At 51.3% G+C, this 57,671-nt stretch carries 52 protein-coding genes and 1 tRNA gene (1 of these 53 running past the window's edge); 32 read left to right on the plus strand and 21 right to left on the minus strand.

What is annotated here, in order from left to right; all coding sequences use genetic code 11:
* The coding region (locus tag KKH67_10310; protein MBU1319570.1) for an insulinase family protein at positions 1–235 on the plus strand (235 nt) is incomplete at its 5' end.
* Between the two features lie 157 nt (positions 236–392).
* Here KKH67_10310 and KKH67_10315 read toward each other — a convergent pair.
* Positions 393–1,604 carry a polymer-forming cytoskeletal protein gene (locus tag KKH67_10315; GenBank protein ID MBU1319571.1) on the minus strand — a complete coding sequence of 404 codons (1,212 nt, stop codon included), beginning with the start codon at positions 1,602–1,604 and terminating at the stop codon, positions 393–395.
* A gap of 135 nt (positions 1,605–1,739) precedes the next feature.
* On the opposite strand from KKH67_10315, the gene KKH67_10320 reads away from it, so the two are divergent.
* The 7 genes from KKH67_10320 (at position 1,740) to KKH67_10350 (ending at position 11,882) form a co-directional block, all read left to right on the plus strand.
* Positions 1,740–3,500, plus strand: a complete 1,761-nt coding sequence (locus tag KKH67_10320; GenBank protein ID MBU1319572.1) for a carbon starvation protein A — start codon at positions 1,740–1,742, stop codon at positions 3,498–3,500.
* Positions 3,501–3,587: 87 nt separating this feature from the next.
* Positions 3,588–5,150 carry a sensor domain-containing diguanylate cyclase gene (locus KKH67_10325; protein MBU1319573.1) on the plus strand — a complete coding sequence of 521 codons (1,563 nt, stop codon included), beginning with the start codon at positions 3,588–3,590 and terminating at the stop codon, positions 5,148–5,150.
* A gap of 4 nt (positions 5,151–5,154) precedes the next feature.
* On the plus strand, positions 5,155–6,132 hold the full coding sequence (locus tag KKH67_10330) for a hypothetical protein (GenBank protein ID MBU1319574.1): 978 nt from the start codon (positions 5,155–5,157) through the stop codon (positions 6,130–6,132).
* Positions 6,133–6,135: 3 nt separating this feature from the next.
* A complete protein-coding gene (locus KKH67_10335) occupies positions 6,136–7,284 on the plus strand; it encodes an anhydro-N-acetylmuramic acid kinase (GenBank protein ID MBU1319575.1) in 1,149 nt (382 codons plus the stop codon).
* The gene (locus KKH67_10340) at positions 7,281–8,522 is read left to right on the plus strand and encodes a SpoIID/LytB domain-containing protein (GenBank protein ID MBU1319576.1); all 1,242 of its coding nucleotides are present in this window, start codon (positions 7,281–7,283) and stop codon (positions 8,520–8,522) included. Before KKH67_10335 ends, KKH67_10340 begins: the two co-directional genes overlap by 4 nt.
* Positions 8,523–8,585: 63 nt before the next feature.
* Positions 8,586–10,013: an OmpA family protein gene (locus KKH67_10345; GenBank protein MBU1319577.1), complete on the plus strand. Its 1,428-nt coding sequence runs from the start codon at positions 8,586–8,588 to the stop codon at positions 10,011–10,013.
* A 114-nt stretch (positions 10,014–10,127) separates the two neighbouring features.
* Positions 10,128–11,882 (plus strand): PDZ domain-containing protein, encoded by a 1,755-nt coding sequence (locus KKH67_10350; protein MBU1319578.1) that lies wholly within the window; start codon positions 10,128–10,130, stop codon positions 11,880–11,882.
* 159 nt (positions 11,883–12,041) lie between these two features.
* Here the strand turns inward: KKH67_10350 and KKH67_10355 are convergent, their stop codons facing one another.
* On the minus strand, positions 12,042–13,142 hold the full coding sequence (locus KKH67_10355) for a hypothetical protein (protein ID MBU1319579.1): 1,101 nt from the start codon (positions 13,140–13,142) through the stop codon (positions 12,042–12,044).
* A gap of 214 nt (positions 13,143–13,356) precedes the next feature.
* Between KKH67_10355 and KKH67_10360 the strand changes: the two genes are divergently transcribed.
* The 11 genes from KKH67_10360 (at position 13,357) to hypE (ending at position 23,482) form a co-directional block, all read left to right on the plus strand.
* Positions 13,357–13,430, plus strand: a tRNA-Pro gene (locus tag KKH67_10360).
* Positions 13,431–13,704: 274 nt separating this feature from the next.
* Positions 13,705–14,859: a 4Fe-4S dicluster domain-containing protein gene (locus KKH67_10365; protein ID MBU1319580.1), complete on the plus strand. Its 1,155-nt coding sequence runs from the start codon at positions 13,705–13,707 to the stop codon at positions 14,857–14,859.
* 5 nt (positions 14,860–14,864) lie between these two features.
* A complete protein-coding gene (locus KKH67_10370; GenBank protein ID MBU1319581.1) occupies positions 14,865–15,332 on the plus strand; it encodes a cyclic nucleotide-binding domain-containing protein in 468 nt (155 codons plus the stop codon).
* Positions 15,310–16,179 (plus strand): FAD/NAD(P)-binding protein, encoded by an 870-nt coding sequence (locus KKH67_10375; protein MBU1319582.1) that lies wholly within the window; start codon positions 15,310–15,312, stop codon positions 16,177–16,179. Before KKH67_10370 ends, KKH67_10375 begins: the two co-directional genes overlap by 23 nt.
* Positions 16,142–16,960 (plus strand): oxidoreductase, encoded by an 819-nt coding sequence (locus KKH67_10380; protein ID MBU1319583.1) that lies wholly within the window; start codon positions 16,142–16,144, stop codon positions 16,958–16,960. The genes KKH67_10375 and KKH67_10380 overlap by 38 nt, the downstream gene beginning before the upstream one ends.
* Positions 16,950–18,239, plus strand: coding sequence for a nickel-dependent hydrogenase large subunit (locus KKH67_10385; protein ID MBU1319584.1), 1,290 nt, complete (start codon positions 16,950–16,952; stop codon positions 18,237–18,239). Before KKH67_10380 ends, KKH67_10385 begins: the two co-directional genes overlap by 11 nt.
* 9 nt (positions 18,240–18,248) lie before the next feature.
* Positions 18,249–18,740, plus strand: a complete 492-nt coding sequence (locus tag KKH67_10390) for a hydrogenase maturation protease (GenBank protein MBU1319585.1) — start codon at positions 18,249–18,251, stop codon at positions 18,738–18,740.
* Positions 18,721–21,063 carry a carbamoyltransferase HypF gene (gene hypF / locus KKH67_10395; protein MBU1319586.1) on the plus strand — a complete coding sequence of 781 codons (2,343 nt, stop codon included), beginning with the start codon at positions 18,721–18,723 and terminating at the stop codon, positions 21,061–21,063. The genes KKH67_10390 and hypF overlap by 20 nt, the downstream gene beginning before the upstream one ends.
* A 3-nt stretch (positions 21,064–21,066) precedes the next feature.
* Positions 21,067–21,315, plus strand: coding sequence for a HypC/HybG/HupF family hydrogenase formation chaperone (locus tag KKH67_10400; GenBank protein MBU1319587.1), 249 nt, complete (start codon positions 21,067–21,069; stop codon positions 21,313–21,315).
* Positions 21,312–22,442 carry a hydrogenase formation protein HypD gene (gene hypD, locus KKH67_10405; GenBank protein ID MBU1319588.1) on the plus strand — a complete coding sequence of 377 codons (1,131 nt, stop codon included), beginning with the start codon at positions 21,312–21,314 and terminating at the stop codon, positions 22,440–22,442. The genes KKH67_10400 and hypD overlap by 4 nt, the downstream gene beginning before the upstream one ends.
* A 2-nt stretch (positions 22,443–22,444) precedes the next feature.
* Positions 22,445–23,482, plus strand: a complete 1,038-nt coding sequence (gene hypE / locus KKH67_10410) for a hydrogenase expression/formation protein HypE (GenBank protein MBU1319589.1) — start codon at positions 22,445–22,447, stop codon at positions 23,480–23,482.
* On the opposite strand, the gene hypB is transcribed toward hypE, so the two are convergent.
* On the minus strand, positions 23,479–24,174 hold the full coding sequence (hypB, locus tag KKH67_10415) for a hydrogenase nickel incorporation protein HypB (GenBank protein ID MBU1319590.1): 696 nt from the start codon (positions 24,172–24,174) through the stop codon (positions 23,479–23,481). The genes hypE and hypB overlap by 4 nt on opposite strands.
* A gap of 21 nt (positions 24,175–24,195) precedes the next feature.
* Positions 24,196–24,537 (minus strand): hydrogenase maturation nickel metallochaperone HypA, encoded by a 342-nt coding sequence (hypA, locus tag KKH67_10420; protein MBU1319591.1) that lies wholly within the window; start codon positions 24,535–24,537, stop codon positions 24,196–24,198.
* 551 nt (positions 24,538–25,088) lie between these two features.
* Here hypA and KKH67_10425 point away from each other — a divergent pair.
* The 8 genes from KKH67_10425 (at position 25,089) to rho (ending at position 31,882) form a co-directional block, all read left to right on the plus strand.
* The gene (locus KKH67_10425; protein MBU1319592.1) at positions 25,089–25,691 is read left to right on the plus strand and encodes a hypothetical protein; all 603 of its coding nucleotides are present in this window, start codon (positions 25,089–25,091) and stop codon (positions 25,689–25,691) included.
* 138 nt (positions 25,692–25,829) lie between these two features.
* Complete coding sequence (locus tag KKH67_10430) at positions 25,830–26,882, plus strand: L,D-transpeptidase (GenBank protein MBU1319593.1); 1,053 nt, start codon at positions 25,830–25,832, stop codon at positions 26,880–26,882.
* Positions 26,879–27,508 (plus strand): L,D-transpeptidase, encoded by a 630-nt coding sequence (locus tag KKH67_10435; GenBank protein ID MBU1319594.1) that lies wholly within the window; start codon positions 26,879–26,881, stop codon positions 27,506–27,508. The genes KKH67_10430 and KKH67_10435 overlap by 4 nt, the downstream gene beginning before the upstream one ends.
* Positions 27,498–28,199, plus strand: coding sequence for a hypothetical protein (locus KKH67_10440; protein MBU1319595.1), 702 nt, complete (start codon positions 27,498–27,500; stop codon positions 28,197–28,199). Before KKH67_10435 ends, KKH67_10440 begins: the two co-directional genes overlap by 11 nt.
* 176 nt (positions 28,200–28,375) lie before the next feature.
* Positions 28,376–28,753 carry a hypothetical protein gene (locus KKH67_10445; protein ID MBU1319596.1) on the plus strand — a complete coding sequence of 126 codons (378 nt, stop codon included), beginning with the start codon at positions 28,376–28,378 and terminating at the stop codon, positions 28,751–28,753.
* A gap of 56 nt (positions 28,754–28,809) precedes the next feature.
* Positions 28,810–29,874 (plus strand): DNA/RNA non-specific endonuclease, encoded by a 1,065-nt coding sequence (locus KKH67_10450; GenBank protein ID MBU1319597.1) that lies wholly within the window; start codon positions 28,810–28,812, stop codon positions 29,872–29,874.
* Between the two features lie 125 nt (positions 29,875–29,999).
* On the plus strand, positions 30,000–30,536 hold the full coding sequence (locus KKH67_10455) for a hypothetical protein (protein MBU1319598.1): 537 nt from the start codon (positions 30,000–30,002) through the stop codon (positions 30,534–30,536).
* Positions 30,537–30,796: 260 nt separating this feature from the next.
* Positions 30,797–31,882 carry a transcription termination factor Rho gene (gene rho / locus KKH67_10460; protein ID MBU1319599.1) on the plus strand — a complete coding sequence of 362 codons (1,086 nt, stop codon included), beginning with the start codon at positions 30,797–30,799 and terminating at the stop codon, positions 31,880–31,882.
* Between the two features lie 110 nt (positions 31,883–31,992).
* Here the strand turns inward: rho and KKH67_10465 are convergent, their stop codons facing one another.
* On the minus strand, positions 31,993–32,202 hold the full coding sequence (locus KKH67_10465) for a TOBE domain-containing protein (protein MBU1319600.1): 210 nt from the start codon (positions 32,200–32,202) through the stop codon (positions 31,993–31,995).
* Between the two features lie 123 nt (positions 32,203–32,325).
* Entirely contained in the window at positions 32,326–34,407 is a 2,082-nt protein-coding gene (gene fusA, locus KKH67_10470) for an elongation factor G (protein ID MBU1319601.1), read from the minus strand.
* A gap of 664 nt (positions 34,408–35,071) precedes the next feature.
* On the opposite strand from fusA, the gene msrB reads away from it, so the two are divergent.
* Complete coding sequence (gene msrB / locus KKH67_10475; GenBank protein MBU1319602.1) at positions 35,072–35,494, plus strand: peptide-methionine (R)-S-oxide reductase MsrB; 423 nt, start codon at positions 35,072–35,074, stop codon at positions 35,492–35,494.
* Between the two features lie 49 nt (positions 35,495–35,543).
* Positions 35,544–36,296 carry a dienelactone hydrolase family protein gene (locus tag KKH67_10480; GenBank protein MBU1319603.1) on the plus strand — a complete coding sequence of 251 codons (753 nt, stop codon included), beginning with the start codon at positions 35,544–35,546 and terminating at the stop codon, positions 36,294–36,296.
* A gap of 101 nt (positions 36,297–36,397) precedes the next feature.
* Here KKH67_10480 and KKH67_10485 read toward each other — a convergent pair whose 3' ends face one another.
* The 4 genes from KKH67_10485 to KKH67_10500 all read right to left on the minus strand — a co-directional run bounded on the left by KKH67_10485 (position 36,398) and on the right by KKH67_10500 (position 39,976).
* Positions 36,398–37,756, minus strand: a complete 1,359-nt coding sequence (locus KKH67_10485) for a (Fe-S)-binding protein (GenBank protein MBU1319604.1) — start codon at positions 37,754–37,756, stop codon at positions 36,398–36,400.
* Positions 37,757–37,771: 15 nt separating this feature from the next.
* Positions 37,772–38,470, minus strand: a complete 699-nt coding sequence (locus tag KKH67_10490; protein ID MBU1319605.1) for a respiratory nitrate reductase subunit gamma — start codon at positions 38,468–38,470, stop codon at positions 37,772–37,774.
* A gap of 83 nt (positions 38,471–38,553) precedes the next feature.
* Positions 38,554–38,871 carry a TusE/DsrC/DsvC family sulfur relay protein gene (locus KKH67_10495; GenBank protein MBU1319606.1) on the minus strand — a complete coding sequence of 106 codons (318 nt, stop codon included), beginning with the start codon at positions 38,869–38,871 and terminating at the stop codon, positions 38,554–38,556.
* Between the two features lie 349 nt (positions 38,872–39,220).
* Complete coding sequence (locus tag KKH67_10500; GenBank protein ID MBU1319607.1) at positions 39,221–39,976, minus strand: helix-turn-helix domain-containing protein; 756 nt, start codon at positions 39,974–39,976, stop codon at positions 39,221–39,223.
* Positions 39,977–40,278: 302 nt separating this feature from the next.
* Here KKH67_10500 and KKH67_10505 point away from each other — a divergent pair, with 302 nt between their 5' ends.
* On the plus strand, positions 40,279–41,157 hold the full coding sequence (locus KKH67_10505) for an amidinotransferase (GenBank protein ID MBU1319608.1): 879 nt from the start codon (positions 40,279–40,281) through the stop codon (positions 41,155–41,157).
* A gap of 326 nt (positions 41,158–41,483) precedes the next feature.
* Positions 41,484–44,267 (plus strand): hypothetical protein, encoded by a 2,784-nt coding sequence (locus KKH67_10510; protein ID MBU1319609.1) that lies wholly within the window; start codon positions 41,484–41,486, stop codon positions 44,265–44,267.
* A 93-nt stretch (positions 44,268–44,360) separates the two neighbouring features.
* Here the strand turns inward: KKH67_10510 and KKH67_10515 are convergent, their stop codons facing one another.
* Positions 44,361–44,747, minus strand: a complete 387-nt coding sequence (locus KKH67_10515) for a VOC family protein (GenBank protein ID MBU1319610.1) — start codon at positions 44,745–44,747, stop codon at positions 44,361–44,363.
* A 195-nt stretch (positions 44,748–44,942) separates the two neighbouring features.
* Positions 44,943–45,386, minus strand: coding sequence for a YtoQ family protein (locus KKH67_10520; protein ID MBU1319611.1), 444 nt, complete (start codon positions 45,384–45,386; stop codon positions 44,943–44,945).
* A 504-nt stretch (positions 45,387–45,890) separates the two neighbouring features.
* Between KKH67_10520 and KKH67_10525 the strand changes: the two genes are divergently transcribed.
* Complete coding sequence (locus tag KKH67_10525; GenBank protein MBU1319612.1) at positions 45,891–48,989, plus strand: dockerin type I repeat-containing protein; 3,099 nt, start codon at positions 45,891–45,893, stop codon at positions 48,987–48,989.
* 150 nt (positions 48,990–49,139) lie between these two features.
* Here the strand turns inward: KKH67_10525 and KKH67_10530 are convergent, their stop codons facing one another.
* The 9 genes from KKH67_10530 to KKH67_10570 all read right to left on the minus strand — a co-directional run.
* The gene (locus KKH67_10530) at positions 49,140–49,607 is read right to left on the minus strand and encodes a superoxide dismutase, Ni (protein MBU1319613.1); all 468 of its coding nucleotides are present in this window, start codon (positions 49,605–49,607) and stop codon (positions 49,140–49,142) included.
* Positions 49,608–49,851: 244 nt separating this feature from the next.
* On the minus strand, positions 49,852–50,460 hold the full coding sequence (locus KKH67_10535; protein MBU1319614.1) for a YggN family protein: 609 nt from the start codon (positions 50,458–50,460) through the stop codon (positions 49,852–49,854).
* Positions 50,461–50,588: 128 nt separating this feature from the next.
* The gene (locus KKH67_10540; GenBank protein ID MBU1319615.1) at positions 50,589–51,719 is read right to left on the minus strand and encodes an ABC transporter permease; all 1,131 of its coding nucleotides are present in this window, start codon (positions 51,717–51,719) and stop codon (positions 50,589–50,591) included.
* The gene (locus tag KKH67_10545; protein ID MBU1319616.1) at positions 51,716–52,894 is read right to left on the minus strand and encodes an ABC transporter permease; all 1,179 of its coding nucleotides are present in this window, start codon (positions 52,892–52,894) and stop codon (positions 51,716–51,718) included. The genes KKH67_10540 and KKH67_10545 overlap by 4 nt, the downstream gene beginning before the upstream one ends.
* Positions 52,895–52,935: 41 nt before the next feature.
* A complete protein-coding gene (locus KKH67_10550) occupies positions 52,936–53,883 on the minus strand; it encodes an ABC transporter ATP-binding protein (GenBank protein MBU1319617.1) in 948 nt (315 codons plus the stop codon).
* A 5-nt stretch (positions 53,884–53,888) separates the two neighbouring features.
* Positions 53,889–55,220: a TolC family protein gene (locus tag KKH67_10555; protein ID MBU1319618.1), complete on the minus strand. Its 1,332-nt coding sequence runs from the start codon at positions 55,218–55,220 to the stop codon at positions 53,889–53,891.
* A gap of 13 nt (positions 55,221–55,233) precedes the next feature.
* A complete protein-coding gene (locus KKH67_10560; GenBank protein ID MBU1319619.1) occupies positions 55,234–56,154 on the minus strand; it encodes an ABC transporter ATP-binding protein in 921 nt (306 codons plus the stop codon).
* 24 nt (positions 56,155–56,178) lie between these two features.
* On the minus strand, positions 56,179–57,177 hold the full coding sequence (locus tag KKH67_10565) for an efflux RND transporter periplasmic adaptor subunit (GenBank protein ID MBU1319620.1): 999 nt from the start codon (positions 57,175–57,177) through the stop codon (positions 56,179–56,181).
* A 41-nt stretch (positions 57,178–57,218) separates the two neighbouring features.
* Positions 57,219–57,671 carry the 3' portion of a TetR/AcrR family transcriptional regulator gene (locus tag KKH67_10570; GenBank protein MBU1319621.1) on the minus strand. The gene runs 174 nt beyond the window's last position, so 453 of the gene's 627 nt are visible here — the last part of the coding sequence; its start codon lies beyond the right edge, outside the window; the stop codon is at positions 57,219–57,221.

Below are 57,671 nucleotides of genomic sequence, written 5' to 3' on the forward strand. Positions count from 1 at the left end.
GACACCTCAGCAGATCGTATCGCAGCAGGCATCGCTGGAGTTCTACGGCTTTCCGCCGGATGAATTGACAAAGAGAATCGAGGAGATCAAGGCTGTGACAGTCGAGGACGTGAAATCGGCTGCTGCCAAATATCTCCATCCTGATGACTTAATTGTGATCGTGGTCGGAAACGAAGATCTGTTCGACAAGCCGTTGTCAACGTTCGGCCTGGTGACAAATGTGAAGATCGAGTGACAGGCATTCTGTGAGCAGATGTGGAAATCTGCCGCACACTAAGGAGCACAACTCTTGTGTGCACTTTATCCTCTGATAATAGAAAGACCGCAGAGACTCAGTCTCTGCGGTCTTTTCAAGTTCGTGAGTGTCCGGCCTAATTGTCAAGCCTGAACTGTTATAGCCCTGTTGCTCCCGGCGCATTCGGAGGATCGGTTATGTATATCTTCTCCGGCTCCGGTTTTGCCTTTCTGCAGCGATTGAACGCCATCAGTATCGAGCCGAGTCCCACCATCACGGTCAGCAGGTAAAGCATCCAGCCTATGTAGGGGAGGTTGAACAGTATGGTCAGAATGACCAATCCGATAAGAAGTGCCAGAGCCTGCGACTTCGGGCCGGGGGATGATGAAAGGGTGCTCAATAACTTATCACCGATAGCCAGTGCCACGAACAGTTTAGAGACATAGAAGAGGATGACATAGAGAAGCAGAGCCACTACGCCTACCGGGATTCCAATTACTGTGACCAGTGCCAGTACGAGTGCGATCGGCACAACGATGAACAGCACGAGGCCGAATCCGAAAGATCTGGGCAGATCGGACAGTATAATATCGCGAGTGGAACAGCACGGCCTTCTGCAGAAGCCGATCAGGAACAGCCCCACAATGTACGCGCCGATGAAGAGGATCGCAGTTTCGAAGAAGGAGCTGAATGCGTCTTCAGTGTCTCCGGCTGTCTTCTTCTTGTACTTGGTATCCCCCTCAATCTGTGCGCCATCGGCTATGGTCGCTTTCTCCGGAGATGAATAAGTCAGGTTGCCCAGAATCACTGCCGATCTGTCGATAGTGACTTTGCCCGCGGATATATCGACGTCGCGATCGACTGTCCCCGAAATCACAACCTCGTCAGCATCAATCTGGAGATTCCCAAGAACCGTTCCGTGTACGAAAGCCTTGCCGGAAGAAATGAAAACGTCATTCTGCACTTCGCATGTGGAGCCGACTCTGGCAATTCCTCCCATAAGCATCAAGTTGTTCCCGATGCGTCCATCCGCAGTGACCTTGTAGCCTGCCAGCCTTACCGACCGGTAAACGAGCCCACCCGCTTTCACGGTGTAACCCGCGGCGTTAATATTGCCGTCCACGGTTCCGTCGACGACGATGTCCATGCCTGCGGCAATCACATCGCCATGAATTTCACCGTCGAACTTGACGTCGGTGCCACCCAGAAGCAGGTCATCATTGATTTTTTCTGAAACATAGACCTCGTCGCCGCCGCGAGTCTCCAGCGCGTGTGCATTACTTGCCCAGATGACGCCGAGACACGCACACAAGAGCACGAGGCCGATTGGGGTTGAGAGCCCGGACATTTTCTTGGTTTCTTTTATCACATTAACCACCTACTGTGTTTACGTTCTCTTCCGAATATTGTTGCGATCAATCGGATACAAACTAATTGTTGAAATACTCAGAGTGTTGTATAATTTATTCAAAAAGACCCCTGGATCAACAAAAAACAGGGTACCATGAATATTCTGCTGCTGCTTGGCATCACTCTGACTCTGTTTTATCTGGGCGTGAGATTTTACTCGCGCTATGTGTCAGACCAGATCGGCTCGGATGATGCCCGCGTACCGCCTTCACTGGAACGATCCGATGGCGTCGATTATGTCCCGACACGTCCCTATGTAGTTTTCGCACATCATTTTTCGACAATTGCAGGCGCAGGTCCAATAATAGGCCCAACGCTTGCGATACTCTTTGGATTCATGCCTGCCTGGCTCTGGATAGTGTTCGGCACCATTTTGATCGGTGCGGTACATGACTACACCGCGCTGTTCGCTTCCATGCGTGAAGGCGGGAGATCGATGTCGCAGATCGCGGCCAGGACCCTCGGTCGGGACGGGTTTGCGCTCTTCATTTTATTCACGATTCTCATGATAGTCCTGGTTACGTCGGCATTTCTCAAACTGACTGCAATGTCTCTCACTTCTATGTGGCCTCTGGCGGACATGTCACTTGCCCCGGACCAAACGCTGCTGCGGACCGTGATGGATGGCGGCGTCGAAAAGGCCGTGATAGGTGGAATTGCGTCGACATCTGTAATTATCATCACTCTGTTTGCTCCGATCATTGGATTTCTGATCTGCAAACGTCAACTCAGAACCATCTATACATATTTGCTGGCTGCTGCAGTCTGTATCGGGTCTATTTATCTCGGGTTCAAACATCCGGTTACTTTGTCGCCGAACACCTGGATGATTATCATGTCTGTCTACACGTTTGTTGCTGCCGGGATTCCCGTATGGATAGTGCTGCAGCCTCGCGATTTCACGAATGTCCAGATATTGTATGGAGGGATGGCTTTCCTTGCAGTTCTTGTCATCGTCGCCGGACTCGGCGGAGCGGTGGTGCGCTTCCCATCATTCAATGTCTCAGAAGGGGCTCAGCATCTCGGCTTGATCTGGCCGATGCTGTTTATCACCGTTGCCTGCGGCGCAATCTCCGGCTTCCACTGTCTTGTATCATCAGGCACAACCAGCAAGCAGATCAGTTCCGAAGGCGACGCCCGCAGGATTGGGTATAACGGCATGGTGTTGGAAGGTGTTCTCGCAACACTGGTACTGCTCGCTATCGGCGCCGGGCTGGACTCGTCAGACTACATGGGAATTGTCTGGAATGCGGACGAAAAATCCAACCCGATTCTGGCATTTGCTTTGTCGGTCGGCAACCTCTCGCATTCCGTGTTCCCGTTCATCTCTGTCGCTCTCGGATCTGTTTTCGGAATCCTTATGATTGAGGGGTTTGTAGTCACCACTCTCGATTCGGCGGTGAGGCTGAACCGCTATCTCTTCGAGGAACTCTGGACGCTAATCTGGGGAGAGGCTATCCCCACGTTCATGAGAAGATACTGGTTCAACTCGGGTCTCTCTGTTATCCTGATGTTTCTACTCGGCTACTTCAATGCGTTTACTCTCATCTGGCCGATATTCGGCAGTGCCAACCAACTACTCGCAGCGCTGAGCCTGATTGCCGTGTCAGTTTGGCTGTATTGGCGCGGCAAGAAGAACTGGTTCACGTTGTTACCGGCTGTTTTTATGATTGTCACTACACTCGCCTCCCTGGTATTCCTGCTGTTCGATAAATATATGCCTGAAGGCAATGTGGCGCTAATAGTGACAGATCTCCTCCTAATCGCCCTCTCTCTGGGAGTCGTCGTGCTGTCAGCCCGAATGGCGTACTCGTTGTATTCCAACAAGTTAAGCGGAATCATAAAACAATCTTAGTCTCGATTCGCACTTAAGTCGATAATCCACAAAAGGAATCGCCGACTTTGCCGAAAATCCCTAGTAAGAAGGGTGTTTTGCACAGTCATGGGAAGAAAGTCTGTTAGGTCTATTTTCCCTCGGATCGAATCGCTTTATATTACTTCCCGCATGCTGATGACCGTAGCCATCACAGCGTGGATGGTATTCGAATCGGTTTCCGGATCCGAGAGGATAGCTGTAATCATTCTGATTGCGGCATTGCTTTCACAAACGATACACTTCTACGTGTACGCTGTCCGGCTGGGCAAATCGTACGAGCGCCTATTTATAGCTTCCCTCATATTCGACATAGTCTTTATCTCATTTCTGACTCACTTCACTGGAGGGATTCACAGCAATTTCTATCTGCTCTACTACATGACCGTAGCTTTCGGCGCGTATTTCATGGGTCCGCAGCCTGGAATGATAATTTCGTTCGTGGTCACGACTGTATATTCGTTGATGATTTCCCAGAGATCGGATGAGATACCGATTGTCGATCTGCTGGTACGGTGCGCGTTTGCATGGTCGTTAGCGTATATCGTTGGAGTCGTGTCGAAGCATATGAAGCTGTCCGAATCTAAGCTTCTCAAGCTGCTCGATACTCTTAATGTCCGTACGACCGAGCTCGAGCGCATGCAGGTGCAGATTGAGAATATTTACGATACTTCACTAACGCTTGGAGAAATCCTGAATCCGAGACAGCTTCTCGATGAAATAAACAGAATGGCTGACACTCTTTGGGGTTACGCCCTCTTCGAGCAGATTCTGGTAAACCCGGAAACCGGGGTGCTGGAACTTTGCGCGCGGATCAAGTATGGTAATCGGGAGATTCTCGATCCTCCGGTGCCGGTAAGGACTGACGGTGTCGTCGGCCGGGTGGCGAACACCGGCATTAGTGAAAGGATTGTTGATGTAAGAACCTGTTCATACTATATTGAATCCCTGGAAGATGCCAGGTCCGAGATGGCGGTGCCAATGATCTCACGTGGACGGGTGGTAGGTGTGCTGAATGTTGAATCCAAAGATGTCGGCAGGTTGACGGGGCGTGATCAGGAATTGGTCTCGATCCTTGCTAGCTCGGCCGCAATGGCGGTGGACAACGCTCGTCTCCACTCTCAGATATCCGAGCTCGCTGTCATTGACGAACTTACCGGAGTATACAACTACCGGTACTTTGCAGAGCGCCTTGGTGAAGAAAGAAGACGATCCGAGAGATATGAACTCCCGCTGTCTCTCATCATGGTGGACATTGACTGGTTCAAGAAGACAAATGACACGTATGGTCACGAGGTTGGCAATGCCATTCTCAAAGAACTTGTCGGCGTGATCAAGGAGTGCATCCGCGATACCGATCGACTCTGTCGCTACGGGGGAGAGGAGTTCATCGTTATTCTGCCACAGACATCCTCGCCAGATGCACTGATAATCGGCCAGCGCATACGTGAGCGAGTGGACATTCACGAGTTTGGAGGCTATGCAGGCACTCCCAAGCTTCACGTCACAGTGTCAGTCGGAATAACCAGCTATCCCGACAACGGCCTCGAAACCGCCGAGCTTATCTCCGCCGTTGACTCCGCTTTGTATCACGCCAAAGGCTCCGGGAAAAACCAGGTCTGCTCGGTCTAATCCTATGTCTCGAAACGAGAGTCAGATCGGCGAATTGTTCATGCTCGGTCTTGACAACGAGCAGCTCGGTCTGATAAAGAATTTTCACGATGCGTTTGGCTTGGGCGGAGTGATTCTATTTGCGCGGAATTTCGAGTCAGTCCACGATATCAGAGAGCTGATTTCAGAAGTAATATCGCTCACCAGCAATGATCTCATAATCGCCGTCGATCAGGAGGGAGGGGGCGTTGTGCGAATCTCCGGATCCGAATTTCCGGTTTTCCCTTCTGCCGCTAGCTACGGTTCCAGGGGTGATCTCAAAGGCGCAATTCATGCCGCTGAAGTGACCGCCAGATGTCTGCTTGATCTTGGAATCAACATGAACCTGGCTCCTGTGGCTGATGTGCTTACGAATCCTGCCAATGATCTCATGAGGACTCGCTGTTACTCCAGCGACACGGCTGCTGTCAGCGACTATGTCAGAGCGATGGTCGGTGCATACAACCGTTCCGGCGTCGCCTCCTGCGCCAAGCATTTCCCCGGACTCGGAGACTCCGTAATCGATCCGCATGTTCGCCTGGCCGTCTCAAACCGATTGGAGGCGTTCTGTTCGGAGAAGATGTACCCACCTTTCAGAGTGGCTATCGAGGAGAGCTGCCCGGCGATCATGACCACTCACCTCAAGGTAAGATCGCTCGACAGCGACAATCCGGCTACGTATTCACGGTCCATCGTGACGGAGATACTGCGCAACTCACTGGGCTTCAGCGGTGTGATTCTGACCGATGATCTCGATATGGGGGCGATTGACGATCTCGACGATGCCGTGCCGATGGCGCTCACTGCCGGACATGATATGGTTCTTATTTGCCACTCATTCGACAAACAGATATCTTGTGCAGAGCGCGTGCAGGCGCTTGTCGCATCCGGGGAGCTCGATGGCGTTGTCATCGAGCGCAAAATCGAGCGCGTAAGAAACCTTAAGCAGACCTTCAAGAATTAGTTGATGAAGTTCTCCATTGGAAAGAAGCTGAATGAGAGATTCACTCTCGGGATGATGTCCGGGACATCGCTCGACGGTGTCGATCTATCTCTTGTGAAATTTGGACGGAATTATGCCATCAAAGAGTGTCATAACTCATACCTCAAGTTTCCACGCGGACTCAGGAACGCGCTGTATCAGATTGCAGAGTCAGATGAGGTCTCCAAGCACAACTTGATGCAGGCAGACAGAAGGTTGGGCGAGTTCTATCGTGACTCTGCTCAGGATTTCACTAAGTCTTTCGGCAGACGCGGGGTGCCGGTCGATCTTGTTGGCTGTCACGGCCAGACGGTGCATCACTTCGGTAGCGGTCCGGAGATCGGTACTACCCTGCAGATCGGTTTTCCTGACGCTATTGCGCATGGGCTTGGAATACCGGTTGTCTCTGATTTCAGGTCTGCAGATATGGCAGCTGGCGGCCGAGGAGCTCCGTTGACGCCGATAGCCCATTTCTACTTCTTTGACAGGCCGCGATGCAGGCAGATGATTGTCAATATCGGAGGCATCTCTAATGCGACATACCTGCCGGGGAATTGCAACATGGATGACATTCAGGCTACCGACTGCGGCCCAGGGAATATGCTGATCGACCAGTTGTGCGAACGGCTTTTCGGAAAGGCATTTGATAGAAACGGGAACATCGCTCGAAGCGGGACAGTAGACAGGCGACTGCTGAAGCACTTGACGAATATGAGTTTTCTTCGCAGACGGTTGCCTACTGCTCTCGGAAGGGAGCAGTTCGGCAAAGAAGTTGTTGAATCGATAGTCAGTCAGGCAGAACGGTTGGGTATCCAAAAGGAATCCATAATCACGACGACATCCCATTTCACAGTCTATTGTATTGCGAGAGTGGCACGCAAATATGGCATATTGGATCGAGTTTTAATTTGCGGCGGAGGAAGCCACAATATATTCTTACGCAGTCAATTGACAGAGCTATTGAATGGAGCCGAAGTGGAAGACACGTCAGTAGAAGAGATCGATCCTGACTTCGTTGAGTCTGTTTCGTTCGCGTTGCTCGCAAATCTGGCAATTGATGGCATCCCTGCAAACGTCCCGCAGGTGACTGGGGCGAGGAAGAGCGTCATTCTCGGAAAGATTACCCCCGCATGAGAATCCCAATCGCTTTTGTTTTGTCGAGCCTGCTCTTGATTTCAGGTTGTGCCAGGTTCTCGTATGTCGAGAAGAGGCTTGGATACAAGAATCTGAAGCGGCCATACGTGAGAGTCAGGATCATCGAAACATCCCGCCTGGAAATAAGATGCACCGGACCATATGAGCTTTACTGCACATTTCCGGAAGGTAAGACGACCGACTATTTCTCAAACTCCGGAATTGTCATATCGAGTCATGGAACACACATGTCCGTGAAAGAGAGAACGGGTCTGCCTCTCGAGAGTCGATTGAAGAGAGTCGTTGCCCTTCCTGCCGACAGAAAGAATCATCTTCTTTTGAACGGGAAGGCGTTCCGTGGAATCGCAGATGTCATAATCGAGAATGACAGTCTGGCTGTAATAAATGCAATCTACATGGAAGACTACCTGAAGGGAGTGCTGCCTCCTGAGATTGGAAGACATGGACGAGATGAACTGGAGGCAATCAAGGCTCAGGCAGTTGCCTCAAGGACATACGCTCTTTCCCGTTTCAGGCGAGATTTGTCAAGGCCGTATGACGTGGTCAATGAGGTTGCCGATCAGGTTTATACCGGAATGGATATTGAGGATCGTTGGATCAACACTGCTATCGAGAGGACGAAGGGAGAAGTCCTGCTATCTGGCGATGACCTCATCACAGCTTACTACCATTCGACTTGTGGCGGTGCAACAGACAACATAGAGGATGTTTGGGAAAAGCAAGCGCAACCTTATCTCAAGGCTCGACAGGACAATCTCTACTGCAGTTGGTCTAAATTCTACAGGTGGTCGGTCCAGTGGTCACTTGGCGAACTTGAGAAGTCAATTGCTGCGTATCTGAAGTCCAAAGGAAGACTCAAGAGTGGGGATATGAAGCTGACCAATCTCGAAGTGATAGACAGGCTCAAATCAGGCAGGATTCGAATCCTGAAGGTCACGACAGCTTCGGAGGACTTCCTTCTATTCAAGGATCAGATCAGATGGGCGCTGCTTCGACCCGGCACCACCGGCGCGATCCTTCCGTCGACGAACTTCGAGCTTGCATTCGAGCGGGGCAATGATGGACTCATTACGGCTGTGACCGCTGACGGATACGGCAATGGCCATGGAGTCGGCATGTGCCAGTGTGGTGCACTTGGGCGGTCCAGGGAGGGTCTGGGATATCGCGAGATTCTATTGCACTATTATTCTGGTGTAGCCGTTACTGCAGTCTACTGATCCATCGCGCTACAGATTTTGCTTGCAAATCAACACTAAAACGTTTTAATCAAGACTATTGTGATGTGTCGAATTGTCAGAAATACGGTGATATCTGCCTGCCTTCTGCTTCTGTTTCTGCTGTCCGCTGAACTGTCTGCACAGCACGTTCCCGGACGGTGGTCCGCGCAGTTGAGTGGAGGAATCAGGCAACCGACCCTCAATCAGAAGCACCAGCCATGGGCTGTCTCGCCATCGTTCGACGGCAGGCTTTGCTACAGGCTGACCAAATCAGTCTCAGTCGGTGGATTGCTTTCATACTCCAAGATCTACAACGATTCGGTGTCCACCTCTACATTCAAGATTGGCCGCGAACAGGCCAATGAATACTGGAAGAGCGTGAATCTTGGTCTTGTGATTGTCGTTCACATCGACAATTCGAGTCAAACATATCCCGGGCTGAAATTCGGGATAGGGATTTCATCCTGGGAAGCAAATCGTGTCGAGAACGACAAGCCGGTTATCGTCAGCAGACCCGATGGCAGTGAAACGGACTATAAGGCGTCAGAGCTTTTCCTTATGACCGGCATCGGCGGAGAAACGCCCATACATCCGCGATGGGGTATCACGTACGACATTGATTTGTACGTCATGCCCGGATTCGGCGCCGACTTCGACAGTCGAACTAATGATTACAGATCTCACGGATACGCGAATCTGAGAGTGGGGCTTGCATTCCATTTCGGCAAGTGCGAAAAGACATTGTGGGAACGCTGGAGAGAGGATGAAAAGGAAGAATCGCAGCAGAACGAGCCATCACCGTCGGCCGAGTATGACGCTGACAGGGATTCGACGGAAGATGGAACGCAGATCGAGGATTATCTCGACTCCGACAATGACGGTGTGAAAGATGGAGTCGATCTTTGCCCGAATACTCCGGCGGAAGCCGCCGGATTCGTCGATGAGGCCGGCTGCCTGATCGATACTGACGCAGATGATGTTGCCGACTACCTTGATAGCTGTCTGAACACGCCAATAGGAATGAGTGTCGATTCTGTCGGATGTTCGATCGACGAAGATTCGGATGGTGTCACGGATAGTCTGGATGAATGCCCCGGAACACCTCTCAGATATCCCGTTGACAAGATTGGTTGCATCGACAGAGCGTCTCTGTTCAAGAAGAAAGTCCTGCATGTCAAATATCAACCTGGCGGGTCGGATGTAGACACACGGACGAGCATATATCTTGATACGCTCGTTCAGATGCTGAACCATTTCGACGATGTTAAGATCAAGATTATCGGCTATACTGATAATATCGGAAACGAGAATGCGAATCTGAAGCTCTCTAAGAAACGAGCGGACAAAGTCTTCATATACCTTGCGGCCAGTGGTGTCGATCAGCACAGGATGGTGGCTATTGGGAAGGGTGAGACAGACTTCATTGCGACAAATGCAAACAAATATGGACGGGAGCTCAATCGTCGTATCGAGATCGAGTTTGAGTATTGATCTGCATATATTTAGCGAGCCGCGAGCGGATGTTCAGGGCGTTTTATGCTTCAAATATCCTGCAACCGAACAACATTTTTGTGTATAAATAGAAAACTGTGAGGGAAGGATACGATGCGTAAATATTTGACAATTCTGCTTCTGTTTATCATTGCTGCTGCTTCGGTTCCGGAAGTCGTGGCAGGTCCTTACGACTGGTCTCTGAGCTATACCTTCAAAGTGGCAAACCCATTGAGAAAGATCATCGAGATTGAGGCTGAGTACACTTTTCCGTCTACTGCGGACGAAGTGACATTTCAGTTGGACGATTTCGACAGCCACTATACACGCGGCTACAGAGAGCACATCAGAGTATTCAATCTGACAGACAGCAAAGGCGACAAGGTCGAAGTCGCGTCCGATTCTCCGGGAGCCTACCGAGCATCCGGCCTGAAAGGAACCTACAAGGCACATTACAATGTTGTGATGGATCATTACTTGTCGCAAAGTGAATTGGGCATTGAGGACACTCCTCTGCTGTGGGGGCCGGTCGCGGTTTTCCCCGGAGCATCTGTAATCGTCTATCCGAAAGATCTCGGGGGGAGCCGAATCGGGAGCATTGACGTGCGATTTGTCGGCAACGACGAGGAAGTTTTTGTAGTGCCATACGAGAAAGTTGGGAGAAATCACTACAGAGTTGAGAGCCTTGCGCTTCTGAAGAGTGAATTCTGGTCGATTGGACTCTTTGATGAGTACGTGTATGAAAAGAATGGTGATTCTCTCATCTACTGCATTGTGAAGGAGGGCATCAGTTATGATCCTGATTCGCTGAAGTCCAGGATTGACCTCATTCTCGATTTCTACACTCAGATGTTCGGTTCTCTACCGGTTCATAGGCTCAGCATGTCCGTAATCTTCACTCCAACTTCAGCCAAAACGCGGGGCATGAACAGCTTTGGTGCGGTCGGGTTTCAGAGCTTCAATTGTCTTCTGGATGAAAAAGTTGCCGACAAGGACCTCGATTCGCAGATGGGATTGATATCATACAACTTAATGTCATTTTGGACGCCGGGACGCTTCCGTCCCGACAACAGCTCGCAGCTCGACTGGTTCACCACGGGCGTTATGAACTACTCGCAGCTGAAGACCATGTTGCGGCTTGGGTTTATCGATGACAATGAATTCATGGATAGGTTGAGCAGGACCTACTCAGCGTACCGAGATCAACTCGATAGGCGCGGTCTGTCACTAAATGCACTCCTTAAACTCGCGAATTCCAACGACAGGACTGTCTACGAGTTTATGATTTGCGCAATGCTCGATCTTTCTCTCATCGCCGAGACGGGAGGAGAAGCATCACTGGATGATGTGCTGGTCAGTCTTTATCATACTTTCAGAGGGACAGCGGGCTACAGCGAGGCCGACCTTCACGGTCTATTTAGAGAGTTGGGTCTGACTGAAGTGGACAGCCTAATGGGGCGCCATTTCAGAGAAGCGTACCCCATAGAACTGAAAGAACTGCTGCGGGCCTTCGGGTATACTTCCACATTGGCGTCGGCTGGCCAGGTTGACATCGGTCTCAGGCTCACTGGTCCTGATAACTTGAGTGTGGACTGGGTGGATCCCAAAGGTGCTGCAAAGAAAGCCGGAATTCAGCCGGGAGACATTCTTTCACAGGTGCGCGGATTCAAGATAGACAAGGCTTCAGATCTTCCAAAACTGATTTCGAATCTTGACGCAGGCTCCAAGATAGAAGTTACCTATATCCGCAACGGCAAGGAGCGTGATACGGAAATCACACTTGCCAGGAGGATGATACAGCGCATCTCACCGATTCAGCCACTGTCATCTTCGGCGAAATCGCTATGGGAGAAATATAAGTCAATCTAAGTATTGTCTGCAGTGAACATCGTGACTGGTGTTCTGCGAAGAGTCACAGTGGCAGGATTCGATAGCGTCGGTGACGACGTTGTAATCTGTCGCAATCATTCAAGCGAACGGCTGCCTCTGAGTTAGAGGCAGCCGTTTTCAAGTTCTCGATTCTGCGCGTTAATTTACCAGCGCGAAGAACGGGACCTCGATCATCTCAGGTTCAGGATTGATATTCGTTACAGTTTTATCTTCGGCTACATACATGCCTTCGCTTCGCGTTCCGACGATTACCATGCCATTATCAGCAGCGATCGATGATACTTCCAGAGCTTCGGACCAGTCCATCGGATTGACCCAATCCTCGAAGATCTCATAGTAACCCCAGTTTCTCGTGCCCACCAGTATCTTCCATCCGTTGAAGGCGACTGAGGTGATGTCACATACAAGAAGCCCATCGTCTGAATCGTATAGATTCCAGCTTCCACCATCGAATACGTAGAGACCTTCCGGAATCCCGACATAGAGTCGATCATGTCTGTAGCCGAGAGTTGAAACGTGATCGAAAGCTGTTGAGTCAGACTCGAGGAAGCGTTTTCGGAATTTGATGCCATCATAGAAGAAGAGACCCTCACCTTCGGAGGCGACCCACATCAAACCACCGCCGAACTGAATCGCGGTGATGCTGTTCTTCTCAAGAAGAACGGATGCGCTGTCGTTGGCGAGTTTGATGAGACCATCCCAGGCAGTACCGAGATAGACAGCGTCCCCATCCTTTGCAATCGCGGTGATTTCAGATTCGATTTCGGGGACCATCCTCGTAAGAATTCCGCTGCTGTCGCGCAGATAGAGTCCCAACTTTGTGCCAATATAGAGATCGCTTCCATCAGGATAGAGTGCTGTTACATGGTGATCGACGAGGCCATCATCGGCAGAGAGCAGATCGATGGATGAATCTGCGGGATCATAGATGATGAGGCCACCATCGGTGCCGGCAATTGCTTTGTCATTCGCAACCGCGACACAGTTAACTTTCGAATAACCGACAACGAGCGTATCGAGCGGAGCATCATCCAGCAACAACTCTGATGCTGCCGGTGTGTCTGAGTGTACGACTCCCATACTGTGCTCATATTCTGAGTTCAGCGCTTCTTCTGCCACACGAAGCTGCATCTCAGCTGGCGTGATGACGACCCTCTCTTCGACACTGAGCACAAAGATTGCCACAACGACAGCCGCTACGGCAACCAGCCCTGCTGCAAATAGGATTCGATTTCTCATGACATTTTCCTTTCGGTTGAGGTTTGTTCATTTCGTTCTGATGATTGCTATTGCATATGCCATGCCATGAGTCTATCACCTTGGGGTACTGTGACTTATGGTTATTGGGGATGTTTTCGATTCGGCTGTTGTGTGTCAGATGGGACACATATTGAGTGATGCCGATAATGATTCTTGACAATGGCAGAGAGTGGACTATCTTATGCAGTCTGATCGGGGTGTGGCGCAGTCTGGCAGCGCGCTTGCTTTGGGAGCAAGATGTCGGAGGTTCGAATCCTCTCACCCCGATTTTGAATTCCCCCCCCGAATCATCAAGCGATACATGAGACTGGCGACTACTTACAGAGTTTCTGTGAGATGCAGTTTAGTAAGCCTCGCCGTCAAGGGTGGCATGTGGTAAAAGGACACTATTGAATGTGCCACGGATTCGGCACGGTCAACGGCCTTCGGTTTGTCTGATCACCAGATGTTTTCGTCGAAGCTGCTGCGATGTCGGCACGATTTTAGTTGCAAGTCACGACTATGATATCATAATTGCCCGATATTCGTTGGGGTGTTGATTGTGAATAGAAGCAGGACGCTCGACAAATACCGGAAGCAGTCAAGTGCGTTTGTTGCTTCCCTCGTTGATCTTCAGCGGTTGGTTGACATCTTCCGCGAACAGAACTTCTCTGTGCTCGGTCCCACCGTCATCGATCATGCAGTATGTTATGACAAGATTGAATCGATCGATCAACTGCCGTCAGGTTGGCGCGAATCTCAGGATGGCGGAAGATATCGTTTGATACAAGAGGGTGACGGTGCGCTGTTCGCGCACACGATGGGACCACAGTCGTGGAAGCGCTTTCTCTTTCCTGCGAACCAGGACACAGTCTGTGCCAGACAAGAATCATGCGGCATTGCTCTGTCGTCAACCAGCATTGAGCCTGCACCGAGTCAGGTATTTCTGGGAGTAAGAGCATGTGAAATAGCTGCGTTGAAGATTCTCGACAAAGTATTACTCGAAGGCCCATTTGTGGACTCTGTGTACCGCGAACGGCGCCGGAATTCGTTTATCGTTGCGGTCAACTGTACCCGCGCCGGGGACACCTGCTTTTGCGCTTCAATGAATACCGGACCGTATCTGACCGATGGGTTTGACTTGGGGTTGACCGAGCTGTTGGAGGCGAATCAACATTTGTTTATTATCGAGGCCGGTACAGAGCGAGGACACGAAGTTGTGGAAGGGATGGGGCTGCCATTGGCAACGGACGAGCAGCGGAGGACTGCGAAGAGTGCAGTAGATGATGCGGCGACATCGATGGGTCGCGTGGTTGACACAGAGAATCTGCCGGCAGCTCTGAAGACTTGTCTGGGTGACTACCACTGGGAGGAAATCGCCAATCGGTGTCTCACGTGCGGCAACTGCACACTCGTATGTCCGACTTGCTTCTGCTCCAATTACGAGGACTCCTCCGACTTAGTCGGCGCTGCGGCAAGTCGTACGCGCCGCTGGGATTCCTGTTTCTCTGTTGACTTTTCATACATTCACGGCGGCAGCACTCGGGCCACCGCAATGTCCCGGTACCGACAGTGGATGATGCACAAGCTGGCCTATTGGCCGGAGCAATTCGGATCTTATGGCTGTGTAGGGTGCGGTCGCTGCATTACCTGGTGCCCCGTGGGTATCGATATAACAGAGGAAATCACTGTATTTCGTAAAAGAGTCACGAGGTAAGACATATGGAAAACCTGGAAAGAATCTTGAGCGCGCACCCGTTCCTAAGCGGTATGACCGCGCAGCAAATCGAAGTGCTGGTAGGGTGTGCCTCGAACGCAGTTTTTAAGCCTGGAGAATTCATCATACGAGAGGGACAGCCGGCTGATCATTTCTATTTCATCCGGCACGGACTGGTGCAGATCGAGACCCACATACCGCAGAGGGGAGCGCTAATCATACGAACTCGCCACGAAGGTGAGGTCCTGGGCTGGTCGTGGATGATACCGCCCTATCGGTGGCACTTTGATGCTCGAGTGTCCGAACTTACACGGGTCATCGCGATGGACGGGAAATGCCTGCGAGACAAATGCGATCGTGATCACGACCTGGGTTATGAAATTATGAAGAGATTTTCGCTGATAATCGCGGAGCGACTGGAGGCAACGCGGTTGCAGTTAATGGACGTCTATGGAAATTCTACGACCAAATGAAGATATAGCAATCGGCTCTGCGCCAGACGCCATGTTGCCGCGACCGTATGCTATTCGAAAGCTGACCAACGAGACGCACGACACCTTCTCGCTTGAACTGCAACCGGATTGTGATGATCAGGGATTTTCATTCTCACCCGGACAGTTCAACATGCTGTATGTGCTGGGCGTTGGTGAAGTACCTATATCGATTAGTGGAGACCCCGCGAAACCTGAGAGATTGACTCATACTCTGCGCGAGGTTGGTGCTGTCACAAGAGCCATGCGACGCCTGAAAGCCGGCGGCTGGCTGGGTGTCAGGGGTCCTTATGGCAGCAGTTGGCCGATCAGCAATGCCGAAAGAAAGGACGTGGTTCTGGTGACCGGAGGCATTGGCCTTGCACCGCTACGTCCGGTAATATATCACATCCTGGCGAATCGTGATCATTACGGCAAGATCGTTCTGCTCTACGGCGCTCGAACGCCCGATGACATTCTGTACGAGAAAGAGCTGGAGAAGTGGCGCTCGCGATTTGATCTTGAGATCCATATTACGGTCGATCGTGCGACAGGGTCATGGTGTGGCAACGTGGGAGTTGTGACGCAGCTAATCACACGTTCTCCGTTCGATGCGAAGAACTGTGTAGCGATGGTGTGCGGACCGGAGATCATGATGCGCTTCACAATACTTGAGTTGGAGAGGCGCGGTGTTAACCTCGACAACATCTATGTATCCATGGAGCGCAATATGAAGTGCGGGATTGGACTGTGTGGCCATTGTCAGGTGGCTGGATCGTTTGTGTGCAAGAACGGGCCGGTTTACCGCTATGATGAATTGGGCAACCTGCTTATGCAGAGGGAAGTATAGCGTGACATCAAGCAAGAAAGCAAAACTGGCGGTGTGGAAGTTTGCATCGTGCGACGGTTGTCAGTTGTCGATTCTCGATTGTGAGGAGCAGCTATTGGATATTGCCGGGGCCGTGCAGATTGCGAATTTCGCTGAGGCGACAAGAGCCGTCATCAAAGGTCCCTATGATATATCACTGGTGGAAGGGTCGATCACGACCCCGCACGACGCTGAACGAATACACAAGATCAGACGCAACTCCAAATATTTGATCGTTATCGGTGCTTGCGCAACGGCAGGCGGAATCCAGTCGCTGAGGAATTTCGCAGACGTGCGCGAATACACTTCGCTTATCTACGCTCATCCCGAGTACATTGAAAGCCTTGGCAAATCAACACCGATCGCAGACCACGTGTACGTGGATTTTGAGTTACGGGGCTGTCCTATCAACAAGTACCAGTTGCTGGAAGTGCTTAGCGCTAAGCTGGCAGGCCGCAAACCATGCATTCCGACCTACAGCGTGTGCGTCGAGTGCAAGCGAAAGGGAAACGTGTGTGTTATGGTCGCTCTCGGAGTTCCCTGCCTCGGCCCGGTAACGCAAGCTGGATGTGGTGCGCTGTGCCCATCCTATCAGCGGGGCTGTTTTGCCTGCTTCGGTCCCAAAGAGACACCCAATGCTGAGTCGCTTGCAAGCAAGCTAGAGAAGAGCGGGCAGACTCGTCAGGAAATCGTCCGTGCGTTCAGAGGATTCAATGCATTCGCCGAATCGTTCCGCAAGCAGAGCGAGGCATATGAAAGGTAGAAGCATCAAAGTCGATTACCTTGCCCGCGTGGAAGGGGAGGGTGGCTTCCAGGTCAAGATCAAGGGTAATGAAGTTACCGAAGCCAAACTGAATATCTTTGAGCCGCCACGGTTCTTCGAGGCATTCCTGCGCAATCGCCACTTTCTTGAGGCACCGGATATTACGGCTCGGATATGTGGCATCTGTCCGGTGGCATATCAGATGAGCTCTTCATATGCCATGGAACAGGCTTGCGGCGTCAGTGTCATCGGACCGCTGAGGGATCTGCGCCGTCTGATCTATTGTGGCGAGTGGATTGAATCCCACGCGCTGCATATCTACATGCTGCACGCTCCCGACTTCCTCGGATATGAGGATGCTATTCAGCTTGCGAAAGACTATCCCGACATTGTAGGACGCGGACTGAAGCTCAAGAAGATCGGCAACGATCTCATGATAAAACTGGGCGGACGCGAAATCCATCCTATCAACCCTCGCATCGGCGGGTTTTACAAGACACCCACCAGAAAGGAACTGGACAGTTTCATTGAGCCTCTGGAGTGGGCGCTCGATGCCTCGCTGGAGACTGTGCGCTGGACGGCCAAATTGACGTTTCCTGAGCTGGAGCGGGACTATGAGTTTGTGTCTCTGAGGCATCCGGATGAGTATCCTATTTGTGAAGGAAGAATCGTATCTAACAAGGGCATTGATATAGAGATCGCAGACTTTCTCAAGGTCTTCGAGGAGGAACACGTCGCACACTCAACATCGCTGCAAGCCCGAGTCAGGGACCGGGCCGACTACCTTGCAGGACCTCTGGCGCGCTACCACAATAGTTATGACAAGCTTCCGGAGATTGCTCGAAATGCTGCTGTCGAGGCAGGGCTGGGAGAGTCGTGCCGCAATCCCTTCAAGAGCATCTCTGTGCGTGCGGTCGAGCTGGTATTCGCTTGCACCGAGGCGCTACGACTGATCGGTTCGTATTCGGAACCGGACACGCCATATGTTGAGTGTACTGCTAGAGACGCGGTGGGTCACGGATGCACTGAGGCTCCTCGCGGGCTACTGTACCATAGATATCATATTGACAATCGGGGGCTAATCAAATCGGCTCGCATTGTGCCGCCAACGTCTCAGAATCAGAAGGCAATTGAAGCAGACCTTCGCTCTTTCGTGCAACGCAATCTGCATTTGCCGAAGGACGAACTTACCTGGCAGTGTGAGCAGGTTGTCCGCAATTATGATCCATGTATATCCTGTTCCTGCCACTTCCTCGACCTGCAGTTTCAGAAGGAGTAGGTTGAGGATATGAGGGGCGACACTCTGGACATTGTTGTCATTGGCTTAGGCAACCCTCACCGTGGTGATGACGCCGTTGGTCCTGAGGTTGCAAACATGCTGTCTCAGCAAGATCATCCGTTCCTGCGCGTCTGCACTTCCATGCCGGATGCGACATCTCTTCTGGATTGCTGGCAGGGGGCTGATCTTTGCTTTGTCGTTGATTGCTCTGTGTCGGGTTCACGCGAGGGAGCTGTCCAGCGAATCAATGGGCTTGCGGGCGGCATTCCGGAGCGATTCCTGAATTCCACCTCAACTCATACGCTGTCAGTAGCTCAAGGGCTGGAGCTTGGTCGTGTTCTGGATAGGTTGCCGCATCGACTAATCATCTACGGCATCGAGGGAGTTCAGTTTTCGCATGGCGCACCGATGAGCCCTGCGGTGCGGGATGCCGTGGATCGAGTCGCTGCTGCCATCATCAAAGAAATCGAAGAAATAACAAATGAGGTGGCTGTTGAGTAGGGTATCGACCAGTAAAACCAATCCTCCTGATGAGGCAGGCCGGATTGAACGGTGGCGCGTGACAATATCAGGACGTGTGCAGGGGGTCGGGTTTCGGCCGTTTGTGCATCGACTGGCGACCGAACTGAAACTTGCCGGAACGGTCTGTAACAGTTCTGAGGGGGTATATGTCGAAGTGCAGGGAGCGCCTGCACAACTGGAGCAGTTTCGATCCAGACTCGAAACGGATGTCCCACCGTTGGCGGAGATAGATTCCTTGGCGGTTGCCTCTCTCGATCCTGATGCCTCTCGAGTGTTTCGAATCAAACCCAGCCGACATTCGGATCGCGCAACTGTAATCGTTCCTCCGGACGCAGCGATTTGCGACGACTGCAAACGGGAGGTTCTTGATGCCAGTGACCGTCGCTACAGATATCCATTCACGAATTGCACTAATTGTGGCCCGCGTTACAGCATTATTGAGGGTCTGCCGTATGATCGCCATCGAACAAGCATGCGGCATTTCACAATGTGTGATCGATGCCGGGAAGAGCATGACGATCCGTCCAGCCGCCGGTTCCACGCTCAGCCTAATGCCTGCCCGGACTGCGGTCCGCAATTGACTCTATTGGACGCCAAGAATATGAAACTCGCAGAAGGCAATTCGGCTTTGGGGCTAACGAATCAAGCAATCACGGCTGGCTTCATAGTGGCTCTTAAGGGTCTTGGCGGCTACCAGCTCATTGTTGATGCGCGCAACGACTCAGCGGTCCGACGTCTCCGATCTTTGAAGAGACGCCCTCACAAACCTCTTGCAGTCATGTATCCATCTACCGAGCTTGTAAAGCAACACTGCTCGATGTCACCGTTGGAGCAGAAGTGGCTTCAATCGGCGGTGGCTCCGATCATCCTGTTGCAGCGGTTGCAGAAGACCGAACAGCAACATCTTCCCTGTGAGTCTGTATCTCCCGGACAAAAGACACTTGGTGCAATGTTACCGTATACGCCATTACATTTGTTGATACTGGGCGATTTGGGATTTCCTGTCGTTGCGACGAGCGGCAATCTAAACGGCGAACCAATATGCATCGATGATAACGATGCGATGGGCAAACTCTGTGGAATTGCCGACCTGTTTCTTGTTCATGATCGCGCCATCGTACGACAGGTGGACGATTCTGTTATTCGCTTGGTTCATGACCGGCCTGTTGTTCTCCGCCTGGGTCGTGGTTTGGCGCCGGCAGTGATCGCACTTGACGATGAAGCCACACCGGCTTTGGCGACGGGGGGTCATGAGAAGAGCGCTTTCGCGATCACGGTCGGAAGCAACATCATTCTGAGTCAACACATCGGTGATCTGGATTCTCCCGTGTCTCGTGACGCTCTCGCGAAAAACATAGATAGTCTGATTTCCATTTATGATATCAAGCCTGCTGTCATAGTCTGCGACGGCCACCCCGACTATGCCAGTTCGAGAGTTGCGGAGTCACGCGATGAACACCCAGTTCGCGTGCAGCATCATCTCGCGCACATTCTCTCCTGCGTTGCGGAACAGCGGATTGAGTGTCCGGTGCTGGGCGTTGCCTGGGACGGCACTGGTCTGGGCGATGATGCAACAATCTGGGGTGGCGAATTTATAGAGGTGACTCCATCAGGCTACCGAAGAGTGGCTCACTTGCGCCCGTTCAGACTACCCGGAGGTGAGAAGGCGGTCAGAGAGCCTCGCCGCGCATCAATCGGTGTTCTTTATGAGATGTTCGGACAGAGCTTCGCCTTGAGACTTCAGCCGGAAGTTAAGAATCAGTTTTCATCTCAGAAGATAAGAGTACTGACGCAGATGCTGACGCGGCATGTCAATTGTCCGGTTACGACAAGTGCAGGTCGGCTCTTTGATGCTCTCGCATCGCTGATGGGCATTTGTCATATCGCCAGCTACGACGGTCAGGCCGCGACTGCACTGGAGAACACGTGTGCTTCGCTGAAGAATGTGCTGCCGTATGAGTTCTCACTTACGGCCGATCAGCCATCCGCCATAGACTGGCAACCGATGGTCGAAAGCATCCTCGCCGGCATGTCGGAACGCATAGATGTGGCAACAGCGGCTGAACGTGTGCATGTCACGCTGGCTGAGATGATTGCAGCGGTGGTGGTACAGAGCGGCTTGCGAACGGTAGTCCTGAGCGGTGGTTGCTTTCAGAATGCTCTGCTTCTCTCGATCTGCGCCAAGCGATTAGAACGCGAAGGCATAGCGGTACACTGGCCGCATCGAATTCCCATCAACGATGGCGGACTGGCCGTCGGCCAGATGGCCGAGTCAATTCGTCGACTCGGGAAGGGGTGCTAAGATATGTGTCTTGCGGTCCCCGGACAGATTGCATCGGTCAAAGATGAAGGCCGCTTCAGCCGTAGCGGCAAAGTGAGTTTTGATGGCGTCATGGTATCTGTCAATCTATCCTGTGTGCCTGAAGCGGATATCGGCGACTTTGTCCTCGTGCATGCAGGAGTGGCAATCGGCAGAATCAACCAGGATGAAGCGCGTCGAACGCTGGCATTACTGGCGCAAGCTTTCGATGACAACCCGGGTGGGAAAGAATGAAGTTCCTGAGTGAATACCGCGATGCCGGATCTGTTCTCAAGCTGATCGAGCTAATCCATCGGAATACGACTCGTGATTGGCGGATCATGGAAGTGTGCGGTGGACAGACAAACACGATTCTCCGTTATGGCCTGGATCAGTCCATTAGAGAGTGCATCACTTTCGTGCACGGACCCGGATGTCCCGTCTGTGTCACACCGGCTGAGACCATTGACTTGGCTCAAACGCTTGCGACCCGCCCTGATGTCATTCTCTGTTCGTTTGGAGATATGCTGAGGGTGCCCGGATCAAAGCATACGCTACTTGACATCAAGAGTGTCGGGGGGGATGTGGTGATGCTCTATTCGCCGCTTGACGCACTTAGACTTGCTCAGGAAAGACCAGGCCGCGAAGTCGTCTTCTTCGGAATTGGGTTTGAGACAACTGCCCCACTAACTGCTCTTGCGATTCTCCGAGCCAGAGAAGTCGGGTTGCGGAACTTCTCTGTGCTGTGTGCTCACGTGCTGATACCTCCGGCTGTGGATTCTGTAATGCGCATGCCGTCGGCGCGAATCGATGCTCTGCTTGCTCCGGGTCATGTCTGCACGATCAGCGGCATTCGAGCTTATCAGCTACTTAGTGCCCAGCACAAGATTCCAATCGTAGTAACAGGTTTTGAACCCGTCGACATTCTTCAAGGTGTGCTTCAATCAGTTGAGATGCTTGAGCAAGATAGAGCTGAAATGGCTATTCAATACCGCCGCGCCGTTGCGGCTACCGGCAACCCGGAGGCTCAGCGCCTGGCCGAAACTGTATTCCGACCTGCCGACCGCGAGTGGAGAGGTCTGGGCATGATTCCGGGCAGTGGTCTCGTGATTGCCCGTGAATTTCAGCAATATGATGCCGAGCATCGATTCAGCTTAGAACGAGCCAGTATCCACAGCGCTCATTCGGAGCCGTGTGGGGATGTACTCACGGGACTCGCAACGCCGCCAGAGTGTCCTCTGTTTGGGCGGCAGTGTACACCTGAACATCCGGTGGGGGCTCCGATGGTGTCGTCCGAAGGCACATGCGCCGCATATTACCGCAGTCAAAGATATGCAGCCACTGCTTCGACAGTGATTGAAGACGCTCCGAGAACTCGTTAGGTATGCCCGTTATGAAAAATGTGAACGACAAATCCACTGATGTAGTCCAGTTGGCTCACGGAGGGGGAGGCCGCATGATGCATCAGTTGATAAGCGAAGTGTTCGCATCCATCTTTGATGCCAGCGGTCTGGACTGCAGCAATGACGCCGCTCTCCTGCCCGGCCAACAATCCCGCATCGTCTTTACGACAGATTCCTACGTAGTCGATCCCCTCTTTTTCCCCGGCGGAGACATTGGTTGTCTTTCCGTCTACGGTACGGTGAACGATCTGGCCATGCGCGGTGCGCGACCTGCATATATGAGTGTTGGTTTCATCGTTGAGGAAGGTTTTCCAATCAATGACCTCAAGAGGATAGCCGAGTCAATGCGAGCATCTGCCCAACATGCGGGTATCAGCATTGTCACCGGCGACACAAAAGTCGTGGATCGCGGGCACGGCCACGGTCTGTTTATCAATACTGCCGGTATCGGTTTCGTCGACCACGATCTGGTGATAGGTGTTGAGAATGTTCAACCGGATGATGCCATCGTTCTCAGTGGAGACATTGGCCGACATGGCCTCGCGGTCATGGCATGTCGGCAGGAACTTGCTCTGGAGACTTCGATAGAGAGCGACTGCGCATCACTTGCCGAGCCGATTCTCAAGTTGATCGACGCACGCATTGACATACACTGTCTGCGGGATTTGACGAGGGGCGGTCTCGCTTCGGCCCTGGTTGAAATCAGCGAATCATGCCGGGCGGAGATTGTCCTCAATCAGGCCGGCATAAAAGTGCTGCCTCAGGTCGCGGCGGCATGTGAGATTCTTGGTCTTGATCCGTTGTATGTTGCCAATGAGGGTCGCTTTGTGCTGTTCCTCCCGGCCGAGCAGGTGAATCTCGCTCTTGAAGTCATTGACAGATCGTGTGCAGACTCCAAACCAGTAGTCGCCGGGCGCGTCTCTGCCGTTGGCAATCCGCGTGTGATTCTGCGCAACGAATACGGCACCGAGCGCGTGATTGATATGCTGAGCGGTGATCAATTGCCCCGAATCTGCTAACCACCGAAATTTGACGAAGGATCGGAGCGCTTGGCTGCAGCCTCTGCTTTGAGCCAGTCATACCATTGTTCCATACCTTCGCCGGTGCGGCAGGATAGCTCGAGTATTGTCAGTTCTCCGTTAATCTGGAGAGCGTTTTTCCTGGCTGCATCGAGCCTGAAATCGGACATTCCAAGCAGATCGGTCTTGTTGATGATCAGAACCGAAGAGCGGCGGAACATGGCAGGGTATTTCAGCGGCTTGTCGTCCCCCTCGGTAGTGGATATCAGAACTACCTTCATATCCTCACCCAGATCATAACTTGACGGGCAGACAAGGTTGCCGACGTTTTCCAGAAAGAGTACGTCAAGATCATCTATATCGATCTTCTGCATGGCTTCAGACACCATTTTGGCGTCAAGGTGACAGGCTCCTCCCGTAATGATCGGATGAACGATCTTTCCACCCGATGCCTCGAGCCTCCGGGCGTCGTTTTCCGTCTGCACATCGCCGACAATCACACCGAGTTGCAGGGAATCCGAAATCGTCTTCAGAGTGTTTTCCAGAAGGCTGGTCTTGCCCGATCCCGGGGAACTTACAAGATTGAGAGTGAGAACGCCTTGACGGATCAGTTTATCGCGATTCTGCCCCGCTATCCGATCGTTTTCGGACAGCACTTTCTGGTTCATGCTTACTTGCTTCTGATTGGTCATGGTCCTTCTACCTATTGGTTTCTACTCTGCGCTGAATGACTTGACCTCAATTTCCTGTCCCCCGATTACTTCTATCTTGTTTGATCCACAATCAGGGCATACGAACATCAGATCGACAACTTCGAACGTGCGGTTGCAGTCCCGGCACTCGCCGGTGGTTTCAATCCAGTCGACATTCAGAGAACTTCCTTCGAGAACGGTCCCGGCGCAAGCTGCTTCATAGCTGAAGGTCAACGCCCCCGGATTGATGCCGCTCAAGGCACCGATTCGAACATCTACGCTGGTCAGTTTCGACAGTTTCTGCCGAACCATCTCCTGTTCGACAAGCTCAAGAATCCGTCCTGCGATCTGGAGTTCATGCATTTGCAGTCTGTCTTGTTGATTGAATTCAACGACTCCATGCTTGTGTCGCAAACATGCACATCTGAATTAACCACAAATGCGGTCTCCATGGCAAGGGGAAATGTGAGTCGGGTTGCGAAGGAGTAAGAATCGACGCACAGCAGGCTCTTGGTTGGCTGAATAACAAAAGAGCGATAGTCTCAAATACTACCACACCTATCCTGAGTAAACTCCATGATCCGTATGCGCATAGGCCACATTGACGACGATGCTTTGCGGAAGATGTAACGCAAAGATCGCTCACCGGCCTCCTGCGACTCGCAGAATTATCTTGACACGCGTTCAGTGCAGAATATATTCTCTCGCGATCATAATACACAAGGAGGGACTCTTCTCCCACCAGACGTCGGTTGGCGTTATCGGGGGATGGTTTGTTTGATCCGAGTGGACAGAGTACTGAGGTAAACGCTATCTCAGTGATTAAATGAGGCGTACACACTGCGGCTTGGTGTGTGTGTCTTTTTTTTGGGTCTCGTCATAAGGCGCGACTACTGGCCGAAAGGAGAGTTGAAATGAGGAAACGAGTGTCGTTGATTCTGATGGCATCCTTCCTCGTAGCTTTCGTCGCTGGTTGCGACGATTCGCCGGTTACGCAGATGGATGAAGGCAAGTCTACGCTGAAGAGTGCGCAGCTCGCTGAGGCAGAGCTGTACGCGCCGGAGCTGTACAAGATGGCTATGGATTCGTTGAGCGCGGCCGAGGTTGAGATTCAGAAGCAGGATGGAAAGTTCTCGGTATTGCGGGATTACGATCGGGCTAAGGAGTTAATTGCCGCTGTTTCGAAGATATCCCTTGATGCTGAACAGAAAGCGATTGCCGAGAAGGACAGGGTCCGTGTTGCCGACAGTGTGCTGATTGTCGAGATTGATGCTTTGATTGCCGAAAGCAGCACCGCTTTGGCGAAGGCGCCGAAGGTGAAGGGCTCACGTGTGGATCTGAAAGTGCTCCAGGCGGATATCGACGCGGTCAAGGGAGCTCTTACTACTGCAACTCAGACTTATCAGAGCGGAGCGTTCTCTTCCGCGAAGTCGCAACTGGAAGCGGTAAAGGCTCAAATTACGGGAACAAAGAGTCAGATCGAGGCGGCCATTACGAGTGGCGCCAAAAAGAAGTAGGATTCGATTCTCACTGCATTTGGAGGGTCGGGTTTCCGACCCTCTATTTCGATTTGAAGAGGCATACTCAAGGTTAGTACTTTGAGCCACGGAGGCACGCTGCGACGGACACTGTCATTCGGTCTGTGGAGTCTTGCTTTGCTGCTGATACTATCAGCGGGAGCTTGGATTGTCTCCCGTCAGCTTAGACAGCCGCCTCTCAGCAGCCTGCAGCGGGCGCTGGATGGACTCGCCTCGGCACGAGCTGCCGGTGCTGATCAAAAGGCTCGGGATCTGTATCTCAATGCTGAGAGCTGCCTGAGTTCAGGCAGAGAGGCGCTTCGAGATGCTAATGATGCATTATGGCCATTTGGTGTCTACGAACTGCCTGATTCGCTACTGAAAGAATCAACCCGGTTTTCTGATCTCGCATGCATGGCAGCAACTGAGTCGGTCAGTCTGCGCAGGAAGGCAGTGCTAGCTCGGCTTGGTGCGCTTTCTGACAGTCTCTCTGAATGGAGAAGCACTCTGGCAAACGGTTTGTCCCGTACCGATTTCAAAGTCATGTACCGGTCAGCCAGCGTGAGACTGGATATTGCGGCACGACTCGCACAAGAGGGATCCGTCGAGACGGCCAACGAGAATCTCGATAGTGTCCAGAGCATACTTGCGCTTCTAAGCCGCAGCAGGACGGACCACGAAGCTACGGTAGTTCAGCGATCCGAAGAGATGCGGCAGTGGATATCGGAGACTTTGGAATTCTCGAGGGTTCAGAAGAAAGTCGCACTGATAGCAGACAAGGCAGCACACCGATTACATGTAATCAGGAACGGTGTCGTGGTTGAGTCGTTTAGCTGTGATCTGGGATATAACGCCGGCTACCAGAAAGTCAGAGCTGGAGATGGAGCGACACCGGAAGGGATGTATCGTGTGACGGAGATCAAACGCCGAAGCAAATTCTACCGCGCACTGCTTCTGAATTATCCGAACGAGAACGACCGAGAGCGATTCCGGCGGAATCTGGCGGCAGGCGCAATTCCGCCCGGCTCCAAGATTGGCGGTCTCATCGAAATTCACGGCCATGGCGCCAGAAACGAAGATTGGACCGATGGTTGCATTGCTCTGGATAATCGAGATATGGATAAGCTCCTTAAGCTCTCTGCGAAAGGCACACCTGTGACCATTGTCCGATCGTGGGATGGCGCTCGATGAAGATGTGCCGGAATATTGTATTGGCGGTTATGTTCACTCTGCTGACGGTTGTCTCGTGTGGCAGAGAAGATGCACTAGAAGACTCAAATGTGTCCGCCAAGCTCAAACCTGGAAAGTCGCAAAGTACGGTCAACTCCTCCAGTGGGTCTGGGAAAGGTGTTCATGACGACAATCGTAACGGGAAGAGGGTGCCTTATATTGTCATCGACAGATATTGCAATCGGCTTTTTCTGCGCACGGCCGATTCCATCTTGCTTGATGCAGACTGCTCAACCGGATCAGGCGGCGAGTTGTTCGATAATGCGACCGGGCGCCGATGGAAATTCGACACACCGAGCGGTGTCTTTACGGTGAGTTCAAAGCAGAAGAATCCGTGGTGGCGAAAACCGGACTGGGCGTTCATCGAAGAAGGAGAGCCGCCACCCAAATCCAATTCTGATCGGCTTGATGCAAATATGATGGGAGATTATGCTATCGGGTTTGGGGATGGATTTTTCATTCACGGGACCATTTACGAGCGCCTGATAGGCGTTGCAGTTACTCATGGCTGCGTCCGAATGGAAGCTGCAGATCTCAAGAAGCTATATGAAAAGGCCACAATCGGCACCAGGGTCTATGTATACTGACAACCAAGAATCCGACTCGCGATTCAGATGGCTCGCAACTGGAGCGCCTCTTTTGATCCTGATTGGCATAATGTACCTGAGCGCAGAAGGTCCCAGCTTAGTCGACTTGCGAGATACACGCGAAATCAGTTCAGCCGACAGCATTCGCCTTGGATACGGCTCAGCAGGTGAGGGCGAGGATCGTCGGAATCGGACGAATGGATCGGCTTCGCTTGCACTTGACTTCAATCGGAATAAGCTTCATATCAAAATGGGAAACGTGTTGCTACGAGACTGTGACATGCAAGTTCTGAGTGATAGCGCGGCTGCCGCAGCACTGCTCAAAGCTTGGCAGAAGGCAGACTCGCCGGATCGGGTAATAAGCCGGGTTCATCTCTTTTCGGCGGTTCCTGTTTTGCCTCAAGCAGGATTGAATGCTATTTCAGAGACATTTGGCATGAGTGAGAAACTGGTGCAGCGCTATATTCCGGAGAACATGATGATTGAAACCGCCGGAGATGTGAGCATCTGGATTATCACTGATGCCGCTGGTGAATCGCTTTCCACGCTCGGAAATATCATAGAACATGTGCATCTGATATGGGAGCGATTGACCGGCATGAAATCTGTCCGCATCCATCTCGCGGAATCCGACGCGATGTCAGTCTTCGGCCTCTGCCTTAATCATCCGAAGCTGATCATCGAAGGCTGAGGAGTGTCTGTTCAGTTCCGCTCACCGGCATTTTTGTCTTGCGCATATTGAATTCAGATGACACATTGCGGTTGGAAGACTGCTGAGTGCCCGAAAGGCTCATTGACCAGACATCAAGGTATCAGAAAAAGGGTAAAGGCAGGAGGTGTGTTCTACATCAAAAAAGGAGGAGACAGATGGATCCGAATCTGTTTCATGTCGATTGGGGCAGGTTGTCAGAGGTGCTGATCGCAATAATTGTGCTTTCCTTTGTCATCGAACGCGCTCTGTCAGTGCTGTTCGAGTCGAGGTTCTTCATCAGCCGATTCAAAGAAAGAAGCCTTAAAGAACTCATAGCGTTCATCGTAGGAGCAGTTGTCTGCTGGTACTGGGATTTCGACGCGGTGAGCATGATCTTTCTGAGGGAGAATGTTACGGTCTGGGGTGCGATTATAACGGGTGCTGTTGTTGCGGGCGGAAGCAAGGCATCGATCAAACTGTTTCAGGACTTGATGAATGTGAAGAGTACCGCAGCCAGGGCTACCGATGTAGCAGCGAGTGGGAAGACACCGTAGTATCCTATTTGGAGCACATCATACAGAATGTGCACCAAGGAAAGGAGATGAGCAGAATGAAGTTGTCAATTGGCTTTGCCTCGCTAATGCTGCTGGCTCAGATCTTCGCGTCCACTGCAACTGCCGACTATCTCGAAGTGAGCAGATCCGCAACGATCAGAGCAGAGCCCGTCAGCGGCTCACAGATCCTCGAGCGGGTTGGTGCGGGAACGGATCTGCAGCTATTGGATGAAGGAGAGCAGACCAAAGGCTATTATCACGTCCTGACAGTATCCCAGGGTCTACCTGGTTGGATCTACAGAACATTTGTCCGCCGCTACTACGGTGAGATTCCCATACCGGTCGATGATGCGGAATTCACAGATCCCATGGTCGACAAGACATGCCGATTGACCACAGAGCAGAGGCAGTATGCACTGCGTCACTTGAGTGTCGGCAAGCCTCAAGCGGTCTACGAGCGAGTGCGTGAGGGGTATGTAGTTGGTCAGGATGCACGGCTCAAGATACCGCTGTGGGTGCAGTATCAACTGACCCGCGACGATTTGTATGGGACAGTTGCGAGAGAGGAGGAGGCAGACTTTCGTCCCGATGCCTCGATCCCGTATGGCTACAGGGCCGAACCGCGCGACTATGAAGGCAGTGGATTTGATCAGGGACACATGACGCCAGCTGCCGATATGACTCGCAGCAACCGAGTGATGTCGGAGAGTTTCCTGCTCTCGAACATGGCACCGCAAGTCGGAGTGAATTTCAACCGTCATATTTGGAGTTATCTCGAGAGTTCGGTCAGAGGTTGGGTGGAGCAGCGCGGCACGCTGACCATTATTACGGGACCGGTGTTCGAAGTAATATCGGACGGGTGCACTTACCGGGTGATCGGCGATGATCACGTTGCCGTTCCGACTCACTTCTTCAAGATTATAGTTGATGCGAACGATCCACTCAATGTCGAAGCGCTTGCGTTCCTGATGCCGAATGAGCCTATTGTAGACAGAGATATTGGAGATTTCCTCACCTCGATAGATGAATTGGAGAATCTGACCGGGCTCGACTTCCTCACTGCTCTACCGACTCAGGTTCAACAGGAAGTGGAGTCGGAAGTCGCCGGGCAAATCTGGTAACTTGAAAGAACATCTCTGACTTTCTCAGCAGAGATAGTTGATATTCCGGAACCAGTCATAGCTTCTGGTGTTAAACAGGATGGAAGTAGTTGGCAATTAGATAACATTTACATCCTGGAGGAAGCATGATTAGGAAATCTGCTCTACTTATCGTTCTCGTTCTGTTCGCGTTTTCATTGCCCGCAATGGCGTGTGACTTGGGCAAGTCCGGCGTGAAGACGACGACCGCTGATGCAGATAAGGCGGCATGTTCTGCTACTACGATTGCTGATAAGGCCGCTTGCGATGGCGTCAAGGCTGGCAAGGCATCTGGTACTGATGCTATTGTCAGACAGGCGAATTTTGATGGCAAGCTTGTCTGCATGGGCTGTGATTTGAAGAAGGCCGATGGCGCTGGCGCAGCGTGCAGCGCCTATGGACACAAGTATACCGTCAAGACCGCAGATGGACGTTACATCAATTTCCTCGAGAACAAGCAGTCTGAGGACCTTGTTAGTGGTGAGAAGTATCACAACCAGGACGTCAAGGTGCAGGGTGTCTTCTATGCAAATGCGAATCAGCTTGAAGTGAAGACATTTGAAGTCGATGGCAAGACGATGAGCTGGTGCGACCACTGCAAGGGTATGGATGCTTGCATGTATGGTAAGGCTGATACACAGTAAAGCGATCTCACACTTTCTTGAATAGTCAAATGAAGAGCCCGCCACATTGGCGGGCTCTCTTACTTCGAATCCGTACTCTCAGACCCGCAAATCGAATGGTCAGACAGATGTATTTGTTGCTTTTCTTCAGATAACGCTTAGAATCAGATTTGTCGCAGCTTATAATCTGAGTATGATCCAATCGTAAGGTGACCTTACCTGAGAAACATCAACTCATGTAGTGAGGATATTCCGACATGAATGACATCGTAGAAGGAGTCTTGAAGATCGGCAAGAAGGGTGACGGGGAATTGCGTGATTTTGCGCGGTCACTCCAGCCCGGCCCGGATGACACTATTGTACCATCTGATATAATCAGAAAATATAATCTCCCCGAGGGAGCGGCAGTTGCCGGTCCGTGCAAAACTGTGAGAAAGCGGAATGTGATTGCTGACGTGAACACTGTCTGCTGTCTCGCACCCGATGAGTTCGCCAAACGTCCTTCATATCAGTCGCTGATTGCTATTGATCCGTGTGAGCGCTTCGACTTGTCGGTCACAGGCGATGTCAGTATGAGAATCATCGATCTGGTTGCGCCAATCGGCAAGGGAACACGCGGGATGATTGTGTCGCCACCTAAGGCCGGTAAGACAATGCTTCTTGAGAAAATGACCCAGTCAATCAGAGTCGGCAATCCTGACACAAGAATTATCGTATTGTTGATAGACGAACGCCCGGAGGAGGTGACGTGGTTCCGTCGTGCGGTCGATGCCGAGGTGCTCGCAAGCACCAGCGATCAAAGCATCGAAGAGCAGACCGATTTGGCGGAACTTGTGCTTGCGCACATCCGCACTGAACTCGAATGTGGTCATGATGTGGTTGTGTTCGTCGACAGTCTTACGCGCATGGGGAGGGCGTTCAATCAGAAGACTCCCGACAGGAAGACAAAGAACAGGATTATGTCTGGTGGCCTCGGCGCACGCGCGATGGAAATCCCGCGCCGCTTCTTCGGACTCGCTCGCAATATCGAGAATGGCGGCTCTGTGACGATAATCGCGACTGCTCTGGTCGATACCGGTTCGCGGATGGATCAGCTCATATTCGAAGAGTTCAAGGGGACCGGCAACAGCGAGCTTGTTCTCGACCGGACTCTTGCCGATGCTCGGATATTTCCCGCGATCAATTTGCTCGAAAGCGGAACGCGCAAAGAGGAGCGCCTCTACGGTCCCGATGATATCACCGGCATCACGATGCTGCGCCGCACGCTCGCAGATCGACGACCCAAAGAGATCATGACCTATATGCTCGATCTGGTCAACGAGTATCCAACAAATAAAGAGTTGTTAGCCAGTCTGGCAAAGGCGTAGGTTTCCACTCACCAGATGCCCCTGACATCTGTCCGGGATTCATCGAAACAGGCTTTTAACTCGGACGAATGCCCTGGGCATCCGTCAGTTGTATACAGAAATCTGGATTGCTATTCTTTTACCAGCAGCACATTGACTGCTTTGACGACGACTTTGACCGTGTCGCCCTCTTTGATGCCGAGTTCCTCCAATGAATCGACAGTGATGACAGAGCTCATCATTGACTTCGCGGGAATTTGAAGCTTGATCTGGCTCATCACGCCCCCCTTCTTGATCTCTACGACCTTGCCCTGCAACTGATTCCTTGCACCGTACTTCACGTCATCCCTCCTTGGCTTTTGAACAAATGGCACTAGACTTTGGCAGGCTTCGGGGAATCCTGCCCTTCGATTACGACATATTGTGGTCAGTGTACATGGTCGCATACCGACACGTCGAATATACTACTTCTTAGCGAGTTTTTCGCGTTTGTCTGCAATAACTTTCTCTTCGATGTTCTTCGGCAGGGGTGAATACTTCAGGAATTCCATCGAATAGCTTGCGCGCCCACTCGACACGGTCCTCAAGGCGGAAGCATACCCGAACATCTCCATCAGTGGAACGGTACCGTTGACTTTCTGCGAGCCTTTTCGGAATCGCCGCATATTCTCGACTTTGCCACGTCTGCGGTTGATGTCGCCAATGATATCACCGAGATATTCATCGGGGGTGTTGATCTCGAGTTTCATGATCGGTTCAAGGAGATGCGGTGCAGCTTTGTGGACGACATCTTTCATCGCCAGCTCGGTACAGATTCTGAAAGCCATCTCGCTCGAATCAACCGAATGAGAGCTTCCATCGATTAGCACAAATCTCACATCCACCATCGGGTAACCGGCAAGCAGCCCATCTTCGATGACCTTGCGGAATCCCTTCTGGACAGCAGGTATGAATTCAATCGGGATATTTCCGCCCTTGACGAGATTCGTGAATTCGATCCCTCCCCCGGAATTTGGCTCAATCCTGAAATCAATGTGTGCGAACTGTCCCTTACCGCCGGTCTGCTTCTTATATTTGTAATCGTGCCGCACTTCGCGGCCGATAGTCTCACGAAATGCCACTGCAGGCTCACCGACGACGACTTCGACCGAGTGTTCGGTCCGTAGGCGGTCGACTATTACTTCGAGATGCAATTCTCCCATGCCGGAAATGATAGTCTCCTCGGTTTCATCGTCAAACCGAACCTTAAACGATGGGTCTTCAAGCGCGAGTTTGTTGAGAGCGATCGATAGCTTGTCCCGCTCCTTAGCACTGGGCGGATCGATTTTCATGTCGAGGACAGTCTCGGGATAGAATATATTCTCGAGCAGGATTGACTTCTCTTCGCTGCAGAGGGTATCCCCGGTCGAGGTGTATTTCAATCCTATCAGAGCGCCTATGTCACCGGCTCTGAGCGCCGGAAGTTCCTCACGGTCCTTGGCATGGACACGCATGATCCTTCCAATTCGCTCACGCTTGTTTCTGGTCGAGTTCTGGATGTAGCTGCCGGCCTTCAACTCACCTGAATACACGCGAATGAACGTCTGCTGGCCGACATATGCATCGTTGATGATCTTAAATGCGAGAGCAGAGAATGGCTCGGTGTAGGATGGCTTCCTCGATATCGTAATCTCAGAGTTTTCGACATCGACGCCGCTCACTATTCCTCGGTCAACAGGCGACGGTAAATAGTCCACCACAGCATCGAGTAGAAGCTGCACACCTTTGTTCTTGAAAGCGGCACCACAGAACACCGGCGTGATGCATAAGCTGAGAACGGCCCGTCTGGCCGAGGATTTGATTTCATCTGCGGTGATTTCGTCTCCATCGAGATATTTTTCCATCAATGCATCATCGAACTCGGCGAGCTTCTCAACAAGTTTCTCGCGATGCCTAATTGCAGACTCCAGGAACTCGGGAGGAATCTCCGATATCTGTCGTTCAAGTTCCAGATACGTGATCAGTTTCATGGTGACCAGATCGACAATACCGGAGAACTTCTCTTCCGATCCTGTAGGCAATTGAAACAGCAGAGCGTTTGCTCCCAACATTTCGTCCATCTGCTCAACAGTTTGAAACAGATCGGCTCCCTGACGATCCATCTTGTTAATGAAAGCAATCCGGGGCACTTTGTATCGATCTGCCTGATGCCACACTGTCTCGCTCTGAGGCTCGACTCCACCGACGGCGCAAAACACCATGACGATACCATCGAGAATGCGCAATGACCGCTCAACTTCAAGCGTGAAATCTATGTGGCCGGGTGTGTCTATAATATTTATCTGATGATTGTTCCACTCGGTGGTGATGGCTGCTGAGGAGATCGTAATTCCGCGCTCCTGCTCCTGTTTCATGAAATCCATCACAGCCTGTCCGTCATGGACTTCGCCGATCTTGCGAGTTCTTCCGGTGAAAAACAGGATTCGCTCGGTTGTGGTTGTTTTCCCTGCGTCGATGTGCGCAACAATCCCGATATTACGAATTTTCTGTAGCGTCGAATATTCCATACATAATTTCTCCAATTAAAGGCCGCCCAATATATCGAATATCCACTGTAAGTCAACGGATTTGTAAGAGTTCCCCAAAGTGAACGCTTTTTGTGATCTGCCAGCACATACTTTCGACCGCCACATCGGTATATCCGTTACTCTGAATCTCGTTTCAGTAGCGGTGATTCAGTGTCGCAATTATCAGAAACACAACTCCAGCGTGCTAAGTCATGATTGCATTGTGGCTTGCGTGGGAATGTCGAGATCTGTGGAAAACATCAGCACTCGAGCGGAGAAACAATATTCGACGATTTATGTTATATGGGCGCGTTGAAAAACCCCGGCAGTCGTCACTGCGAGCGAAGCGTGGCAGTCTTGCTGTCTCACCACGGTGTTGCTTCTCATAGAGATCGCCACGTCGCTCCGCTCCTCGCGATGACGAGGTTTGACGCGCTCTGTAGTTTTCCAACAAACCCCATAGGCCGGAGTGGCAGCAGAAAAAGCCACTTGAGAAGTTGGGAGATGTATTATGAGTAGAAGAATGTCAAACATACCGCTTTTGTCCGTCGCTGTCTTGCTTTTTGGAGTGATTGTGTTTAGTATCATGCAGAGACCGCCGGAGGCTGTCCGTGCTGATATGGCTGGAGTCGCAGCCAACACCCCTATCGAGAAGGGTGCTGATATGTCAGGGAAGGTAGTGAAGTCCGATCAGGAATGGAAGTCGATCTTGACAGCCGATCAATACAGAATAACTCGTGAGAGGGGCACCGAGCCGGCGTTTACGGGTGAGTACAACAAGCACAAGGCAGGTGGTGTATATAAGTGTGTTTGTTGTGGCGAAGAACTATTCGATTCCAAAACGAAGTACGATTCCGGTTCAGGCTGGCCCAGCTTCTGGGCGCCGGCTTCTGAGAATGACATCAGCGAAGTGGCTGACAACAGCTACGGAATGACGCGAATCGAAATTACGTGCAGCAAATGCGGAGCTCATCTTGGCCATGTTTTCGATGACGGACCTCAGCCGACCGGTCTGCGCTACTGCGTCAATTCAGCGTCACTGAAATTCGATGATCGCGAAGAACCACAAGGAGGGGAAAATGAATGAAGTGAGGACATTGTCTGTCGTGCTTTCTGCTATCGTGATGTTGCTCTGTATGTCGAGCATTCCGGCGATTGCCTCCGGAAGCATTCACAGCGAGTATGTGGAGTACCGCGCCGGTGACACCGTGCTCGAAGGGTATCTGGCTTATGACAACACACTGGAAGGCGCCCGGCCCGCGGTAATGATCGTGCACGAGTGGTGGGGACTCGGTATGCATCCGAAGCGCAGTGCGGAACGTCTCGCCAAGCTCGGATATGTCGCGTTTGCTATCGATATGTACGGCGTGGGCAAGCTCACCGATTCAGTGGCACAGGCGGCTGAATGGTCGGGTGCCTTGAAGAATGACCCTGCTCTGGCGATCAAGAGGTTTGAAGCTGCAATGGTAGCTCTAATGGCGAATGCTGTTGTTGATTCGACGAGAATCGCAGCGATCGGTTATTGTTTTGGTGGAACGATCTGCCTTGAGATGGCAAGGGCGGGTGTGGAACTCGCCGGAATCGTCAGTTTTCACGGCGGACTCGATAGCGTGCTTCCGGAGGAAAAAAGAAATATCAACGCCAAGATACTTGTTTGCACCGGAGCCGACGATCCTTATGCTCCGCCTGATCAGGTGATTGCATTCGAAGATGAAATGCGTCGGGCCGGAGCGGACTGGCAAGTCATATCTTACGGTGGTGCAGTTCATAGTTTCACGAATCGCGACGCCGACAAGCATGGAATCCCGGGCGTAGCCTACAACGAAAAGGCGGACCGGCGTTCATGGGAAGCTATGATGACATTCTTTCACGAGTTGTTTAACAAATAATCATCTGACCTCTCTCTATCCAGGACCCCGGTTATGGCGGCTGGCGGGGCGCCGCCCCGCTGAAGCCTGTATGCGGTTTCCCCCGGAATGGGTTGCGAGTATCACATCACGATCGCTTTCATCAGCATGTCATGAACGCCACCAATCGTCACATCTCGTTTATGATGTTGCATGAGTTGCAGCAATTGCCGTTTGCAGTTAGAGCAGGGTGCGGCGCAGAATTTCGCACCGGTGTCATCTATCTGCTTGAGTTTCATCTTTCCGGAAACATTCATGCGAAACTCATAGATCGAATCCATGGCTGACAGTCCGCCTCCACCACCGCAGCACCAATTGAGATGTCGATTGGGCGTCATCTCCCTGAAATCCGCGCAGCAGGCCGTCATTATTGTTCTCGGCTCTTCAACGATGCCGCAGCTTCTGCCGAAGTTGCACGGATCGTGATACGTGACCGGGTCTGGATTCGCGCTTTTGTCGAGCTTGATAGCCCCGTCTTCAATCTTACCGGCAGTATACTGCAGGATATTACCGATTTCGAATGGAAGTTGTCCCCACCATCCCGCTTTCTCCATGATGAACTTCATGATTCGATGAGCATGACCGCATTCGCCCATCATGAGAGTCTTGCACTTCAGGCGCTTAGCTTCGTCGACATAGAGTTTGTTGTCCTCTTTCATAGATTTATCGTCACCGGTGAATAGGCCGTAGTTGGCACCATCAAATGCCTTTGAACTCAGCGTCCATGATACTCCGAGTTTGTGAAACATCTTGGCCATACCCATAGTAGCTTCCGGGTTCACCAACAGATCGCCTGAAGGAGGCACAAGAAATATCTCGGCGCCTGCTTTGTCGAAAGGTATCCTCACATCTATGCCACAGTCATCCTTGATCTCTTCTTCAAGAAAGGCGACCACATCTTTGAAAGCTGTTTCGCTGGCACCATCCGTATTACCTGTTTCGAGTGAAATCGCGACCACCTTCTGCAGTTGCTCCGGCGTGTAGCCGAGAGTGTCCGCGATTGCCCGACCCTTTCTGGTAACAACTGAATTATCAATGCTCATCGGGCAGAACGTTGCACATCTCCGACACCCGGTACATTCGTAGAATGCATTGACGAATGTCTCCATATCGCCGTCAAAGTCGCTGGCTCCTACGATAGGTCCGGCTAGCTTGCCCAATAGCGTTTTGTGTTTCTTGAAAACAGAGCGAATGAGATCGGTCCGTACGGCAGGATTACGCAATTCGGTTGGATCTCCTTTATATACAGGACACTGCTCCGCGCAAGTGCCGCATCTTACACACATCTCCATGTAGAGCTTCAACACCCGTGGTCCGTTGTCTATTCCACTGATGGAGTTTACAACAGCTTCCCGCAGCGCTCCTCCGGTTACTTTATTCGATTTGACTTCGGCTGCGTGACCGGTAGCCGTTCCACTATTTACTGCATCACTTTGAGACACAACAGAGTCTCCTTTCTAAGATTTCTGAATGATGGCTTTGGTGAAGAAGATTCCTCCGAAGTGCATGACTTTGCTGAACGGAATGACCATTATGAGAATCTGTGCGAGCAGGAAGTGAACCATGAGCATGCTGGCCTGCGGCACCGCAGAGGCCGTCAGAGAGAATGTGAGCAACTGTGAGAAGTATGCCCGTGTAATCTCGAGATTGAAGTGTTCACCAAACCTCATCAGATTGCCGGTCGATAGAATGGCGACTATAAGAAGCAGAGCAAGGAAATCGGAGAGATTAGAGACTTCCCGAACACGAAGCACCGTCATTCGACGAAAAATCAGAAGCAGAGCGAAAATCGTAATGATCACGCCCGCCGTGCCACCAGAGATAGCGCTCATCTGATCCGCGTTGATACCAAGCGCGTTCCACAGCGCAGGGAAATCCGTAAACACGCGAACGTGGCCGATCACGATCAGTGCGAGAGTGGCGTGAAATATCCAGGCAAATACCCAGAGAAGCTTGTCTCCCCTGAAAAGGCCGGGGAACAGAAATGCTTCCTTGATTACATTGAAGAATGAGGATACTCCACCGCTTGGGGCGGGGAACAATGTAAGCGCTCCCGGTTGAGGGGTCTTGGTCCAGACATAGAGCCTGCTGATCATGCCTCCCGCAAACAGGACTATTGTTATGTATGGCAAAATGCCAAAAACGAAGTAATTCAAGACATCTTCCTTTCGTACTTCTTTCAGTTTCAACGCATTGCCCGGCAGTATCTTCGATTGCCGGAACCATTCAACGTCGGCGATTACAGGCAGCCATATGGTCTTGGAAGACCGGCGAGGCGATAGGCGCCTTTTGCGACTCCGCACGGGAACAAATCGCAAATGTGCTTGGAGCTGAACCCAGTGCACTTACCAATCTTCACGATTGGCGGGCCTTCACCCGTTTTGAGATAGTAGTTCTTCACGAACTCAATAATCTTCCAGTGATCATCAGTCAATGGCCCAAGATTGTTCTTGCGGGCAAGTTCCTCCGCAACATCTCGAGACCAGGACGACATTTCCCTCAGAAAGCCATCCTCATTTTCCAGCTGCTCTGAACTTGTAGAGGCGTCGCTTATCATGAGTCCTCCCATGTGTTGATACTGCGATTCGATAATTCCAAACTCTGTCGGAAATGATCAGCCTGCTACCTGTCGACAGCGCTAGGAAATCGGGGAGGAACGCAGAATGCTCAATCTTATTGACTAATTCGCATTCGGATGTATACTTAGGGCGAAGCGGGTGACTTCCGGAACATCCCGGAATGCCATTCCCGCATCGCTGGGCTTGACGGGCTGGACTTGGTCGTTCGCGCCCGTCGAGCCGGCCTATTTCCTCTCCCGAGAATTCGTAGAACTGCTCTGGCTTCTACCTCCTTCCCGAAGAATCATTCCATTCGCATCACCAGTCTATTCTCTCTCGATTCGATAGTCAGGACGCGCCATTGGCGATGAGCTTCGATAACATTGCCATCGAGAACGGCCGTTCCATGAACGCAAATACAACCTTGTCACATTTCTTTGGAAGTTCGCCACGGTTTCCCGCAAGGATCACTCTCACGAAAGGTATTCGGGGATCCTCACTAAGCAAGCTAGCAAACTGCTTGCTTCTCTGGACGCCCATCGAGCAATCGATCACAACATAATCAGGCCGGAATCCCTCCACCACCATCGAGCACCGATATTCACAGTCCGTCACTTGAAGACCAAAATCTGCTTCCTTGGCTTCCTTTTCAAGTGCTGCCTTGAGTCGATTCCTATCGGTGACAACGAGCACATTTGGGCGATGCCCATGCACCGTTCGGTAATAGTCGCAGTCCTGACACGTACCATGGCAGAAGAGTCGCGCATGGCCGATCTCTGCAGGTAGATCGCTCATTTCATAGCAGCGAAGCGTTTTTGATTTATAAACGACGCAATTCAGACAATCCTCTGGAATCTCACCGGTTTTCGAATTAAACTCCCAACAGTATTGAAACTTGGCACTGCGGTCGTCCCGATCCTGATTCTTGTCGCTTCGGAGGAACTCCAACAGAGCATCATGTGGAATCCTATGATGTCCACCCGGAGTCCGGACAGCCTGAATCTTGCCAGATCGTATCCACTTGAGGACAGTATCGGGCGTGACTGAACATATTCCTGCTGCCTGTCCCGTTGTCAGATAGTTGTTTGCAGGAAAATCTCGCATAGAGACCCTCACGCGGGTTATCGAAATTATCTATTTTATCGGTTCTATGGGTTCATGATAATGGATAGCTACACCCATGTCAAGTGGAAAATCGAGAATCATACATGGTTTTTTCGAAGTGTTCCTCTGCTGTTCTTCCTCCAACTTTCGATCATCGTTACGAATCGGTACAATGATTCTTCACCTATACTGAGAACCGGCTCATCTGTCGGTAGCCCAGCGCATTGTTTGTTATTGACAGCAGAGACACCACGAAGCACATTGCGGTATCTGATCCGAATACTCGCAGGTGGAGAGCGGCCTTGAAATATGGTTCACAATCGGAAGTGGGCAGAGTCCAGAGTATTCTGCTTAAGCATCCCAGGGACGCATTCATCGATCAGGAAAATGTCGACCGCCAGTGGAAGACATTGAATTATATTTCCCCGCCAATTTACAGGAAAGCAATCGAAGAATATGACAGATTCATCGAATTGCTGAGTCGGGATATCCCGGGAATTCACTATCTGCCGAGCGACTCGAATACAAGCCTCGATTCGATTTATGTGCATGATCCAGTCGTCATAACTACCGCCGGCGCGATTCTCTGCAACATGGGAAAAGCACAGCGCACCGGGGAATCAAAGGCTTTCGGAGAGCATCTTGGTCATATTGGAATACCGATCCTCGGGTCTATCAAGGGCGGCGGTCGATTGGAGGGAGGCGATATCGTCTGGTTTGACGAGCGCACACTCGCGATCGGCGAAGGCTACCGAACAAATGCGGAGGGCATACGCCAGTTGAAAGAGCTGACAAACGATCTGGTGGATGAATTTATCATTGTGTCTCTACCTCACTGGAACGGTCCCGACGACGTGCTGCACTTGATGTCAATGATCAGCCCGATCGACCGAGATCTTGCCGCAGTTTATTCACGATTGATGCCGGTTCGATTCAGGGAGTGGCTTCTCGCCAGAGGAATAGAACTCATAGAGGTTCCCAATTCGGAATACGATTCGATGGCGTGCAATATTCTCGCGACTGCACCCCGCAGATGTGTGATGCTTGCAGGAAATCCGATCACGAAGCGATTGCTCGAAGAAGCAGGTGTTGTCGTAAGAGAGTATGTCGGTGACGAGATATCGAAGAAGGGCGCCGGTGGACCGACTTGCCTGACAAGGCCGTTGCTGCGTAGTTCATAAGCCAATTCACAGCCCTAAGGCGTGATGGCATAGCAAAATGCTGACGCCGTCGGCCCTTGGGAATCGCCACATCGTCAATGAACATCGAAAAGAGTTGAGCGCCGGTAGCGCGTCTTTGGGCCGCTTTCGAATTACGGCACATGAAGATATCAACCAACATAGAGACAATTCCTCGAATATAGACTGGCTTCATCCTAAATAGTCCTTGACACAGAATGACAATCAATTATCTTATAACGAGTTAGAGGTTTCTCGTGACTAGTGAGGAACCTTGCTACTATACTTCATGTCTGATTAACAGTGAAGCGATTACATCCGGAGGAACAATGTTTAATCGTACAGTAGCAGTATCATTGATGATCCTGATCACCTTCCTGATCTCTGCCACCCAAGTATCTGCATCTGACCAGAACAAAGCGGAGTTTGCTTTCGAGCGACTCAGCGTGGATTATCCCGAAGTGAAGGCTTATAGCGAGGATGGTAGGATAACCAAACTGTACGGGCGTGCATTCGGTTCAGGCGCTGACGTTTTGAGTTCTGCCGACCAATTCCGCACCCGGCATTCTGCTGTGTTCGGAGCAGAGCCTTCCGATCTGGTACCGAGCAGCCTGCTCAAAGATGGCAGGCGCACCCAGCAGCTCATGTACAACCAAGAGACGGGCGAATACAAATTCACTCTTGTGTATTATTCCCAACAGAGGAATGGTATCCCGGTATTTCGATCTGATCTGAAGATCCTTGTTCGCAACGAGCCGGGGTTTCCCGTCGTTCTTGCCGGTTCCGCTCTCAGAGACCTCGGAGACTTCGTCCCGACCCAGAAATCCAGTGTGCACTACGATCTGGCTCAGAATGTTGTGCGAGTATCGCATCCCGAATTAACGGATTTCGGCGAACCGGAGACAGTGATATGGGCGGGATATGATGAGATCAACTCCGAGCCGGTTCTGTCGATCACATTCGAAGCTACAGGCAAAGATTATCAGAAATGGATGTTTGTCGCCGACGCTCAGACCGGTGAGATACTATACGAAGAGAATCTCGTCATATTTGAAGACATAGTTGGCAACGTGAGCGGCTATGCGACCGAAGGCATTGCTTCCGGCGATTGTGAAGAGGAGGTCGTTACGCCTCTTCCATATGCCCGCGTGACCAGAGGATCTTCAGAGACATACACTGATGTTAACGGTGATTTTGTGTTGCCCAATGCCGGGTCGACTCCTGTCATCGTGTCATCAACGATCTGGGGCGAGTTTTTCCAGGTGTTGAATGCTGCAGGGGAACCGTCATTACTCACATCTGCAGTCACTCCTCCGGGACCTGCTAATTTCATTCACAATCCAGCGAACGGAGAATTCACGAGAGCTGAAGTAAACGGCTACTATCATGCGAATGTTGTGCGGGACATGGTGCTGTCTTTCAATCCGGAGTTCCCGACTCTTTCAGAACAGACCGGCTTTCCCGTCCATGTAAATCGCAGTGATGGATACTGTCCCGACAACGCCTGGTACAACGGCTCTTCGATAAACTTCTGCAAAGGAGAATCCGGGTATCCAAACACAGCCTATTCGACGGTCGTACATCATGAATATGGGCATCACGTGGTCGCAGAGTCCGGCAACGGGCAGGATCAGTACGGAGAAGGCTATGGCGATGTGATGGGTGTTTTGATTACCGACGATTCCGGGCTTGCGTACGGCTTCTACGGTTCAGGATACTGCAATTACCCGCTCAGAAACGCGGACAACTCTTTTCAGTATCCGTGCAACGGCGAAGGGCATTACTGCGGCAATCTCATTTCAGGTTGTGTCTGGAGCACACGCAATGAACTTCTTGCGAGCTATCCTGAGACATATCGCGACATTCTGGGAAGTCTCGCGATCAATTCAATGCTGCTGCACTCCGGAAACAGGATAACTCCACAGATTACGATAGACTGGTTGACTCTGGATGATGATGATCCGATAATTGCTAATGGCACTCCACACTATCCTGAAATTTGCGCCGGATTCGGAGCACACAATATGGATTGCCCTGCTCTGTCCCCTGTCTGGTTCGAGTATCCTGACGGATATCCTGCAATCGCTGCACCTGAACAGGAAACAGTATTCAGAGTGATAGTGCATGCCGGGACTGTTGAACCGGTTGCCGGTTCCGGAACACTGTACTACTCAATCGACGGTGCTCCTTATCAGGGTGAGCCAATGGGCATTCTTGGCGCTAATGAATATGAAGCTATCCTTCCCGGTGCTCTCTGTGAAAGCAACATAGACTGGTACGTCAGTTCAGAGGCTGAAGGAGCGGGAGTTACATACGACCCAATAGATGCGCCGGTGAGTGTGTATTCGGAGACGGTGCCTCCCGAAGCGACTGTGTACTTGTCTGATGACTTTGAGTTCGACAATAGCTGGACCGAGAGTGGTACAGCCATTTCCGGTGGCTGGGAGCGCGGAGTCCCATCAGGCGGCGGTTCCTATGGCGATCCCACCAGTGACTACGATGGTTCCGGCAGCTGCTACCTCACGCAGAACGATGCTGGCGAGTCCGATGTTGACAATGGCTCTACAGAACTCATGTCACCGGCTTTACAGCTTGCGGGATTTGACGCATCCATCAGTTATGCTTACTGGTATTCAAATGACCAGGGGGGAGCTCCCTCAACAGACTACATGTCAGTTGATGTTTCGAGTGATGACGGGGCGAGTTGGAAGACGGTGAGGATCATCGGTCCTGTCGTGAACGCATCGGGTGGGTGGTTCACTGATGAATTCATCGTAAGTGATCATGTAGCACCGACTGATGTGGTAAGGTTGAGATTCGTCGCGTCCGACATGGGTGATGACTCCAATATCGAGGCTGCAATCGATGCCGTGATGGTGATTGCTCTTGAATGCATTAACTATATGTGCGGTGATCCTGATGCAAGCGGCGATGTCGACATAGATGATATTGTATACTTGATAGCATACATATTCTCGGGCGGATCTGCGCCGAACCCCATCGCTTCAGGCGATGTTGACTGCACAGGCAGCCCCGACATCGATGATGCCGTCTACCTGGTACACTTCGTCTTTTCGGGCGGACCGGCACCATGCGCTCAATGCAGCAATTGATCAGAAACAACTGTGACTATGCGCTAACAGATATTAAACAGAAGAAATCGCCGGGGATGCTCCCCGGCGATTTTATGTGCGGCAATTCGTATGTTATCTGGAAGCGAGGGTGATCAATGATACAGTCGCCCCGGCCGGATCGTTAATCACTGCGAATCTTCCGATATTCGGGATGTCGGTTGGTGGTACACATACCTTCCCTCCAAGCGATTCGACTTTGGCAGCGACACCATCGACATCAACAACGGTGATATATCCCATCCAATGCGAGGGGGCGTCGCCCCACTCTTCAGTCATCTGAAGCATTCCTGCTACTGACTTGCCGTCTACCTGAAATTCCGTGTACTTCATGTCATCAAATTCAGACTCTTTCGTATCCCAGCCCAGCAACTGAGTGAAGAAGCTCTTGCTGGCTTTAGCGTCTTTGGTTGTCAATTCGTTCCAGCAGAATGTGCCAGCTTTCGGCATTCCGTTACTCATGATGATCTCCTAACTGAAAGTATGAGTGTTTAGACATTCTTCTGTCTCAGAAAATCAGTGTCCTTAACCAGCCTCGCGATTCTCCGTCCAGCGGTCTAATGTCGACCGTATTAGTCCATTACGATCTGAATGTCTGATATGTTTCCATCCAACGACATAAATGTGGGAAGGTGTGTAGCGGGGGTACAAGCTTCTCTATTGCACTATATATTTCAGGATTTCAATCAATTGTTCCTCCGTCTCTGCAACTGCGCACGCGGCTGTGTCGACCTCTTTCAGTGCATGATTGTATTCCGGAGGATGTTGGACGATCAGCGGTTTGTTCAGTGCGGCTGCGAAACCTGCGATAAATGCAGAATTCCACTGCTTGTACTTGTCGCCAAAGCGTACTATGACAATATCTGAGTCCTTAATCAGAGTCCTCGTGCGAATGGCGTTGATACCGGCACCCTTGACATCTTTCCAGTAATCGGTTTCTTCCTGACCGAGAATATCGACTCCGCAGCTATCGCTGGCAGCATGGTCGGGTACTGGTGAGAAGAACGATATCGGCAGATTTGCTGCTGTGCATGCCTTACTGATACTGTCCCGCCAGTCGCTATGTATTTCCCCCGAGAGGTAGACTTTCCATTGTTTCATTCTTTGATCTCCATTGAGCAGTCCAACATGACAACCATCCAATTAACTCCGCCGGATCAGGGAATTTGGTGTAATAATCGCCCGAAGATAGTCCTTGACTAATTTCTGGCTGGCATTATACTACTAATATCGGTCAGCTTAGTCAAGCTGAGGACTTGTACTTATCGAAGATTAGCCGTGTTTCAATAGCGCCTGATGGGGAGAAATCTCACTTGGTGTATACTGTTGTCTTCAGCAGTAGTTTGCGAGGCACGGGATAGTGTGCTCTGTCTCTGGCAGTTGTAATATTGTTTTTTAAGGACTCCCGGCAGCTTGGGTTGCGTGTTGTCTGCGAATGACAACACGATAACCATCCTGTGTGCGGAAGGAGGTGACTTATCGGCATCAATCTCGAGGATTGGAGATTTCGCTGAGAGTGGCGACGGCAAGAGTATCAGGTGGCAGTGCGTGCTCGCGTCTGCCCGGGCGAAATGCAACTGGCAACCATCATTAGAGGAGTAGGAAATGCGGAAGAAATTACTTATCGCAACGATTCTTGCGGCTTTCTTTCTGACACTGTCCGCTGGATCGGTTCTTGCGAAGCAGTCGGCGAAAGATGCGAGCAGTCGACAATTCATCCACAAGAATCTGACCGGGGCTGAGGACCTGGATTTGATATCGACAGGCCCGGCGATACCGTACTTCGGGACCACTCAGTCACCCGGACACGACATGGGCATCACGGTCTACGACTACCAGCACAACGGTACGATGGGTCGCCAAGCGGCTCATCAGCCATTCACACAATACGTTCACTTCACTTGGATGAGACGGGAGACCGAGACCGGGGATCGCTATCTTCGGTATAATGCTTGGAATCTCACAGCCGGTGCGTTCGCCCACGGGTTTGGACTCACCGGTGGAAAGCAGTTCGGCGATCTAAATGGCGGATACACAACGTGTGACGTGACTGCTTCCGGAAGTGTCGTAGTGTCTGGTCACTGGGGACAATCGGAGGATAGTTATGGCGTGCATGCTGACGTTGACGGCTTTCCATCCGGTGGATTGTTCACTTTTGGACCGGCGGCACCGCCGCCTCCTACCTGTGAGAACTGGAATACCGGAGGCAATGAAGCAAATAACCAGTATGTATGGCCTGTCGTAGCCTGGCAGGATTCTGCCGGATTGGACATAGTACATGCGGTCGCCGTCGAATTCGCAGCAGAGCTTATTTCGACAATGGTATATTATCGTAGTGTTGGAGGAAGCGATTTTAATTGGCCGGATTGCGGGACTGCCATCGATTCCATCTATGATACTGCTCCTGTTGTGCGTGTGAATCATGCCAATCCGGGTGAGCTCGCGATTGTCTGGGCGAAGCCGGCATACTATGCCAATGATCCGAATGATCCATGCGGCCAGTTGCAGTGGCAGAATGACATAGCGTATATGAAGTCGTTCGACTATGGCAACACGTGGGGATCGATTGTCAATGTCACGGACTACACGCAGGGCGGAACCGTATCGCCGGATAAGCTCGCAAACGGTATGGCATACACTGACTTGTCTGCTATGTATGCCACGGACGGGAAACTGCACATTGTATGGAATACTGCATTGCATGATCTGACCGGAAGTACTCCTTGCGAGCCCGAAGACCAGCAGTCAAGACTCTGGCACTGGGATGACGGTCCGAGCGGCTGTATTTCCATCGTTTATGATGCTGCGAGACCGAGCAATGGCATTAACCCCGGAGCTTTCAACCTCTCGGCAACCAAGATGAATATCTCCGAGTGTCTTGACACTTTATTGGATGTCAGCCGGATGTACGTCTCTTTCACTCGGTTTGGTGCTCTCACTGACGCCACAGGTGACACATGTATTGATAACTCGGATGGTTACTTCTCCAACGGTGAAATCTTCCTCGCTGGTTCCGCGGACGGTGGTGTTACCTGGGGTGAGGCTCAAAACCTGACCAACACGCCAACACCTGACTGTACTGCCGGCAACTGTGAGAGCGATCACTGGTCATCAATGGCTATGTACAGTGTCGACTCGGTTCATATCCAGTATATAAATGACAAAGATGCCGGAGGTCAAGTACAGGGCGAGGGAGAGCCAACGCAGAGTCCGGTCATGTATCTCAGTGTGCCTTGCTTCACGCCGGCGACCTTCTGCAATATCGGATATACACCTACGTCTATCGGCTATCCGACATGGATAGCTCCGAATGATGGCTCGACTGGATGTACGGGTGATATCACGGTAACATTTGATCTGGAACTGACTAACACGGGTAACGAGCCTACGAGCTACACTGTCACATCTAACGCTACCTGGCTGACACCGGCCAGTGCAGCCGGGTCACTTCCCGCCGGTTGTGGTAACAGCGAATCCGTGCAATTCACTTTCGGACCGATTGTCGACGAAGGGGTATATCACACGACTATGGATGTTGAAGCGTGCGGTGGCGCCATATCTGGGGTTATCAATGTTGATCTGTATGTGTTCTGTGACTTCTTCGTCCCGGAGAATGAATTGCTCTCCACTGCATGCTGGTCCGTTGGAGTATGGAATGTACCACGTGCGGGACTCTCGACCCGTTCAGAAAAGGGCAATATGTGGTGGTTCGAAGACAGCAGCACATTCATGTATGATGAGGGTGTAGTGGTTACTTATGCAAACGACACCACCAATACGTCTTTCTCCATGTTTGACGGTTCTGACTCCAAAGTTGAGTTCCGCGCTTTGGGTCTTCTGGTTACTGCCGATTCCGGCTCGTATGAATATGCACAGGGATCGTTCTGCACGCAGGACACGGCGATCATCGGAACGATTCAGTTCTATGTTCCAAAGCATCCGGATACCTGCGTGATTGTAGAGCGAGTCGAGATATGCAACAACACTGCCGCATCTATGACCCTACACGTCGGTGAGGGTATCGACTGGGATATCCCGGATGGCGCGGGAGGATCAGAGAACCAGTGCTCCAAGGACGATATGAGGCAGGAAGTGTATCAGTTTGGTCCGTCTGACGCAGATCCCGAAGTCAACTACTATGCCACTGTGGGCATTTGCGGAGGCATAGCGGGTGCAATAGTTCTTCAGAACGACGAATGGGTGTACAGCAATGCAGGCTATCATCCGGCTGAGATCGGAGGTCTGCTCGCCTCGCTCAGTTCATTCACTGCCGACAATCCCGACACAGCTCAGGACTTGAATTCATTCTATGCGATCAAGCAGAATGTCACTCTTGCTCCCGGCGCATGCTACAAGTTCTGTAAGGTCAAGGCCGGTTCGAAGACCGGGGTAGTTGATCTGCAGGCATTGATCGACAAAGGCAAGGAGTGGATTGCGGCCAATGGGCTGAATTGTCCCGGCTGCGGAAGCGTCGACTGCGTGCCGGGTGATGCTGATGGCAGCGGTGCGGTCGACATCGATGACGTTGTATATGAGATTGCATATATCTTCACCGGAGGTCCGGCACCCGTTACGGCGGTCTGTTGCGGTGATGCGGACGGCAGCGGTGGACTCGACATCGATGACGTTGTGTACTTGATTGCCTACATATTTACAGGAGGACCTGAGCCTGATCCGAATGCCTGTGCCAACTGGCCGGGATGATATCAGGTTAGATTTCTCAACAGAGTCTCTTTAGGGAGCGGCTATGTGCCGCTCCCTTTATATGGGGGTAAGTGCGGATTGCGTTCACTGTTCAGAGGCTGCAGATCTTGAATCTGGCGTGATAGGGTGTTTGTCGGACGCTTAGGCTGCCTACTCATGAAAATATAACTTGCGTGACTTCGAGACCAGCTCGCCCAGTTTTACTGTGTTGGCCTTATCCGTTGTCTGCTTGCACTTCATAGCATAGACAAGCATCTCATGCATCAACTTCAATTGTGTGATGTACTCTTCATAAGCTGCTCCTGAATCAGGCGAAACCGGCTTGAATCGCTGCGTCAGGAAATATTGACTTACGACTTCCTGAAACTTATCTGCGTGTTCTTCCTTGTTTGTGACCCACCGCACGATCTGATTGTAGTTCTTATCTCTTTCGGCTGAGAGCGCGGTGATCTGGTCCATCGATTTCTCGATGGTTGTGGTATACTCGGAAAGCATACCGTAGCGCATGGCGTCGTCATAGATTCCACACGGAATCTCGCAGTGCGACCATGCCTGATTAGAGAGAACGATCGTTGCAGCGAGCGCCAAGATGATTCCGAGTACTAACTTTGCTTTCATCACGCCTTCCTTTCTGAAGTTTAGGTTCGAACTAACCGCTATAACCACATGATAGTGTATACGGTTCTCACAAATGTCGATGCATCTGCCCTGGTCACCGTGTCACAGTCGAACTAATATGACGTATGCAGCCGAAGTTAGTTGGCCCAATGAAGAAGGCCAGGCTCATCTGGAGCCTGACCTTGTCAGATAGGATTCTGTCGGGAGGGGCGTAACCTCTGCAACGATTCAAGTCTTATCTATTTCAAGTGCCGTCATTATTGTCATCCCAGGCATCTTCCCAGTCGGCAAGCTCAGGAATTTCATAGACCATTTCATCAAACACATCCTCAAGGTCTGCCGCCAAGTCTTCGATCACTTCCGCTCGTTCTTCAAGCTCGTCAGCCCTCTCCTGGAGTTCTTCTGTCTGATCATCCAGTTCAGCTTCGAGGTCTTCGAACTCGTATTCGGTGAAAATTGCTTTGAGAACACCGCCGACCGCTTTCAGACCGATCCCGGCTCCGATGAGTCCTATCTTCGCGCCTTCAAGTCCGATCTCTTTAGCCTTTTCGACTAATTCCATTGAAGTGGTGTAGCATTCCGCGACGAGCTTCTCCTGTTCAGGAGTGGTTTCGATGAGTTCACCGTCGACGTACAGTTTGTAGTCCTCTGTGATTTCGATCCGGCTTTTGTGGCGGCCCCGCTGAGTCATAATGATGCTGCCGTCCTCAATGTCAAAATCGATGTCTCCTGTTGACCACAGGGTGCCACTCGACCCGTGAGAGCGACTGTATGTGTAACTCTCGACTTCGGATGCATTCGCACGCGGCAATATGAGAAGAGCTAACAGAAATACAGTTATGACAGACTTCATGATTTCCCTCCACGTTTCATTTGCAGGTCCTGACTATATGACGGGAAATGGGGGAGGAAGGTTGCAGGAAAAAGCAGATACGTGGACTGATCAGGATCCCATTAGGCAGTCGATTTCCGCCTGGACTATCACCCCAACTTCTTCTGGAATCGGGCGACACTGAGTGCGAGGATTGCTAGCCCGAACAGGAACATTATCAGTGCCTCATCCCACAGTTCTGCGATTCCGATCCCCTTCAGGAATATCCCCCTTACGATAGTAAAGAAGTATCTCAGCGGCAGAAGATACGTGTACCACTGAATGATCTTCGGCATATTTTCTATTGGGAATACAAACCCGGAAAGGAATATCATGGGTTGCATCACGAAAAAGACCGAAGTCATCATCGCTTGCTGCTGAGTCGAAGAGACTGTCGATATAAACAATCCGAGTCCGAGTGTGGTCATCAGGAATACTGTGCATAGAAATACAAGCAGAAATATGCTTCCCGCCACCGGAATATCGAACCAGAAAGTCGATACAAACAGGATCAGTACTACGTCTATAATCCCGATTATCGCGAAGGGGGTGAGTTTGCCGATAATGAGTTGTATCGGTCTGATAGGCGTAACCACAAGCTGCTCCATCGTGCCGACTTCCTTCTCTTTGACTATCGCAAGCGAAGTCAGCAGCATCGTCATGACCATCAGCAGAAGCCCGAGTATTCCCGGCACCATGAAGTTCTTGCTCCTGAGTTCGGGATTGTACCAAACACGGATTCTCGCATCGACACCAGCATTGGTAATCCCGGATGTGCCGCTTCTCGCCGCACGTTTTACGGCGATTCTCTTCGAATAATCAGCAACGATTCCGGAAGCGTATGCGAGCCCGACTGTCGTCAGATTAGCGTCAGATCCGTCAGCAATCAACTGCAGTGAAGCTTGCCGACCTGCTTTGAGATCGTCTCCGAAACCGATGGGAACTACGACAGCTAACGAAGCATTCCCTCGATCAATATCTCGATCGATGTCTCTGATATCATCGACATAATCCGTAGCGGTGAAAAACCCTGAATGCGTGAACTTGTCTACCAACTCGCGACTTGCATGAGACCTGTCGAGATCGCAGATCACTGTCGGTATGTCATTGACATCGAGATTCGCCGCATAACCTAGAATTATAACTTGAAAGATAGGAGCCACGAAAATGATAGGCAACATTCGCTTGTCGCGCTTCAGCTGCAGGAACTCTTTGCGGATTAGATGCAGTATCGTATTCATGTCAGGTCTTTTCCGCGTTTCTTAGGTTGTTTCAGGATCTTCGATCTAAGCAGTGTGCCTCTCATTCTCAGAGAGCTCAATCCAATAGTCAACAGCGCAAAAGCGAGCAGATATAGCAGCTGATCCCAGAAGGCGGTAATTCCCACTCCTTTGAGCACAATTGCCCGCAGAGCCACCATGAAAAACCTGGCAGGCACGATATAGGTAACCGCCTGGACCACGATCGGCATATTTCTGATCGGGAAGACGAATCCCGAAAGCAGGAAAGTCGGAAGCATAGTAGCCATGACCGCTATCTGGAAGGCCACCTGCTGAGAATCCGAAATTGAAGAAATCAACAGTCCGAGTCCCAAACATGCTGTCAGATAGATGAGAGTCACAAGTAGCAGCAGGGCATAGCTACCCTTAACTGTAACATCGAACAGGACTTGACCGACGATCAGGATTGCGACAGTCGCTACCAACGAGATTACGATATAGGGAATCGTTTTTCCGAGGATCAACTCGATCGGATTGAGGGGTGAGACGGTGAGCTGCTCCATGGTTCCCCGTTCTTTCTCCCGCACTATCGAGAGTGACGTCGATACGACCGCTGTAACCATAAGGATGAATCCGATAAGTCCGGGAATAAGAAATTTCGCGCTTTTCAGCTCTGGGTTGAACCAGATTCTCGGCCTGTAGTCAATTGGAGCAGCCACACCGGATCGACCAACTCGCATCAGCGAATGCGTGATGATCTTGTTCGAATAGCTCTGCACTATTGCTGTCGCATAGCCGACAGCTGTTGAAGCAGAGGTCGGATTCGTGCCGTCAACGAGCACTTGCACGGAAGATGTCCTGCCCGCAAGAATGCTTTCGGAAAAGCCTATCGGAACGACGATAGCAACCAACGCATCACCGTTGTCGAGCAACTCATCCAACTCACGTGGGTCGTTGACAGAGTAGTTCAGGGTGAAGTATTCGGAGTGCAGGAAGCTCTCGATGAACTCGCGGCTGCTGGAGGTTTTGTCCTCGTCGCATACTGCGAGCGAAATGTCGCGCACATCGAAATTCAGAGCATAACCGAACATAACGAGCATAAATGCCGGAATGAAGAGGAGAATTCCGAGAGTACGCCTGTCTCTCGATATTTGCCGAAGTTCTTTCTTTATGACAGGCTTCAATCGATTTGTCATCTCAGATACTCCGGATCACCTTTGTCAATCGCGTTATGTCGTTACGACTTGGCTTGCTCATTGAGTGGCTTCTCTTGTACCAGGTGAATGAAAACATCTTCCAGTGAAGGCACTATCGGTTCAATTCTCTTGAGAGAGACGGATCTCTCTGCCAGCAAACCCCTGGCCCGGTTCTCAATCTCCTGATCAGCCGTACTGATATGTATGAGGTTCCCGAACATTGAAGTCTCCGTGATAGCATCATCTCGTTTCAGAATCTCCAGAGCGAGCAGCACATTGTCACATTCGATTTCATAGAGTGAATCAGAGATGTATTTGGATTTAAGCTCGCTCGGACTGCCCGATGCCACAATCCTTCCTGCATGAATGAGCACTATATTGTTACAGTATTCAGCTTCTTCGAGATAGTGCGTAGTCACAAATACTGTCGAGCCAAGTTCTGAGACTGTGTTGATCAGATCCCAAAAGTCTCTTCGGGAGATCGGGTCGACACCGCTCGTTGGCTCATCCAGGAACACGATCTGTGGTTCGTGAATGACTGCGCAGCCGAGTGCGAGCCGTTGTTTCCAGCCACCCGGCAGGGATTTGGTCATGTTGTCCTCCATACCTTTGAGCCCTGCCATTTGAACGACCCATTTCATTCTCTCGATGAACCGGCGGCTCTTGAGCCCATAGGTTCCGCCGAAGAACGTGATATTCTCCCTGACAGTCAGATCGTCATAAAGAGAGAACCGCTGCGACATGTAACCAATGTTCGCTTTTATCTGCTCCGGTTGTGTGTTGATGTCGAACCCAGCGACTGTTGCAGTGCCTGAAGTAGAACTGAGAAGCCCACACAACATTCTTATCGTTGTCGATTTCCCGGCACCATTCGCTCCGAGGAATCCGAATATTTCTCCTTTGCGAACTTTGAAGTCGATACCATCCACAGCGACAAACCGTCCGAACTGTTTTTTCAACTTGCTGACTTCTATTGCCAGTGTATTCATCAGTATCAGTCCCCTACAGCCGAGCGCAGTCTTGCTTGTGCCAGTTGACGATCCACGATCGCGTGCGTGTAGCTTGTCCGGGCATTAAACAGTGCAACTTCGGTATCGAGAAGGTCTGTTGTGGAAGCTACTCCCGCATCAAACTTGCTTCTAGTGATACGAAGACTTTCATCAGCCTGGGCAACTCCATCAGACGCTACTTTGACGGCCTCGTTGGCTTTGAGCAGGCTGAGATAATCTGCCGTGATTTCGAATTCGACAGCATCCTTTAGTTGTGCCATTGCGTCTTTGGCCATATTTAGCTGCGCCTTAGCTTGACTTGCCTGATGATATGTCCGTCCCCAATTCCAGATATCATATGATACTGCCACTCCGACGCTCCACGAATCGTCCCATTGGTCTCTTGTGGGAAGGATTCTGGGGTTCGGCTTAGAATAATTGTAGTTTCCGCTAAGCATCACCTGCGGATAGAATCCCGATCTGGCCATCGTGACCGCTGCTTCACCTGCTCTGATTCGATGCCGCAATGCCTGCAATTCCGGTCTTGCTGTAAGTCCGACTCGCTTCAGTGAGTCAAGGTTGCCAGCTTCTCCGTCAGTGCCAATTGCCTCCGATGCCAGCACGACTTCAGTCGACAGGGGAAGCCCAATTGTCGAGTTGAGTCCGATCTGAGCTAGCCTCACTGAATTCTCCGTCTCCAACAACATGAGGCGGCTCTGAGACAATTGTGTCTGCACCTTCAGTAATTCATTCCTGGTCAGAAGCCCCTTATCGAGAAAGTTCTGGGTGTCCCTTAGATGAGCTTCGACGAGTGTGACATTCTCTGCAGCAGCCTTCCTAAGTTCAATTGCCTTGTACAGGTTCCAGTAGGCAACTCGAATATCAAACGAGAGGTCGCTACTATCGGCTGTGTAATCGAATTCGGTGGCGTCGGCGCTCCGTTCAGCCGCTCTGAGCCCGCTGCTCAGGCGGAAACCTGTAAAAAGCGGCTGAGTGACATATAAATCCAGACTGTGGGAGCTGGTCACTGTCGGAGAGAGAGTGAACTGACCATCGAAAATCGGATTAGGGGGCAACGTGACAATGAAAGGCGGAACCTCGCTAAGCTTGGCATAGCTCGCGCGCGCAGACACTGTCGGCAATTGGTACGATCTTGCCTCAGCAGACTTACTCTTCGCACTCTGCACTTCCATCATCGATGAATGGAGTTTGTGGCTATTCTCGATACCGATATCGACACATTCATCTACTGTGAGAGTCATTGCCTGCCCAGCTAATGTGACCCCGGGCCGAGTTATTAACAGCAAGAGAGCCAGGATATATAGAATCTTCCTCATGAATCACCTCACCTCAGCCATATCTAACCATTGATATAAAAACATTCTCCAGCGATGGCGCTATTCTCCGTATGCTTTCGATGGGAATACCGCCGGTTGCCAGCAATTGTCTGATCTTCTCTTCACTGTTCCCAGAATCCTCGACTACTAAGTGAAGTCTATCGCCAAATGCCTGAATTTCGGAGATACCCTGCGCCATCTTGAGAAGATTGTATGTTTTTCTGATTTCGGGGGATACCAATTCAAGCATGCTTCCTTTCATGAGCGTCTTCAATTTGCTCGGCGAATCGCAAACCATGATCCTGCCCTCATTCATCAGCGCAACCCGAGTGCATCGCTCTGCTTCGTCGAGGTACGGAGTAGTCAGGAAAACCGTGATGCCCTGTTTGAGCAGATCAGCCAGAATCATCCAGAAATCGCGGCGTGAAACGGGATCGACACCGACAGTCGGCTCATCAAGAAATATTAGCTTTGGCGTGTGGATCAGAGTGCATGCGAGTGCCAGTTTCTGTCTCATTCCTCCGGAAAGCCGCTCCGCAAGCCTGTCTCTGAATGGAGTCAGGCGCGTGAACCGGAGTAATTGATTTCTACGCTCAGAGTAGCTGTTTACATTATGAATCTCCGCAAAGAACTCGATATTTTCATCAACAGTCAGATCTCCGTAGAGGCTGAATTTCTGGGACAGGTATCCGATTTCCTGTTTGATGCCCACAATATCTTCAGCCAGACTGTGACCGAGAACGTTTGCATCCCCGGAATCGGGACTGATGGCGCCGCACAGCATTCGGATTGTCGTCGTCTTACCCGCCCCGTCAGGTCCGACCAGACCGAACATTTCACCGGCATCGACTGACAGAGAGAGTCTGTCTACTGCCTGGGTCGATCCAAATCGCTTCGACAATTCTGTTATTTCAACTGCTATTTCCGTCTTCAAATCTCCTGCGAATCAGAGTGACCATCATTCTGTATCGATAGTTGCGTCTGCCGGCATTCCCGGCTTCAGGATGCCATCGGGGTTCGGGATTTTGACCTTCACTCCGAAGACGAGCTTCACTCTCTCATCCTCGGTTTGAATATTCTTGGGAGTGAACTCGGCAATCGGTGATATGTACACGACACGTCCGTCAAATTCCCTGCCCGGATAAGTATCGATTCCGACAGTGGCAGTCTGACCCAGCTTGACCATGCCAAGCTCAATCTCACTCACATAGATCATCAAGTTGACAGTGTCGAGTTTGGATACTGTTACGACGATAGAACCCATTCCGGCGAGTTCTCCTGCCTCGACGGGTCGATCGGTCACGATGCCCTTGGAAGGGGAGACAATATTGCAATCAGCGAGCGCTTTCGAGAGAAGGTCGCGCGCTGCCTGCGTCTGACGGAGCCGCGCTTCTGCGGATTGAATCTCTTCCGGCCGGGCGATAGTTCGTACTTTCTGCAAAGCCTGTTCGGCGGAGCGAAATTGAGCCAGCGCGACCGTGTACCGTGCCGCAGCATCGTCCCTCTGCTTCTTTGTTACGCTCTGCGTGCTGTATAGCTCCTCCATCCTGTCGGCATCATCTTTGGCGACTTTCAGACCAGTCTCCGCCTGCGTCAGAGCTTCTTCGGTGTACCTCACATCTTCCGACCGAGCTCCTTTGATCATTAAGCGATACTGTGCATCAGCCAGATCGACAGCAGCATCAGCCTGCCGGAGCTGCAATGCGTACGCTGTCGTGTCGATCAATGCGATTGTATCACCATGACCGATGTGATCTCCTTCGCTCGTATAGAGCTTGAGGATTTCCCCGGCTGCTTTCGATGAGACATTGATCTCTGTTGCCTCAATTGTGCCGGATGCAGTGATGATACCGTCGCCCGAATTGCCTGCGCACGAATGTAGAGTGAGAGCAATCACAAGATACAGCACCGCACATCCCAGCCAACCGGTCAGCCATCGATATTTTCTAACACTCATAGATAATTCTCCTCCCTGCGTGTCCTTTTTCTCCAGTCGAATCAAGTCTGATATTGTGCTCTCGATTTATCAGATAATATCCCTATCAGAAAAGTGTTCATTACTCCCTCAAAAACTTCATGTGTCGAGTAGGGAAGTTGGGAAACAACTTCCGGGTTTACAACGCCGTCAATCAGTTGCGTGAATATTACCATCAGCAGATTGATATCCATGTCTTTTCTGAGCAAGCCGGTTTCAATACCTGATTGGAAGAGTGCGCTGAATTGGCTCAGGATCTTTGTCCGCCTGAATTTGAGTATCTTTGTGTAGGTTTCGGGTGAGCTGCGCTGAACATCCCTGACAAATGGGCTATGAAACCTGGAAAGAGTCTTCACCATCAGAGATACAGACATCTTGAGTTTCTCGACAAAGTCTGTCTCATCGTCGTGCAGGATGCCTCGAAGTTGAAATGCGGTGTCCGCAAGGAGATCAAAGACCGCCTGGTGCAGGAGTTC

The organism is Candidatus Zixiibacteriota bacterium (genome assembly GCA_018820315.1).
Taxonomy (GTDB): Bacteria; Zixibacteria; MSB-5A5; order JAABVY01; family JAHJOQ01; genus JAHJOQ01.

What these genes read in the sequence shown, in the direction of transcription:
- KKH67_10450 (MBU1319597.1), top strand. Translation starts at nt 28,810, where the DNA reads ATGAAGTTGTCAATTGGCTTTGCCTCGCTAATGCTGCTGGCTCAGATC.
- msrB (MBU1319602.1), top strand. Translation starts at nt 35,072, where the DNA reads ATGTCAGGGAAGGTAGTGAAGTCCGATCAGGAATGGAAGTCGATCTTG.
- KKH67_10345 (MBU1319577.1), top strand. Translation starts at nt 8,586, where the DNA reads ATGTGTCGAATTGTCAGAAATACGGTGATATCTGCCTGCCTTCTGCTT.
- KKH67_10545 (MBU1319616.1), bottom strand. Translation starts at nt 52,894, where the DNA reads ATGACAAATCGATTGAAGCCTGTCATAAAGAAAGAACTTCGGCAAATA.
- KKH67_10340 (MBU1319576.1), top strand. Translation starts at nt 7,281, where the DNA reads ATGAGAATCCCAATCGCTTTTGTTTTGTCGAGCCTGCTCTTGATTTCA.
- KKH67_10480 (MBU1319603.1), top strand. Translation starts at nt 35,544, where the DNA reads ATGTCGAGCATTCCGGCGATTGCCTCCGGAAGCATTCACAGCGAGTAT.
- KKH67_10325 (MBU1319573.1), top strand. Translation starts at nt 3,588, where the DNA reads ATGGGAAGAAAGTCTGTTAGGTCTATTTTCCCTCGGATCGAATCGCTT.
- KKH67_10520 (MBU1319611.1), bottom strand. Translation starts at nt 45,386, where the DNA reads ATGAAACAATGGAAAGTCTACCTCTCGGGGGAAATACATAGCGACTGG.
- KKH67_10540 (MBU1319615.1), bottom strand. Translation starts at nt 51,719, where the DNA reads ATGAATACGATACTGCATCTAATCCGCAAAGAGTTCCTGCAGCTGAAG.
- KKH67_10380 (MBU1319583.1), top strand. Translation starts at nt 16,142, where the DNA reads ATGAATTGGGCAACCTGCTTATGCAGAGGGAAGTATAGCGTGACATCA.
- KKH67_10555 (MBU1319618.1), bottom strand. Translation starts at nt 55,220, where the DNA reads ATGAGGAAGATTCTATATATCCTGGCTCTCTTGCTGTTAATAACTCGG.
- KKH67_10425 (MBU1319592.1), top strand. Translation starts at nt 25,089, where the DNA reads ATGAGGAAACGAGTGTCGTTGATTCTGATGGCATCCTTCCTCGTAGCT.
- KKH67_10385 (MBU1319584.1), top strand. Translation starts at nt 16,950, where the DNA reads ATGAAAGGTAGAAGCATCAAAGTCGATTACCTTGCCCGCGTGGAAGGG.
- hypB (MBU1319590.1), bottom strand. Translation starts at nt 24,174, where the DNA reads ATGACCAATCAGAAGCAAGTAAGCATGAACCAGAAAGTGCTGTCCGAA.
- KKH67_10530 (MBU1319613.1), bottom strand. Translation starts at nt 49,607, where the DNA reads ATGAAAGCAAAGTTAGTACTCGGAATCATCTTGGCGCTCGCTGCAACG.
- KKH67_10515 (MBU1319610.1), bottom strand. Translation starts at nt 44,747, where the DNA reads ATGAGTAACGGAATGCCGAAAGCTGGCACATTCTGCTGGAACGAATTG.
- KKH67_10390 (MBU1319585.1), top strand. Translation starts at nt 18,249, where the DNA reads ATGAGGGGCGACACTCTGGACATTGTTGTCATTGGCTTAGGCAACCCT.
- KKH67_10370 (MBU1319581.1), top strand. Translation starts at nt 14,865, where the DNA reads ATGGAAAACCTGGAAAGAATCTTGAGCGCGCACCCGTTCCTAAGCGGT.
- fusA (MBU1319601.1), bottom strand. Translation starts at nt 34,407, where the DNA reads ATGGAATATTCGACGCTACAGAAAATTCGTAATATCGGGATTGTTGCG.
- KKH67_10455 (MBU1319598.1), top strand. Translation starts at nt 30,000, where the DNA reads ATGATTAGGAAATCTGCTCTACTTATCGTTCTCGTTCTGTTCGCGTTT.
- KKH67_10525 (MBU1319612.1), top strand. Translation starts at nt 45,891, where the DNA reads ATGCGGAAGAAATTACTTATCGCAACGATTCTTGCGGCTTTCTTTCTG.
- hypF (MBU1319586.1), top strand. Translation starts at nt 18,721, where the DNA reads ATGAGGTGGCTGTTGAGTAGGGTATCGACCAGTAAAACCAATCCTCCT.
- KKH67_10435 (MBU1319594.1), top strand. Translation starts at nt 26,879, where the DNA reads ATGAAGATGTGCCGGAATATTGTATTGGCGGTTATGTTCACTCTGCTG.
- KKH67_10500 (MBU1319607.1), bottom strand. Translation starts at nt 39,976, where the DNA reads ATGCGAGATTTTCCTGCAAACAACTATCTGACAACGGGACAGGCAGCA.
- KKH67_10335 (MBU1319575.1), top strand. Translation starts at nt 6,136, where the DNA reads ATGAAGTTCTCCATTGGAAAGAAGCTGAATGAGAGATTCACTCTCGGG.
- KKH67_10495 (MBU1319606.1), bottom strand. Translation starts at nt 38,871, where the DNA reads ATGATAAGCGACGCCTCTACAAGTTCAGAGCAGCTGGAAAATGAGGAT.
- KKH67_10535 (MBU1319614.1), bottom strand. Translation starts at nt 50,460, where the DNA reads ATGAAGTCTGTCATAACTGTATTTCTGTTAGCTCTTCTCATATTGCCG.
- KKH67_10375 (MBU1319582.1), top strand. Translation starts at nt 15,310, where the DNA reads ATGGAAATTCTACGACCAAATGAAGATATAGCAATCGGCTCTGCGCCA.
- KKH67_10355 (MBU1319579.1), bottom strand. Translation starts at nt 13,142, where the DNA reads ATGAGAAATCGAATCCTATTTGCAGCAGGGCTGGTTGCCGTAGCGGCT.
- KKH67_10400 (MBU1319587.1), top strand. Translation starts at nt 21,067, where the DNA reads ATGTGTCTTGCGGTCCCCGGACAGATTGCATCGGTCAAAGATGAAGGC.
- KKH67_10445 (MBU1319596.1), top strand. Translation starts at nt 28,376, where the DNA reads ATGGATCCGAATCTGTTTCATGTCGATTGGGGCAGGTTGTCAGAGGTG.
- KKH67_10565 (MBU1319620.1), bottom strand. Translation starts at nt 57,177, where the DNA reads ATGAGTGTTAGAAAATATCGATGGCTGACCGGTTGGCTGGGATGTGCG.
- KKH67_10440 (MBU1319595.1), top strand. Translation starts at nt 27,498, where the DNA reads ATGTATACTGACAACCAAGAATCCGACTCGCGATTCAGATGGCTCGCA.
- KKH67_10350 (MBU1319578.1), top strand. Translation starts at nt 10,128, where the DNA reads ATGCGTAAATATTTGACAATTCTGCTTCTGTTTATCATTGCTGCTGCT.
- KKH67_10330 (MBU1319574.1), top strand. Translation starts at nt 5,155, where the DNA reads ATGTCTCGAAACGAGAGTCAGATCGGCGAATTGTTCATGCTCGGTCTT.
- hypA (MBU1319591.1), bottom strand. Translation starts at nt 24,537, where the DNA reads ATGCATGAACTCCAGATCGCAGGACGGATTCTTGAGCTTGTCGAACAG.
- hypE (MBU1319589.1), top strand. Translation starts at nt 22,445, where the DNA reads ATGCCCGTTATGAAAAATGTGAACGACAAATCCACTGATGTAGTCCAG.
- hypD (MBU1319588.1), top strand. Translation starts at nt 21,312, where the DNA reads ATGAAGTTCCTGAGTGAATACCGCGATGCCGGATCTGTTCTCAAGCTG.
- KKH67_10550 (MBU1319617.1), bottom strand. Translation starts at nt 53,883, where the DNA reads ATGAATACACTGGCAATAGAAGTCAGCAAGTTGAAAAAACAGTTCGGA.
- KKH67_10510 (MBU1319609.1), top strand. Translation starts at nt 41,484, where the DNA reads ATGTTTAATCGTACAGTAGCAGTATCATTGATGATCCTGATCACCTTC.
- KKH67_10320 (MBU1319572.1), top strand. Translation starts at nt 1,740, where the DNA reads ATGAATATTCTGCTGCTGCTTGGCATCACTCTGACTCTGTTTTATCTG.